Source organism: Seohaeicola saemankumensis, from assembly GCF_021021435.1.
GTDB lineage: Bacteria > Pseudomonadota > Alphaproteobacteria > Rhodobacterales > Rhodobacteraceae > Seohaeicola.
Genome location: NZ_JAINWI010000025.1, coordinates 1 through 44,466 on the forward strand (window position 1 = coordinate 1; position 44,466 = coordinate 44,466).

Annotated in this window: 36 protein-coding genes and 1 pseudogene; 33 read left to right on the top strand and 4 right to left on the bottom strand. The window is 57.4% G+C overall.

Going from position 1 to position 44,466, the window contains the following annotated elements; all coding sequences use genetic code 11:
• Window positions 1-71: 71 nt before the first annotated feature.
• Both K7H22_RS18535 and acsA read right to left on the bottom strand, forming a co-directional pair.
• Window positions 72-317, bottom strand: a complete 246-nt coding sequence (locus K7H22_RS18535; protein ID WP_230802327.1) for a phosphopantetheine-binding protein — start codon at window positions 315-317, stop codon at window positions 72-74.
• Window positions 314-2,077, bottom strand: a complete 1,764-nt coding sequence (gene acsA / locus K7H22_RS18540; RefSeq protein ID WP_230802328.1) for an acetate--CoA ligase — start codon at window positions 2,075-2,077, stop codon at window positions 314-316. The genes K7H22_RS18535 and acsA overlap by 4 nt, the downstream gene beginning before the upstream one ends.
• A gap of 223 nt (window positions 2,078-2,300) precedes the next feature.
• Here acsA and K7H22_RS18545 point away from each other — a divergent pair, with 223 nt between their 5' ends.
• The 15 genes and pseudogenes from K7H22_RS18545 to repC all read left to right on the top strand — a co-directional run bounded on the left by K7H22_RS18545 (window position 2,301) and on the right by repC (window position 18,262).
• Complete coding sequence (locus tag K7H22_RS18545) at window positions 2,301-3,512, top strand: thiamine pyrophosphate-dependent dehydrogenase E1 component subunit alpha (RefSeq protein WP_230802329.1); 1,212 nt, start codon at window positions 2,301-2,303, stop codon at window positions 3,510-3,512.
• 30 nt (window positions 3,513-3,542) lie between these two features.
• Window positions 3,543-4,511: an alpha-ketoacid dehydrogenase subunit beta gene (locus K7H22_RS18550; protein WP_230802330.1), complete on the top strand. Its 969-nt coding sequence runs from the start codon at window positions 3,543-3,545 to the stop codon at window positions 4,509-4,511.
• A complete protein-coding gene (locus K7H22_RS18555) occupies window positions 4,498-4,800 on the top strand; it encodes a type II toxin-antitoxin system MqsA family antitoxin (protein WP_230802331.1) in 303 nt (100 codons plus the stop codon). Before K7H22_RS18550 ends, K7H22_RS18555 begins: the two co-directional genes overlap by 14 nt.
• Window positions 4,793-5,335 (top strand): hypothetical protein, encoded by a 543-nt coding sequence (locus tag K7H22_RS18560; protein ID WP_230802332.1) that lies wholly within the window; start codon window positions 4,793-4,795, stop codon window positions 5,333-5,335. Before K7H22_RS18555 ends, K7H22_RS18560 begins: the two co-directional genes overlap by 8 nt.
• Before the next feature lie 20 nt (window positions 5,336-5,355).
• On the top strand, window positions 5,356-5,880 hold the full coding sequence (locus K7H22_RS18565; RefSeq protein ID WP_230802333.1) for a hypothetical protein: 525 nt from the start codon (window positions 5,356-5,358) through the stop codon (window positions 5,878-5,880).
• Between the two features lie 14 nt (window positions 5,881-5,894).
• Window positions 5,895-7,325 (top strand): MBOAT family O-acyltransferase, encoded by a 1,431-nt coding sequence (locus K7H22_RS18570; RefSeq protein WP_230802334.1) that lies wholly within the window; start codon window positions 5,895-5,897, stop codon window positions 7,323-7,325.
• 7 nt (window positions 7,326-7,332) lie between these two features.
• Window positions 7,333-8,313 (top strand): hypothetical protein, encoded by a 981-nt coding sequence (locus K7H22_RS18575; protein ID WP_230802335.1) that lies wholly within the window; start codon window positions 7,333-7,335, stop codon window positions 8,311-8,313.
• A 198-nt stretch (window positions 8,314-8,511) separates the two neighbouring features.
• Window positions 8,512-8,613, top strand: a pseudogene (locus tag K7H22_RS20280) (IS481 family transposase); the annotation flags it as partial.
• Between the two features lie 394 nt (window positions 8,614-9,007).
• The gene (locus tag K7H22_RS18580) at window positions 9,008-11,731 is read left to right on the top strand and encodes an HAD-IC family P-type ATPase (protein ID WP_330165866.1); all 2,724 of its coding nucleotides are present in this window, start codon (window positions 9,008-9,010) and stop codon (window positions 11,729-11,731) included.
• A 52-nt stretch (window positions 11,732-11,783) separates the two neighbouring features.
• Window positions 11,784-12,383, top strand: coding sequence for a recombinase family protein (locus K7H22_RS18585; protein WP_230802360.1), 600 nt, complete (start codon window positions 11,784-11,786; stop codon window positions 12,381-12,383).
• Window positions 12,384-12,497: 114 nt separating this feature from the next.
• The gene (locus K7H22_RS18590; protein ID WP_230802336.1) at window positions 12,498-13,661 is read left to right on the top strand and encodes an ATP-binding protein; all 1,164 of its coding nucleotides are present in this window, start codon (window positions 12,498-12,500) and stop codon (window positions 13,659-13,661) included.
• A 4-nt stretch (window positions 13,662-13,665) separates the two neighbouring features.
• The gene (locus tag K7H22_RS18595) at window positions 13,666-13,992 is read left to right on the top strand and encodes a hypothetical protein (protein ID WP_230802337.1); all 327 of its coding nucleotides are present in this window, start codon (window positions 13,666-13,668) and stop codon (window positions 13,990-13,992) included.
• Window positions 13,993-14,381: 389 nt separating this feature from the next.
• A complete protein-coding gene (locus tag K7H22_RS18600; protein WP_230802338.1) occupies window positions 14,382-15,737 on the top strand; it encodes a ParA family protein in 1,356 nt (451 codons plus the stop codon).
• Window positions 15,734-16,756 (top strand): ParB N-terminal domain-containing protein, encoded by a 1,023-nt coding sequence (locus K7H22_RS18605; RefSeq protein WP_230802339.1) that lies wholly within the window; start codon window positions 15,734-15,736, stop codon window positions 16,754-16,756. Before K7H22_RS18600 ends, K7H22_RS18605 begins: the two co-directional genes overlap by 4 nt.
• A 225-nt stretch (window positions 16,757-16,981) precedes the next feature.
• Window positions 16,982-18,262, top strand: coding sequence for a plasmid replication protein RepC (gene repC / locus K7H22_RS18610; RefSeq protein ID WP_230802340.1), 1,281 nt, complete (start codon window positions 16,982-16,984; stop codon window positions 18,260-18,262).
• Between the two features lie 1,020 nt (window positions 18,263-19,282).
• Here the strand turns inward: repC and K7H22_RS18620 are convergent.
• Together K7H22_RS18620 and K7H22_RS18625 are read right to left on the bottom strand one after the other, a co-directional pair.
• Window positions 19,283-20,464 carry an NAD(P)/FAD-dependent oxidoreductase gene (locus K7H22_RS18620; protein WP_230802341.1) on the bottom strand — a complete coding sequence of 394 codons (1,182 nt, stop codon included), beginning with the start codon at window positions 20,462-20,464 and terminating at the stop codon, window positions 19,283-19,285.
• 31 nt (window positions 20,465-20,495) lie between these two features.
• Window positions 20,496-23,111 carry a helix-turn-helix transcriptional regulator gene (locus K7H22_RS18625; RefSeq protein WP_230802342.1) on the bottom strand — a complete coding sequence of 872 codons (2,616 nt, stop codon included), beginning with the start codon at window positions 23,109-23,111 and terminating at the stop codon, window positions 20,496-20,498.
• A gap of 211 nt (window positions 23,112-23,322) precedes the next feature.
• Between K7H22_RS18625 and K7H22_RS18630 the strand changes: the two genes are divergently transcribed.
• The 18 genes from K7H22_RS18630 to K7H22_RS18720 all read left to right on the top strand — a co-directional run bounded on the left by K7H22_RS18630 (window position 23,323) and on the right by K7H22_RS18720 (window position 44,396).
• Window positions 23,323-24,534, top strand: coding sequence for an alkane 1-monooxygenase (locus tag K7H22_RS18630; RefSeq protein WP_230802343.1), 1,212 nt, complete (start codon window positions 23,323-23,325; stop codon window positions 24,532-24,534).
• Window positions 24,535-24,708: 174 nt separating this feature from the next.
• Window positions 24,709-25,200 carry a rubredoxin gene (locus K7H22_RS20285; RefSeq protein ID WP_419248197.1) on the top strand — a complete coding sequence of 164 codons (492 nt, stop codon included), beginning with the start codon at window positions 24,709-24,711 and terminating at the stop codon, window positions 25,198-25,200.
• The gene (locus K7H22_RS18645; RefSeq protein ID WP_230802344.1) at window positions 25,197-26,642 is read left to right on the top strand and encodes an aldehyde dehydrogenase family protein; all 1,446 of its coding nucleotides are present in this window, start codon (window positions 25,197-25,199) and stop codon (window positions 26,640-26,642) included. Before K7H22_RS20285 ends, K7H22_RS18645 begins: the two co-directional genes overlap by 4 nt.
• A 31-nt stretch (window positions 26,643-26,673) precedes the next feature.
• Complete coding sequence (locus K7H22_RS18650) at window positions 26,674-28,302, top strand: GMC family oxidoreductase (protein ID WP_230802345.1); 1,629 nt, start codon at window positions 26,674-26,676, stop codon at window positions 28,300-28,302.
• A gap of 149 nt (window positions 28,303-28,451) precedes the next feature.
• Window positions 28,452-30,074 carry a long-chain fatty acid--CoA ligase gene (locus K7H22_RS18655; RefSeq protein WP_230802346.1) on the top strand — a complete coding sequence of 541 codons (1,623 nt, stop codon included), beginning with the start codon at window positions 28,452-28,454 and terminating at the stop codon, window positions 30,072-30,074.
• Between the two features lie 92 nt (window positions 30,075-30,166).
• Window positions 30,167-30,853, top strand: a complete 687-nt coding sequence (locus K7H22_RS18660) for an OmpW/AlkL family protein (RefSeq protein WP_230802347.1) — start codon at window positions 30,167-30,169, stop codon at window positions 30,851-30,853.
• Window positions 30,854-31,244: 391 nt separating this feature from the next.
• Window positions 31,245-32,456 carry a CaiB/BaiF CoA transferase family protein gene (locus tag K7H22_RS18665; protein ID WP_230802348.1) on the top strand — a complete coding sequence of 404 codons (1,212 nt, stop codon included), beginning with the start codon at window positions 31,245-31,247 and terminating at the stop codon, window positions 32,454-32,456.
• A gap of 8 nt (window positions 32,457-32,464) precedes the next feature.
• On the top strand, window positions 32,465-33,619 hold the full coding sequence (locus tag K7H22_RS18670) for an acyl-CoA dehydrogenase family protein (RefSeq protein WP_230802349.1): 1,155 nt from the start codon (window positions 32,465-32,467) through the stop codon (window positions 33,617-33,619).
• Window positions 33,620-33,727: 108 nt separating this feature from the next.
• Window positions 33,728-34,582 (top strand): SDR family oxidoreductase, encoded by an 855-nt coding sequence (locus tag K7H22_RS18675; RefSeq protein ID WP_230802350.1) that lies wholly within the window; start codon window positions 33,728-33,730, stop codon window positions 34,580-34,582.
• Window positions 34,583-34,620: 38 nt separating this feature from the next.
• Window positions 34,621-35,427, top strand: coding sequence for an ABC transporter ATP-binding protein (locus K7H22_RS18680; RefSeq protein WP_230802351.1), 807 nt, complete (start codon window positions 34,621-34,623; stop codon window positions 35,425-35,427).
• Window positions 35,420-37,339: an AMP-dependent synthetase/ligase gene (locus K7H22_RS18685; protein ID WP_230802352.1), complete on the top strand. Its 1,920-nt coding sequence runs from the start codon at window positions 35,420-35,422 to the stop codon at window positions 37,337-37,339. The genes K7H22_RS18680 and K7H22_RS18685 overlap by 8 nt, the downstream gene beginning before the upstream one ends.
• Window positions 37,340-38,227, top strand: a complete 888-nt coding sequence (locus K7H22_RS18690) for a branched-chain amino acid ABC transporter permease (RefSeq protein ID WP_230802353.1) — start codon at window positions 37,340-37,342, stop codon at window positions 38,225-38,227. It begins immediately after the preceding gene.
• A 3-nt stretch (window positions 38,228-38,230) separates the two neighbouring features.
• Window positions 38,231-39,304 carry a branched-chain amino acid ABC transporter permease gene (locus K7H22_RS18695; protein WP_230802354.1) on the top strand — a complete coding sequence of 358 codons (1,074 nt, stop codon included), beginning with the start codon at window positions 38,231-38,233 and terminating at the stop codon, window positions 39,302-39,304.
• Window positions 39,305-39,315: 11 nt separating this feature from the next.
• A complete protein-coding gene (locus K7H22_RS18700) occupies window positions 39,316-40,128 on the top strand; it encodes an ABC transporter ATP-binding protein (protein WP_230802355.1) in 813 nt (270 codons plus the stop codon).
• A 33-nt stretch (window positions 40,129-40,161) separates the two neighbouring features.
• A complete protein-coding gene (locus K7H22_RS18705; RefSeq protein ID WP_330165867.1) occupies window positions 40,162-41,400 on the top strand; it encodes an ABC transporter substrate-binding protein in 1,239 nt (412 codons plus the stop codon).
• A 95-nt stretch (window positions 41,401-41,495) separates the two neighbouring features.
• A complete protein-coding gene (locus K7H22_RS18710; RefSeq protein WP_230802356.1) occupies window positions 41,496-42,746 on the top strand; it encodes an ABC transporter substrate-binding protein in 1,251 nt (416 codons plus the stop codon).
• A gap of 79 nt (window positions 42,747-42,825) precedes the next feature.
• The gene (locus tag K7H22_RS18715; protein WP_230802357.1) at window positions 42,826-43,602 is read left to right on the top strand and encodes an enoyl-CoA hydratase/isomerase family protein; all 777 of its coding nucleotides are present in this window, start codon (window positions 42,826-42,828) and stop codon (window positions 43,600-43,602) included.
• 11 nt (window positions 43,603-43,613) lie between these two features.
• Window positions 43,614-44,396 carry an enoyl-CoA hydratase/isomerase family protein gene (locus K7H22_RS18720; RefSeq protein ID WP_230802358.1) on the top strand — a complete coding sequence of 261 codons (783 nt, stop codon included), beginning with the start codon at window positions 43,614-43,616 and terminating at the stop codon, window positions 44,394-44,396.
• The last annotated feature ends 70 nt before the right edge of the window (window positions 44,397-44,466 follow it).

The window sequence follows — 44,466 nt, forward strand, 5'->3', positions numbered from 1 at the left end:
CTTTGTCATAGGGCTCATCCTTTGAGTGTTTTACTCTCCGGTAAACCCGGGGCGGTTCACTTCGACAAGGCTCAGGCCAACCGTGCAGCAAGATAGGCGGCGGCCTTGCGCGGCGTCGCGAGTTCGCCGTAGTCCGCCTCGGGAATGTCCGTTCCCAGCCGCTTGTGCAGCGCCGCCACAAGCGCGACGATATCCATTGAATCGAGGTCGAGGTCGTCCTGAAGGTGATCGTCGGCACCGACTGTTCCGGCCTCGAGGTCGGGGGCGATACGGATGAGTTCCTCGATGAACAGGCTCTGAAGCTCGTTGGGGATCATGGTGTGGCGCTCCGTGCCGGGGTATCCTCGGTCTCGAGGGTGGAGGTGTCGCCCTCCGGCAGCCCCAGTTCGCGAGCTTTCAGAAGCCGGCGCATAATCTTGCCCGAACGCGTCTTTGGCAGGCTAGCGATGAAGGCGATTTCGCGCGGGGCAACCGCAGGACCCAGCCGCTTCCGCGCCAGACCGCGGATTTCCCGTTCCAGTTCCTGGCTTGGAGTGTATCCTGGGTTCAGTGCAACATAGGCACGCACTATCTCGCCCGCGGTCTCGTCCGGCAGGCCAATGGCTGCAGCCTCCGCCACTGCCGGGTGCTCGATCAGCGCGTTTTCCACCTCGAACGGACCGATGAGGTGACCCGCCGACTTGATGAGGTCGTCGGCCCGGCCGACGAACCAGAAGTAGCCGTCGGCGTCGCGCGTCACGAGATCGCCCGACAGATACCATCCATCCTCGAACGCCTTCCTGTAGCGTGCTTCCTCGCCCAGGTAGCCGCGCATCATCGAGGGCCAGCCGGCACGCAGCGCGAGTTCTCCGGTCTGGCCCGGGCCGCACTCGCGCAGGCTGCCGTCGGCATCGCGGGCAAGCACGCCCGCCTCGACCCCTGGCATGGCGCGGCCCATGGCGCCCGGCCGGATATCCATTGCTGCGGTGTTTGCGATCATGATTGCACCGGTTTCGGTCTGCCACCATGTGTCGTGGAACGGCATGCCGAAGACCTTCTGGCCCCAGAGCACGCCCTCGGGGTTCAACGGCTCGCCCACGCTGGCCATGTGCCGCAGCCTCGGATAGCTTCGCCCCTCGACCGCCTCGGGCCCTGCGCGCATCAGCCTGCGGATCGCTGTGGGCGCAGTGTACCAAACCTCGACCGACTCGTCAGCGAGGATGTCGAGCCAGCGCCCAGTGTCGAACTCGGCCTCGTCCACGATCATCGTCGCGCCATTCACCAGCGGCGAGATCAATCCGTAAGAGGTGCCGGTCACCCAACCCGGATCTGCGGTGCACCAGTAGATGATGCCAGGTCCGAGCTCGAGAGCATAGCGTCCGGTGACGGCATGGGCGAGCACGGCCTGATGGACGTGCAGCACGCCCTTAGGCCGACCCGTGGTACCAGAGGTGAAATGGATGAGGGCCACGTCGTCTGGCCGTGAGGGTGAGCAACCCTCCATGGGTTCAACCGCAGCCATTTCTTCTGACCACGACAGGCAACCATCGGGGGCCTCCCCGTCCAAGACGATCACCGCTTTCAGTGACGCAAGCTCCCCGCGCCAGTCCGCCACCTTGCGTTGGTAGAGCGCGGCGGTCGTCACAAGCACGTCAGCGGCACCGATCTCCATGCGCATCCGGATTGGTTCCGGGCCGAAGGCAGCAAAAAGGGGCGTGACCGTGAGCCCCGCCTTCAAAGCGCCAAGCGCGGCAACGTAGAGTTCCGGCACCCGCCCGGCGAGCAAGAAGAGGTGCGCACCCGGCTGCAAGCCGTGGTGGTGCAGGAGGCCCGCGAAGCGCGCCGTCTCCTGCGCTAAGTCGCCGTAGGTTAGGTCACGCCGGGCGCCGTCGCGTCCGAGCCATCGGATAGCAACGCGGTCGCGCGCAGCGCCCTGCGCGTGCCGGTCTACCGCCTCGTGCGCGATGTTGAGCCCGCCTTCGGACAGCCCGTCGAGCGCGGTGGCGGCCGCATCCCATGTGAACGCTGCACGGTCGGCCTCGGAAAGCTGCGCGGCCCGCCTGTTTGCCTCGGACTTGCGTATCAACTCATGCTGCATGGCACCTCCATATCGCCCAATGATGAACCGTTCGCGGGAAGTGGTCATTGACGGCAGACAACGAACTTTGCGTCTCGGTCAGGCACGGACCGCCGCTCACGCCGCGGGATTGCGCGCCGTCAATGCAGCGATGTGATTCTCGGCGCAGTTTGCTGAAGTGGACGGGCATGGACAGCTCGTTCAAGGACCGCGTGGCACGCCGCGCGACATTGGGAGGAGACACATGGCACGCGATACAACCCATCCGCCGCAGCAGACAGAGGATCGTCCGGCCTCCACCTCGCGTCGCGGCTTTCTACAACTCGCAGCCGCGACCGGCGCGGCGATCTCGGTTGGCCGGAGCGCCAAGGCACTGACCGACCTACCCTATCCGGCGGGCGACCTGACCGACGAGAAACTAGTGGACATGTATAGGACGATTCTGCGCATCCGCTGGCACGAGCGGACCCAAGCCGACGAAATGCTCAGCAATCCAGATTATCGGGGTTACAACCATTTCTATGCTGGTCAAGAGGCCGTGGCGACAGGCGTCTGCGCCAACCTACGCAACTCCGGCCCGCGCAACCAACTCGATCTTGTCTATTCCTCGCATCGCCCCTCGGGTCACGCGATCGCCAAGGGCGTGGATATTCCGAAAATGGTGGCCGAGATGGACTTTCGCGCAACCGGCATGAATGGCGGGTACGGGGCGGAGATGCACATCGCTGATCCCGACGTGGGATTTGCCGGTGCCGATGGCATGATCGGCCCCGCGCCAGTGATCGCCAGCGGATCGGCCTTCGCCTTCCGCGCACGCGGCTCGGATCAGGTCGCGGTGGTCTTCGCCGGTGACGGGAACTACGCGGCGCCGCATTTCCACTCCACGCTCAACAACGCGAAGATCCTCGACCTGCCGCTGATCTACGTGTGCGAGAACAACCTCTATCACCAGTACGCGCATTATTCGCTATCCTGTCCGCATGAGGACATCGCGACGGCCGCTGCGGCTTACGGCATCCCGGCGGTGACGGTCGACGGGCAGAACGTGGTCGAGGTCTACAACGTGGCCAAAGAGGCGGTGGACCGGGCTCGCGCTGGCGGGGGGCCGACCTTCATCGAGGCCAAAACCTACCGCTACTACAACCACTGGGGCGCCCCCGGCGCCACAGCGGGCGAACTCGGCGCCTTCGGCTACGACCCGCTCGCCATCACCCACTTCCGCCCCGAGAAGGAGGTTCGCGCGTGGATGCAACGCGATCCCGTTGACATCGCGCGGCGGATCCTCGTGGAGTGGGGCATCGTGGATGCCGCCCGCGCGGCCGAGATCGAGGAAGAGGTCAAGGCCGAGATCGCCGCCGCTTTCGAATGGGGCCTTTCGCAGCCCTTCTGCACACCCGAGGACGGCCTTAAGCACGTTTTCGCCGAGGGCACTGTGCCTGCACGTCAGTTCGGCTGACGCACGGCGCACAATCGAGAGGATAAGACAATGGCAATCAAGAGTTGGATGTATTCGGTGCTGGAAGCTGTCCAGCACGAGATGCGCGAGGACCCTGCGATGACCTGGATCTTCGAGTTGACTCCGCCGGTGGCCTCCAACCCTGGCAAGCCGGTGATCAACCTGGAGACCGAATTCGGTCGCAAACGTGTGGTCAATACCGGGATCGACGAGAGCTGGATGGCCTCGGCGGTGATCGGTGCCGGCCTCGCGGGTTCGAAATCGGCGACCTACATCCCTTATCAGGGCGCCTGCATGCCCTTCCAGGTGATCCAGAACGTCGCCGGCAAGCTGCGCCACAAGACAGGCGGGCGTGCCGCAGTGCCCGTGGTCTGGATCATCGAGATGACGGGCCAGACCCCCGGCTTCGGCGGGCAGCATTCCTGCTACGAGGAGGACAGCTACTACATGCATATCCCCGGTGTGCGGACCGTGGTGCCCTCCACGCCCTACGACGCCAAGGGGATGATGCATGCCGCGCTCCGCTCGCCCGACCCAGTGGTCTATCTCTACCCCGCCGGTCTGCGGACACTGACCGAGGAGGTGCCGGACGAGGCCTACGAGGTCCCGCTCGACAAGGCCGCGGTTCGGATGGAAGGCAGCGACCTGACGATCGTGAGTTCGGGCGCGGGCATGCCCGGCGTGCTCGAGGCAGCCGAGAGGCTCACCGGCGAGGGCGCGAGCGTCGAGGTCATCGACCTGCGCGCGCTGAACCAGATGGATACCGAGACCATCGTGAACTCGGTGGCCAAGACGAAGCGCCTGCTGACTGTTGACCAGTCGTACTACACGCTCTGTCCCGGTGCGGAGGTCATCGCCCGGGCGGTGGAAAACGTCGACGGCGTGCGGGTCAAACGTGTTGCCTTCCCCGATGCGCCGCCGCCGGCCTCTCCGGAGATGTTCCTGTGGATGCGGCCGGGTCCAGACAACATCGTGGAGGCGGCCCGTGCGCTCCTCTGAGCCGCTGGTGCAGGACTCCGCGCCGACCATCGCCTGCTCCTCCTGCGGCATGGCTGGGCTGACCGAGAGGCGGGTCCAGCTTGCCCTCTGGCAGGAGGAGCGCCTCGTCGTCGTGGAGGATGTCCCCGCGCTCGTTTGCCGCGGCTGTGGCGAGCGCTTCTACGACGACGAAACGACGATGCGCCTCGACATGCTGCGCGGCACGGGCTTTCCTCCCGGCGAGGCGGGACAAGAGATGACGGTGGCCGTGTATCGCCTTCCCGGTCAGAAGGTATCGCGCCGTGGCTGAACTTCGCGGAATCGCTCTCGTCGTCCTGCTGGCAGGCGCGGCAGTGGCCCAGCATGACGCATTCGACTTCATGCCGCCAGGCGGGCGGGACATCCTTGGAACGCTTGCCGCCGGCGACGCCGGGACCCTCGCCGAGGCCGCCGCCCGCGCCGGCGATCGCGCCGGGTGGGCGGATTGGGTCAGAACCAAGGCGCCGGACATGGATGAAAAGGCGGTGGAGACCTTCGCGGCCTACGCCGCGCTGAACCTACCGGTGGCAAACGATGTCTTGACACAGTTTGCGGAGGACCGCGACCTCTTGCTTCTGCCGCCGGACGGAAAACAGCTAGCGATACAGCAATGTCAGTTCTGCCATTCGATGTTTTCTGGCTACCTGATGCACGACCGCGACGAGGCAGGTTGGCGGAGTACCTTCAAGGCGCCCTTCCACCTTGAGATCCCGATGACCGAGACCGAACGTGACACGTTTTCCGCGTACTCGGCCATCAACATGCCGATGAGAATGCTGGACGTGCCGCCGGAACTGCGGTTCTGAGCGACGCAGGGAGAGACGCAATGAGAACACCTTTAATCGCCGTCACCGCTGTCGCCCTAGCCGGGCTGGCTGTCGCGCAGGAGGATGACGTCTTCGCCTTCATTCCTGATGGCGGGCGCACGATCCTTGAGCGGCTCCATCATCAGGGAATTCCCGGGGAACTGGCCGCAGCCATGGCGTCGCAGCAAGCTACGGTCGAGGAATGGAAGGCACAGTTGTCCGGGGCTGGCCTAGACCAATGGGATGCGGCAACGCTGGCCGAGTATCTGGAGGCCTACGCGCCCCTCGATCCGGGAGGTGATTTGCCCCAGGACGGTCGCGACCTCGCCCTCGCGAATTGCCAGTTCTGCCATATCATAACGGTCACCGTGACGCAGGACCGGACGCGTGAGGCGTGGCTCGGGACACTGAATTCGCCAAGCCATGTCGAGATAGACCTGGACCAGACAGAGCGAGAGTTGCTGGCGGACTACCTGGTTCTTAACGCTGGCATCCCTATCGACCAGATTCCACCGGAACTGCGCGCCGGGGGCGCCTCCTACTAAGCCGGGGTCGCCCCATGCTCTTCAACTCTCTCGACTACCTGCTCTTCCTACCGGCTGTGGCGATTTTGTTCCACGTCGTTCCGCAGCGCTCGCGCCTGCCAGTAATGCTGACCGCGAGCCTCATGTTCTACGCCTCCTACGGACTGGGCCACCTCGTCGGCCTCGGCGCCGTAGCGGTGATCGCGCTCGCCGCGGGGCGTTTCCTGTTGCGCCCGGAGGCGGCATTCCACCACGCGGCTTTCTGGGGTGGAACGACAGCCATCCTCGGGCTGATGTACGTCCTGAAGTACCACGATCCGATCGCCGCTGTCTTCCCGCTGGTCCCTGTGACAGGCTTCGCCGCGCCAGCGGGCTTCTCCTTCTACGCCTTCACCGCCATCGCGCTGTTGGCCGACCGGTACCGCCAGCCGGTCGAGAGCCAAGCGAGTCCGGGCGCCGATATGCTCTTTCTAGCCTGGTTCCCCAAGATCCTCGCCGGCCCGATCGAACGGATTCGCCCCTTCAACGCGGAGCTCAAGTCTACGCCGCGCCTCGATCTGGCACTGCTCGCTTCGGCGGGGCAGCTCATCTTGTGGGGGCTGGTGAAGAAGGTCGTCGTAGCTGACAACCTCGCGCCCTTCGTCGATCGAACCTACGCCAGCCCCGACTACGCGGTGCCAATGGAGCTGATCCTCGCCACCTATTTCTTTGCCTTCCAGATCTACTGCGACTTCTCGGGCTACACCGACATCGCTCGCGGCAGTTCGCGGCTCTTTGGGATCGAGCTCAACGAGAATTTCCGCCGCTCCTACTTCGCCACCTCCATCGGTGAGTTCTGGTCGCGGCGCTGGCACATTTCGCTGTCGGAGTGGTTCCGCGACTTTGTCTACTATCCGGTCGTCCACGAAAGTGATTCGGTGATCAGGATGTATGCCGGCCTGATGTTGGTCTTTCTGGTGAGCGGGCTCTGGCATGCGGGCCTCGGCTACGGTTTCGGCTGGGGCTTCATCGTCTGGGGTGCACTCAATGGCCTGTTTCTGTGGGGCGAGCGCAGCATGCGACCCTTGCGGCGCCGGATCAGCCACCGCTGGAAGGGGACATGGAAGGGCCGGCTCTACGGCCTGCTAGCAGGCCTAGTCGTCTTTCACCTGATCCTGGTGAGCTGGATCTTCTTCCGCGCGGCGGAGATAGACGCGGCGCTGACCATCCTCGGGCGAATCTGGTCCTTCCTGCCCGCCCTTCCGTCACTCGTCGGCAGCTATCCGTTCACGGTCGAGCACGGATTTCTTACCGCACTGATCGCCGGTCTGTTCGCGATCGAGACGACGCAGGAGGTGCCGGGCTTGCGGGGTCGAATCCGTTCCGCACCACGTGCGGTGATATGGGCGGGATGGTATGCGGCGGGTTTCGTGCTGATCTTTCTGGGCAGATGGCAGGGCGAGGCCTTTGTTTACATGCAGTTCTGAGAGAGCGATGACAGTAGAGACCAAAGCAACAACGGACCGGCCTAGCTGGGGGCGCGCGGCGGCCTTCGTCGGGATCTTTTTCCTGCTCTACGTAGTCTGCGCCGTCGTGGCCGAGTTCCGCGTTGGCCGCGGCGCGCAGCAAAGCGCGTTCCAGACGCTGCTTGCGGCGCGCGGCCAGCAGGTCGACTGGATCGTGCTCGGAGCAAGCCATGCCCTACCGCTTGCCTATGGCGACGTGCCTCAACGGGTCGAGGCGGCCACCGGGGAGACAATGCTGGTGCTGGCCGAGCTTGGCGCGGGACCGGTCTATGCACGCTTCGTCGCGCAGCAGGCGCTGCAGGACGTGAGGCCGCGGCGGGTGCTTTACGTGCTCGACACCTTCGCCTTTCAAGCGCGGGAGTGGAACGCGGGCCGTGTCGAGGACCGCACCCTTCTCCGTACTACGCCGCTTCGTGCGTCTACTGCCGTGCGTATGGCCGGGATGGTGGTCGAGCAGGGGGTCGATCCCCGCGCGATGGCTGATTACCTCACGGCGTTCTCGAAACTCAATCCGCCCCGGCGCTTCGAGACCGACGGATGGGAGGGGGCGGCAGCCTTTGACCGCGTCGCGCGCCCTTCGCGCGACGCGGTGGCGAGCCGGATCGACTACCTCTACCCTGAAGGGACGAGGATGCAGGCGGCCGGCCCCGCCCTTTACGCATTCGAGCGCCTCATCGACGAGATGCAGGAGGCAGACGCCGAGGTCGTTGCCCTGCGCTTACCACTCCCTGAGCATTTCCGTACGGCTTTGCCGGACAGCGACGCGCTCTTCGCAGCGCTGGAGGACATCATGACCGCGCGAGGCGTACGCTACCACGACCTGTCGGAGGCACTGAACGACCCCACACTCTATTTCGATACCGATCACCTGAACCGGTCAGGGGTTGATGCGCTCTGGCGCGACTACCTAGGCGACATAATTAAAGCCGCCAACCCCGGTGAGCGCTAACGTAACATAAAGTTGCGTCTGCATGAGTCTTCACTTCATTCGGTAGCTAGGAGAGCAAATCATTTGCGCAGTGGCAAACGTGCTGTCCGTAGCAATTCATAGGATAGAGAGAAATTTGTCTGGGGCTACGGAAGGGGATCTTCTAGCTTTTTGATCCCGGGTTTTGATGGTGCGATCCATTCGATGGGATGGAGGGACGCCTTCCGGCGTCATGCGCTTCTGCCGCTGGACGACTGCTTCTAAGCTTTGCAGCCTACAATCTCGCACCGTACGAGTGCATCTGCAAGATCGGGACTTCAGAGCCGGATCGATTCATCCTCGATCCGATCAATCAGATGCCAGGACTGAACAACTATGAACGGCACCGCTGGACTTTCCCGTCTTTCGCTGCGCGGTCACCAATGGCCGGTATTCAGCGTTTTGCAGTCCGCTCGAAATCATCGGCAAACCGGTAACGGACCACTAATTTCCCTCCGCGCGACCAGCAGAATTTAGGTGATCAAGCGATGTAGCTCGGTCGTTTGAGGCCAACATGGCTACACCCTAAAAGGACGGATTTTTGGATTTGCTGATAGAGCTACAAATACTGTGTCAGTTTCGTAAAAGCACCGCACTAATTTTGATCTATCGCATTAGGGTAGACGGAGAACTTCGTTAGGCTTTTCGGGAGAAGCAGCCAAGGGAAAATAGGACGGTGTCTGACACGCTCAAAAAGGATCACAATGCAGTCTCGAACTGGCACGCTGAATCTGTCACCGCCGCCATGGACGGGCTCGACGTGACCGAGTACGGGCTAACGGATGTTGAAGCCACAGCACGATTGGTCCGTTTCGGCCGCAATGAACTGCCTGACCAAAAGCGGGCGGGCCCCCTCAGGCGGTTTCTCGCGCAGTTCAACAATCTGCTGATCTACGTCCTTATCGGCGCTGCCGTGGTTACCGGTGTTTTGGGTTATACCAAGGACACGCTTGTGATCCTCGCGGTCGTCTTTGTGAATGCTGCCATCGGTTTCGTTCAAGAAGGTCGCGCGGAGTCCGCGATCGCGGCGCTCCATCAAATGCTGGCGCCGATGGCGTCGGTTCTGCGTGGAGAACGCCGCTGCAGGGTCGATGCCGCCGATCTTGTTCCGGGCGACATCATCCTTATCGAAGCCGGCGACAAGGTCCCGGCGGATGCCCGTCTGATCGACGCCGCCGCATTGAAGGTACAGGAAGCGATCCTTTCTGGAGAATCCGTGCCGGTCGACAAGTCGGTTGAACCGGTTGCCCCCGATGCCAACCTCGGCGACCGTACGTCGATGATCTACAGCGGGACGTTGGTTGTGTACGGGCAGGGTCGTGCCGTTGTTACCGCGACAGGGGCAGAAGCTGAAATTGGTCGGATCAGTGGCCTTCTCGCAGGTGTCGAGGAACTGACCACGCCGCTTCTGAAGAAGATGGACGTGTTTGCCCGCTGGATCACGGCACTGATCCTGAGCGCCGCCGCCCTTTTGCTGGTCTACGGCTTCTTCGTACAGAACCTGCCGTTCGAGGCGCTTTTCATGATCGTCGTCAGCCTGTCAGTGGCCGCGATCCCGGAGGGGCTTCCGGCCGTCCTGACGATCACGTTGGCAATTGGCGTGCGCAAAATGTCAGCGCGCCATGCGATCGTGCGCCGTTTGCCGGCAATTGAGACCCTAGGGGCGCTGACCGTGATCTGCACCGACAAGACCGGCACCCTGACCCGCAACGAGATGATGGTCGCATCGATCTCCGCCAATGGCCGTCGCTTTTCGGTGGAGGGCGAGGGGTATCGACCGAATGGGCGGATCGTGGCTGAAGATGACGGCGAGACCGGCGAACTCGGGCCGTTGATCGCGACTGCAACGCTTTGCAACGATGCCGCTATTGCAGACGGACCGGACGGCGTTCCCACAGCTAGTGGCGATCCGATGGAGGCGGCGCTGCTGGTTCTGGCCGACAAGGCCGGGACACCGCATGACGCATTGCGGGCGGCGTGGACACGGCAAGCGGTGCTACCGTTCGACGCGGCACATCGCTACATGGCGACGCAGGCGACATTGGACGTAGGTGCGGACGACGCCTCGATCCATGTCAAAGGTGCGCCTGAAGCGGTGTTTGACTTATGCGCCCGTCAGGCGGAGAACGGTGGGGAGGCACCGCTCGACAGGGCCTTTTGGGAGGCAGAGACGGACCGCATTGCCGCACTCGGCCAGCGGGTGATAGCGCTTGCGACCAAACCCGCTCCGAAGACAACGGTGCGTCTGGATCATTCGAACCTCTCAAAGGGGCTGGTGCTGCTCGGGCTGGTCGGGCTGATCGATCCACCGCGCACCGAGGCCATTGCAGCGGTTGCCGACTGCCAAGGTGCCGGGATTGCCGTCAAGATGATCACGGGCGATCATGCTGCGACAGCTGCGGCTATCGCCGCGAAAGTCGGGCTGCCGAACCCCGAGCGTGTTCTCACCGGGCGGGACATTGATGGGTTCGATGACGCGACGCTGTTGCAGGAGGCGGATAAGACAAATGTCTTCGCGCGGACGACACCGGAACACAAGCTGCGTCTGGTTTCGGCTTTGCAGGCTCGGGGGCATATCGTTGCGATGACCGGCGATGGGGTCAACGACACCCCCGCACTGAAACGCGCCGACGCCGGGGTGGCGATGGGCATCACCGGGTCTGACGCGGCCAAGGAGGTGGCTGATCTGATCTTGACAGACGACAATTTCGTTTCGATCGCGGCTGCCGTGCGTGAAGGGCGTACGGCCTACGACAATATCCGCAAGGTGATCAGCTGGACGCTGCCGACCAACGCCGGCGAGGCCGGCATCATCATCCTCGCATTGGTGTTTGGTTTGGTCATCCCCCTGTCGGCGTTGCAGATTCTCTGGATCAACCTGATCACCGCCGGCTCGCTCGGCGTGGCCCTCGCGTTCGAACGGTCGGAAGAGGCGATCATGCACCAGCCGCCGCTCCCTGTCGGCGCGCCGATACTGGATCGCGTTCTGATCTGGCATATCGCCTTGGTTACTATGATCTTCCTCGCGGCAATTTACGGGATTTTCAATTACGCAATGGACCGTGGCTACAGCCTCGAACTTGCGCGCACGCTGACCGTGAACATGTTGATCATCCTCGAAATATTCCACCTCTTCTACATTCGAAACATCCACACCACATCACTGACATGGGAAGCGATACGCGGAACGCCGGTGGTTTGGGTTTGCATTTTGATAGTCGTCGGCGGCCAGTTGCTGTTCACCTACGCCCCCTTCATGCAGGAAATATTCGACACGCGACCGGTCACGCTGGCAGATGGCGCAATACTGATTGGCGTCGGGGCCGCGTTCTTGGCGATCGTAGAGATGGAGAAGCAGTTGCGGCTTCGGTTGAACGCGTCGACTGTGCGCAGGTCATGAAACAGTCGTTTAGTAGCGATACCTGAAACTGAAAACGGCCCATTTTCATGCCCTGATAGGCCATGCGCGCGTATCCACAGAGGATCAAACCCCCCTGCCCCAGTTTGAGGCCCTGCAAACTGCGGGCTGCGCCGATATCTTCAGGGAGCATGCCTCGGGCGGCAATCGTTCGCGGCCGATGCTGGCGCGGGTACTGGAACATATCGGCAAAGGCGACACGCTGGTGGTCGTGCGCATCGACCGTCTGGCGCGGTCGCTGTCGCATCTTCTCGAGGTGATCGAGATACTGGAAGCTAAGGGTGCGTTCTTCCATTCGATCAAAGATCCTATCGACACCGGATCCCCGCAAGGCAAGTTTACACTACTGCTTCTGGGCGCTGCGGCCGAGTTTGAGCGCGCCCTGAAAACCGATGTGCGTGACGAGTTCCTGCCCGCAGAGGTGCTGGACCGAACCGGACGCCGCAAAGCATACGATCGCCTGCCTTCGATTGTCGCCGCAATTATAGGCGCAGATCCCGGCATCACGCTACAGGCGATTTGTGATCGGCTGGAAGCCATGCGCGAAGGGACACCGCGTGGACGCTCCAGTTGGCAGCCTTTCTCCGTGAGGATGATGCTGGAAAGGGCGGAGCGCCCTGGATTGTTGGGGTGAGCGTGGTGCAAGGCTTGTTCGTGACTTCAGGTTAATTCTCGGAGTGGGCGATAATGTTAGCCGCACAGTAATACAACCTTGCAAATCCTCCACCGCATGGAATATTTGCAAGGTATGTACACGCGCCAAACTTATCAACTTGTGCAATCCGCGCTGGCAAACCAAGCCGCTGTTGTGCTGCTTGGTCCCCGGCAGGTCGGGAAAACCACGCTTGCTCTGGAGATCGCTTCGGAGCAACCATCGGTATATCTTGATCTTGAACGTGACGCGGACAGGCAGATCCTGACCGAACCAGATCTCTATCTGGATGAGCAAGTGGGAAAACTCGTCATTCTCGACGAAGTGCAGCAGATGCCTGACCTCTTCAAGAGCCTGCGCGGTCAGATCGACCAGCGCAGGCGGGCCGGGTTTCGTACGGGGCAGTTCCTGCTCTTAGGATCAGCCTCCAATGTTCTCCTGCAACAATCAGCAGAGTCCCTCGCGGGACGTGTCCGGTATATTGAAATGCCCCCTTTGCAACTTACCGAGGTTGGGGCTGACCAGCTGCTTGCACTCTGGTTGCGTGGCGGATTTCCTGACAGCTTCCTAGCCGCCAACGATCAGGCCAGCATGGAGTGGCGTCTGGATTTCTTGCGCACCTATCTGGAGCGTGACATCCCTGCCCTCGGACCGCGTATTCCGGCCGCAACCTTGCGGCGCTTTTGGTCCATGTTGGCGCATGTGCAAGGCGGCCTGCTGAATGCTGCTGCCCTTGCTGAAGGGCTCGGAGTATCCGGACAAACGATTGGACGCTATCTCGACCTGCTTGTCGATCTGATGCTGGTCCGGCGGCTGCAACCCTGGCATGAGAATGTCGGCAAGCGCCTGGTGAAATCACCAAAGGTCTATGTGCGCGACAGCGGGATAGTGCACGCCCTGTTGAGTCTTGGATCGACCGAAAGCTTGCTTGGGCATCCCGCTGTCGGCGGCAGCTGGGAGGGGTTTTGCATCGAAACCCTTCTTGCAGCAGCGCCCGTCGGCACCGAATCCTTCTTCTATCGCACCTCTGCCGGGGCCGAACTTGATCTGGTTCTGCGTTTGCCGGGTGGTGACATTTGGGCTGTCGAAATCAAGCGTACGACTGCGCCGAAAGTTTCTCGTGGTTTCCACACCGGGGCAGAAGACGTCAAAGCCAACCGGAAACTGCTGATCTACGCCGGAAACCGTGATGTCCCAGTGGCGGGAGACATCCGAGCAATACCCCTCGAACAGGGAATTGGGCTGTTGAGGGCGCTTTAGTGCCGTGCTGGCTTTTCCCGTTGCGCGCCTGCGCGAGCTTAAAGAGTTTTCCTTTTCAAGATCAGATTCAGCAGAAATTCCAATTTTCTTTGGTAGTTTTCTAAACCGCCGGACATCTCCCGATGCGGCCAGGTTGCATGGAATGCATGTCGCAGCGATTGCGCCATCTACAACGGCTGCGGCTCATCTTCCTCCCCTACCCTTCTCGTTGGCGCTTCGCATTCAGCTTGGTCTGGCCTTGATCGACCGCGCCGCCACCCTTCTGGCTGCGTCAAATTCCCAAGCGTTGGCAACGAAACTGCCGAAGCCTTCGGCTCAATCTCCAGCTTGACCTCCGATCTGGAAATCATCATCGAACCCGTCGTAAGGCAGAACAGGAATGCCTGTGGCGGTTCTTTTCACGCTGAGCATCCGCGATCACACCCTTGGCACCAAGCCGGGCAAGACTGCGAACCCGTGCTGCCTGCCGGTGCAGATGTCATCCCCTGCTGTCAGAAAAAAGCAGCACGAAACATTCTGGCTTGATCGGTTTCGCCCTGATCGGCCGACCCGAACTCCAATCTTGAACGCGTTCAAGATTGGAGTTTCCAGAGCCATATATACCCATAATAAGCGCCTGAAACTTATAGGCGCGTGGTATCTTTATCTTTTGCTCGGAACCGTGCTACCATAGACATAGAATCGAGTCGAACTCGGACCCACCGAAGTCAGGGCCTACAAATGAGCGGTAGTCTAGAACAGTTTTTGACGGATCTGTCACGTGGGCTTGAGCGCACGATGGTGGCTGTGAACAAAGAACTCACCTTGCGTCAGCGCATCAAGCGAGCTTGGTCCATGCGCCAGTGCGCAAGGTTTCTTAATGTGAGTATTCAGTACCTCACCAAGTTCGCCAATTCGAGTGATGATTTTCCCGCAGGCGAGTATGTTGGAAGAGAGCGCGTTTTCACTTTGTCCGAATTAATGCACATGCGGGCCCTTCTCGCGGCCTCGGCAAAGCGGCCGTACGACTACCTGGCCTGGCGAAAACCTGACGCGCCTTTGCCTGTTATCTCGTTTGCAAGCCAGAAAGGCGGGACTGCAAAGAGTCTAAGCGCCGCGCATTTCGCCCAGTATCTCAGCTTGCACTACGGCATGCGTGTCGGTGTCATGGATGCTGATCCGCAAAGTACTATAACGCTCTACTTCGTCGGTGGAGAGGGCCTTCCCCAAATGCCCGACGAAAACACCGCCTCCATGGTGGACTTTGCTGGTCTCTTTCAGTCGGACGACGCGCCATACACCGACCATGATGCGCAAAAGCTCGACAGCTTTCTTCTCAAGACCTCCTGGCCAGGCTTGCGTCTGCTGCCAGCTCACGGCGAAACATCCGAGGGTGAGATCCAGATCGCGCGTCTTGTCCGCGAAGCGCCTGCCGGAAAGAGTTTTTACCGCTATCTACGCGATTCCATCGACCGCTGGAAGGCAGGCCACCCACCGAAAACGCTACCCAACGAATTGGTAGTCGATGGCAAGGTCGATCAGAAACGGCTCGACACTGCGCTGACCGAGACCCTAGATGTCATCATCATAGACTATCAACCCGCGCTCACACTATTCCAGTTGAATAACGTGATTGCTTCGACTTCGCTGGTCATACCGCAAACCATGAAGGGGTTTGACATCGCGACGCTGTCAACCTTTGTCACTGGCCTGCTCGGGATGCTTCAGCACATCCTGGCCCATGAAAGGATCGAGATCGGAACCGGTGCGAACATGCTGTTGCCAACGATCGTTCAACGGTCCAATGCGCAGGACCTGAACCACATCGGAAACCTTCTGGAACATTGCCCCACAGAGATTTTGCCGGTGTTTTATCTGCGTTCTGACGCAATCTCGAATGCATCGGACGTTTACCAGTCGGTATACGAATACGAGCCGGACACACCGGGAAAGCGCAAGGGGATCAACCGGTTTATCACGAATGCCGATGCCGTGAACGACGCCATAGTATCGCGCCTCTGGCCGGGACTCGAACGTGGCTACGCCAATACTTGGATGGACGAATTCTATGAAGATGACGGCGAGGGTGAAGCATGAAACGCAGTATTCCAAGATCGCTGGTCAGCAAGGCTACCAATCACGATACAAACAAAGAACGTGCGAGCGGTTCCGAAGGCATACCAGAATCCAGTGATGTTGTTTCAACTCCTTTCAAGGGAGCAGGCAGTGCCTGGAAATCTGGAGCGCTTGCGCAGTCGCAGGCTGCAGTGGAGCGAAGCAGAGCCGAGCTTTGTTCGGATATCCTCAACGGTCGCCACGAGATAAGCCTGTCGCCAGATCAAATCTCCGATCCGATGGGAACTGACCGCCGGCAAGACTGGATGTCTCAGGAAGCCTTCCGGTCTCTGGTAAACAGCATCGCTTCGAACGGGCAGGACACACCCATTCTCGTGTGGCCGGAGGATCCGGGTTGGCAGCCGGACCCGCTGGACCCGTCGAATATCGCTGGGGTTCCATTCGTAATGCTGACAGGACGCCGCCGACTGGCCGCCGCGTCAGAACTCGGTTTACCTCTTCGTGCAATCCTTGCCCCGCCCGACGCGCGAAACGCCGAAAACAGCAAGTTTGAGATGTTGTTTCTACGGTTCCGCGAAAATGAGGAGCGTGAAAATCTTAGCCCATTTGAGCGATTGGTTTCGATTGGTGAAATGTATGAGACGCTGGCATCTGGCGAAGAGAAACCAACAGCTGTGGCCTTCGCCAAGAAAATTGGTGTGCACGAGAGCCTCGTCTCGCGAGCGCGGTCCGTTTTCGCTGCGCAGGATCAAATCTTGAACACGTTCAAGAACGTCTACGACATGAGCTTTCGCGATTTACAGGGTGCCTTGGCGAGCTTGGAGAGAACGAACAAAACCAAGCCAAAACCAAAGGCAAAGTCACTAAAACTCACCGTGAAGCGCAAGGTGGGTAACCGGAATCTTTCGGTCACTTCCGTCGATGGAAACTTATCAATCAAGGTTGCGGGAGTACCAATTGACCAAGAGCGTCTCGAAAAGCTTGGAGACTTAGTCGCAAGCTATTTGAACGTCGCAGACACCGAGAAGGATACCGCCTGAAGACAGCGTCGGAGAAATATCCTGCAGGACGATGAGGCAAGGAGCAAAAAGGAACGACAAGTGAATTAACGGCAAAAGAAAAGCCCCCAAGCGGTGTGGCCTGAGAGCTGATCTAATGGTTTGGTCGCCTTCAAGATAAGTCTCACAGGGTTCACTGTCAACGACGAACGCTTTCGAGCGAACGGCTTTCTTTTGCCTCCACATAACCGGAGGTGAGAAACAGGCATGAAACATACAGGTTGGCGCAAGCCGACACCGGGTCTTGGGGTTGCTGAGCAACTTGCACAAGCCGGTGAACGGGTAGCGATACCCAAAACACGCGCATTTGTCGCGCTCAAACGCGTTGGGGCGCATATCGGCCTGAAAGCCGGCGACATGGTGCTTCTAGACACTTTGGGTGCGTTCACGCAGGCCCAGGACTGGGAGGAGGGGCAGCGTCCAATCGTTTGGGCCTCGAACGCCTATCTCATGGGACAGACGGGGTTCTCACTCTCAGCGCTTAAACGCCATTCCCGGCGACTAGCCGAGATCGGTGTGATTTCCTTTCAGGACAGCCCCAATGGAAAGCGCTGGGGCCGCAGGAACGTTGAGGGGCGCATCATAGAGGCCTATGGCTTCGATCTGTCGCCAATGGCCGCCCGTGCCCTTGAGTTCGAAGAACTCCATGCCAAACTATTGGCAGAGCGCGAGCGATGCCAGCGCCTGAAACGTGAGATCACCGTCGCACGCCGTATGATCCGCGCGCGGATCGAAGCCGCTATCACCAGCGCGCTGCGAGGGCCCTGGGCTCAGTTCACTTCTCTCTTCGACGAGCTTTTGCATCGACTCCCAAACCGAAGTGAACCCTCGGAAAAGCTTACGCAATTGCTGGACTGGTTCAAAGAACTACAAGAGCAGGTCGAAGCGGCGTATCTCAACGCAACCGAGGTTGTTCAAACTGTGGAAAACAAGTTTGAAACCAAGGCAAAAGAATCCAGAAAACCTCTCGAAATGGACCCCAGGGAGGTCAATTTTGAACCTCATATACTAATTACTAATCAACTTGATTATGTAATGAGTAATTCCTCCACAACGAAAATAGTCGACGCGCTGGTGCCTGGTTCTCAACTCGGAGATCAGGTTGATAAAGACCTCGAAAAATGGGGTTCCGAGATGCGCAGCAAGCCCACCGTACTGAATTTGCCAACCGTCTTGCAAGCCTGTCCCGAATTTGCATCTTGGGCTCGCGATATGGGTGGGTTTCTACAAGACTGGGGAGACCTGCACCGGGTTGCAGGACAACTACGGCCAATGATCGGGGTGTCAGAACATGCCTGGAACGTAGCCCAGGACCGCTTGGGAAAACAGGTAGCAACAGCAGCTTTCGCGCTTGTCTTCGAAAAACACAGTGCAGGCGAAGTTGCTTCTCCCGGCGGCTATCTGCGCGGTATGATCAACAAGGCCGGGTGTGGAGAATTGCACCTCGAACGTAGCTTCTACGGCAGACTCAACGGGCAGGCCGCTTGATAGGGCAGGGGATCACGAACCGCGCGCATGGGGTGGCTAGAAAACGATGCCGTCCGGTCTTGGCATTTAGAGTGAGAAGCGTGCAACATGTGCCTTGGCCTTGGCATAAGACTCGAGCGTGCCTGCCAACGGAACAAGCGCACTTGAACCGGCTAAAATGGATGGCGGGCTCCAGCCCGTCACTCCCATCCTTTTCGGATATCTCGCAAAGCGTATCTTATTAAGTTCGTAAATGTGTACTTATTGGACATAAGTATGAGCGGAAAGGCCAGGCGGTTATTGTGCCATTTACCGGCATAAAGCGCCGCCATGAGTAGCGTTGGGAGCCAACTACTAGCACAGAACGGTCCCATCAACAACACGTCTACGATACCCCAGTTGCTTGGCTGCTTCACCCCTGCTAGTTCTGAAACCCTTGAAGATGTTGCTTTTTTGTCCGACGCCACGCTGAACTACCCGCAAGTTGTGTTGGACACGAAGCGGTTCCCCAAGTCCTGTAGTGAGAGCGACTAGCGCTGCGCTGGCGGAAATGGATGCGGTTGATCGAGACGGTACTGTTTCCCAGCGCCCCGCCGGTATCTCGAAAGAATCCCGCGCGCGTGGTGGGGCAGGGGGCCTTGGTCCATCTTTTGAGCAACGAAATCTCAACCGATCTGGACGGGCAGACGTTTGAGGTGGGCAAGGTCATAGCAGGCTGGATGTCCCGGACAGGATACGCCATCGCTTAAGGGAAATTATAAAACGGCGTGGGATCGCTGGAATGGGATGCCGCGCATCACGCAAGTCACGCCATAATCCATCTTGCAAACATTATAGGCTGTTAAATCGTTCCTTTACAAAACGGAGGCACCGGAAATACCGGAGCCTCCGAGTCGTCGCCCACAGGGAGGATGCAGAGGACAAATTAAAAAAAAGACTAGTGTGAGGCCATGCTGCTTCTTGTCATGGTTCCTGCTTTGAAACGGCTGATTTCCGGTTGCACCCCCAGAAAAGTCTCACAGTGCCAACTGGGGTTTATCCCTACTGAGCATCTTTCGAAACTATGGGAGAAACCGCTTTCATCAGGGCAACTTGGCGATTGGGAAGGTTTATGGTCTCCGCAGCAACAAGGCGGTCACCGTTTTTCAAATGCACCTCCAAAGAGGGTGGGTGTTGTGACGCATCACTTTGCACCAGATCGAAACCGGCGGCTATTCCAACTGCCTGAACCTTCATGTCTTTGAGATCGGACCAAAACCGTGGCGGCACAGGAGCTGGGCGTTCCTTGTTGCAGATGGCTGCCGCCGCAATCTGGGCCTGCGTGGTTGCATTGTGAACGGTTTCTATACGCACCTTTCCAGGTGCAAATTTGCTATCACCGCGGGCGCAATCGCCGATTGCGAATATTCTAGGGTCGGATGTCCGCATATCCTGATCGACACAGATACCATTGTTACACTCCAGGCCTGCGGCTTCGGCAAGCTCAACATTGGGTGTGGCGCCGATGCCCGCCAACACGAGATCGGCCTTTACCTTGGTCCCATCGCCAAGATTGACCGATGAAACGCAATGATTAGCGGCGCCAAACCCTTCAATTTTCTGATTGAACAAGAATTGGACACCAGTATCCATTAACTTCCGAGTGACGAAATTGGTTGTTGCAGGGGAAGCAACGCGGGCCATGGCGCGTGCGGCAGTCTCTACAACAGTGACGGACCATCCTAGATCGACTGCGGCAGAGGCTACTTCAAGTCCAATGACACCCGCACCAATGATCACAACATCGCGACAGTCGGGTCCGGTCAGAGCCTGACGAAGTCCCGCTGAATCGGCAAGGTCTCTCAGATAGTGAATCCCTTTCAGACTCACTCCCGGCAAATCAAGACGGCGAGGCGATGCTCCTGTTGCAAGAATCAAGGTATCGAATTTCGTCGTCTTCCCATCTGAGAAGCGAATACTCTGCTCATTCCTGTCAATGCTGACGACTTTTCGCGCACGCATCAACTCGATGCGATTTTCTTCAAAAAAGGAAAGTGGGCGTATCGGACTGGGGTGCGGCCTGTCCGGCCCGAGCAGCCAGGTCTTGGATAGAGGCGGACGCTGATAGGGGAGCGCCACCTCCTGACCAATAAGTATTATCGCGCCTTTGTATCCATTTTTCCGCAAGGTTCCGGCCGCATTTGTGCCAGCTACTCCGTTGCCAATGATAACAGTTGTATCCATGTTTTTGTTCCTCCCTTGGTATGTCGAACGCTTAGATAAGGCCAAGCGATCTTGCGATCAGTACAGCTTCGGTACGGTTGCCAGCTTTGAGACCACGCATTATTTTCTTGAAATGCCATTTCACGGTGTCCTCCGTGACATGCAGGCGCGCTGCAATTTCCTTGTTACTCAAACCAAGCGCTGCATGCTGTAGGACGCCGATTTGCTTTCGACTGATGGGGGTGGACACATATGCAACCGGACGATCGGTGAGCGGCAACTCATGCGCCGGCGTTCGGGTAATCGAAACCTGAGCTTTCCCTTGATCCAGCAGCGCTTTCGCCGCTGGACTGATGACCTGCAAAAAATGCCGCCTGTTTTCCGAAGACCTGAAGGCACCTAGTTGTAATGCTTGTTGATCGGCATCGGCCATCCTTTTCAGCGCCTGCTTTTCTTCGCCCATCAGATAAATAGCGGTTGCAAGCGTGTATTGCGCCCTGATTTCACCGCGTTGATCCCTGATCGCGGCAAAGTGTGAAAGAGCTTTTCGCGCCTGCCTCTCGGCCAGACCCAGCTTCCCGTCACGCAGAAACCTTGAGGCTTCCAGAAGCTCGCTCTCTGCGAGGATAGCTCGATTTTGGTTTGGCAAAAACACCAAGTCTTCGTCCGATGGCAGAGGCTCGGCCGCGAGGGGGGGGCTCGTCCGAGTTCCCATGGTAAAGACTTCGGTGCCCAACCGAACCAATATGTGCAACCGTTTCAACCCGCGTTCTTTCGCCAGCAGGCGGCAACGCTCGAGTAATAAAAAGGCCTGCGATGTGTTGCCCTGACGGATATAGATTTCTGCCGCGCTTCGGACGGTGGTCCAAACGACATCCGTCACTCCAAATTTGAGCGCGAAATTCAGCGCTTCCTGCAAAGTGTTTTCGTCGGGCGTAATCGACCCGTCTTCTGCCTGAATCTGAAGCTCTATGGTCGCTATCATGCCCTTGACAAAGGGCGTTCGCTCATAAGCAACGTTCTCATTTTCCTTTGCGCGCCGAATTTCGCTGCGCGCGACATAGATGTCGCCATTGAGCAGCTTAGCCAGAACTCCGGCGGTGGCCAGCCAGCCAAACGCATAGCGGTGACGGACTGCGCCGCTCACGACCGTCGCAGAGGCTATCTGATCTGAAAGGACAGCAAACTGCCTGTTGGACGCGGCGATGAACGCTCTGCAAGTCTGCGCAGCGGCCCGACCGACCGGGTTGGCCAATCCATACGTCTCAATCCAGGTCGCGCAACTCCGGTCGCTTTCCTTCATCTCATCGTGTGTGGCAAGACCAATGGCTCGGACCAGTTCAGCCCATCCATTAGGGTCTTCCTGGCCCGTCAAGACGGAACCTCGGAAAGTATTCAACTTCTCCAGAATATCCTGTGCTTCACTTGCGCGTTGACTGAAGAAAAGCACCCAAGCATAGCCGATGGCCAAGGATGGCATCTGAAACAATTTGGCCCGTGGAATCCCCGTGAACCAGACAGTCAAGGCTTCGATCTCTCCCTGCCTCAACGCAAGGTCCAAAAGAGCTTGATCGGTCAGCCGTTGGGCCCAGTTGTGGTCCTGGGCCCGCAGAGCAACATCAACGACCAAGCGATGTTCTTTCCTTCGCCAATGCCAGAATGCGATACGTTTCAGAAAATACGATCGCCGTGACCTGTGGTCCTCGATGAAGCGATTGCGCAGATACGCTCGAAGCGTAGGATTAATTTCAAAGCAGTTTGGTCTGTCAATGCTCGCCGTCAAGAGACTGTTTAGAGACGCGAGTTCAGCTAGTTTACTGCGCGAATCGTGAGTCTTAAACACATAGTCACAGGCTTCGGCCGTGATTTCTTCCAGCCAGCTCGCGTTGATCAGGCAATCGCGGAGCGGTTGAGATACCTGTGCCAGAACGTCGTTTTCAAAATAGGCCTGAATTTCTGGTAGGTGAACGATAGCCTCGCCAGATGTATTCGATTTTCCAGCCAGCGCGCAAAGAAGTGGCCAACCGCCTGCCAATTTGAATATTTTCTTTGCGATGCCGGTTTCCACCGGAAGAACCGACTGAGTCTCGTCGAGAGTGAAGCTCAATTCTCTTGGGCCGACTGTCACCACATCCGAAAGAACCGACAGGGTGACCATCGTACCTGGCAGGCGCTCGCTTACCGCCAATCGAACAGTTTCTGGCGTTTCCAGTGTGATCGTTTTCAGAAACCTTTGGATTGTGGCCGAGTCCGTCACACCATCAAGACAGATTGTGACTCGCTTTTCGCGAGCGATAAGAAGGCGCAGAGCGGCGGTCTTGAGGCTGCGCAAGGGCTGCCTGCCGGAAAATTCCTGCGGCGATAGCACTGCGACAATCGCGTGCGCGACTAATTCAGCCTCACATATGCCCTCTTGCCAGAACGACGACAAATCCAGGTAGACACAGTCCTCCCCTCGGTCGATCGCTGCCTGAGCGCACAAGGCGATTTGCACGGACTTGCCGAAGCCACGGGGTGCCTTGAAAAGGAGGCACTTCGCGCCAGAGTGCCCCGCAAAATCGAGCCTGTCACGTCGTAGAGAGCCCTGAACCAATTTTTTTCGTCGGGCATTCATCCGGTTTACTAAATCGGTAAGGTCGTCAGGGGTTTCGCAAGAGGTCGTGATCATCCCCCCCTCCCCGAAGCGATGTACCGTTGGCGTCCCAACTCCATAGCTATTGTACACAGAACTCAAAACTACACGACCGTGTAGTTGTTGGGTGCCCTAGTTGAGTGGATTTTGCCCTCTAGCGTCAAGCGGCAGGAGGAAGCAATGCAAAGCAATTACGCTTCTGGCCACCGTAAGGCCAAATGACAGCCTTTCAGGGAGGAACAGACTGATGAAGGATTTGAACGAAGCGGCCGCGGCTGAAGCTGGCACCGAAGATGCATACGTCGATAAAAAACGGTATTTTTGGATGTTGTCGGTTTTTTGGCCGGCAACGCCGTTGATCGGACTTTACCTGGTAGCGGAAACAGGTTGGAGCATCTGGTACGGCACGGTGCTGATTCTGTGGTATCTGGCGGTGCCGTTGCTGGACGCAATGTTCGGAGAGGATTTTTCTAACCCCCCCGAATCGGCCGTGCCAGATCTTGAACAAGACCGCTACTATCGCGTGCTCACCTATCTGACCGTGCCAGTTCACTACGCGGCTCTGGTTGTATCCTGTTGGTGGGTGGCGACCCAATCGGTCAACGCGTTTGAATTCATCGCGCTGGCACTGTCGCTGGGTATCGTCAACGGCTTGGCACTGAACACCGGTCATGAACTGGGTCACAAGAAGGAAACCTTTGACCGCTGGATGGCAAAACTGGTGCTGGCAGTGGTGGGCTATGGCCACTTCTTCATCGAGCATAACAAAGGGCACCATCGTGATGTGGCGACCCCGAAAGATCCTGCAACCTCGCGGATGGGTGAAAACATCTATTCTTTTGCAACGCGCGAAATCCCCGGAGCATTCAAGCGTGCTTGGGAACTTGAAGAGGTTCGCCTTGAGCGGAGTGGAAAGAGCGTCTGGAGCCTGGACAACGAGATCCTTCAGCCGCTGATCATTACCGTCGCTCTCTACGCTGGGCTGCTGGCGTTCTTCGGGCCTATCATGCTTGTGTTCCTGCCCATTCAAATGGCGTACGGATGGTGGCAGCTCACGTCGGCCAACTACATTGAGCACTATGGCTTGCTGCGCGAAAAGCTACCCAACGGGAAGTATGAGCATCAGAAGCCCCACCATTCGTGGAACTCGAACCATATCATGTCAAACCTGATCCTGTTCCACCTGCAGCGGCATTCGGATCACCACGCCCACCCGACACGGTCCTATCAATCGCTGCGCGACTTCAAGGATCTACCGGCGCTTCCTTCGGGCTACCCTGGGATGTTCTTTGCAGCGCTTGTGCCTTCCTGGTTCCGAGCAATCATGGACCATCGTGTTCTGGACTGGGCCAAAGGTGATCTGAACAAGATCCAGATCGAGCCAGGCATGCGTGAATACTATGAGCGCAAATTCGGATCGGTAGCACCTGCGCAAACTACCGCTATGCCTGCCGAATAAAGTTCAGGCAAACCGCCCTACACTCAGGAGTTGGCTCGGATTGGGCCAACCCCGACCTGCCAAATGGCACTTCGCTTTCATTCGAAAGCAAGGCCGCAGGAAGAACCTACGGAAAATAAGAACGGGACGCACATGCTCGCTTGTCAGCAAGCGTGTGAAAGGGAGGAATGAACAATGGCGACATATCAATGCCCGGATTGCGGATACACCTATGACGAAATCCAGGGTCACCAACACGAAGGTTTTCCGCCAGGAACACCTTGGTCACAAGTGCCCGACGACTTTTCTTGCCCGGATTGCGCCGTACGCGACAAGCAAGACTTTGTCCTGATCGGTGGTGCTCCGTCCGCAGAGACATCGACCGCTCAGGTCATTGAACCTGCACCCGCGCCGATCCCGGAACCCGCAGCGGCGGCACCATGTGCCCCCGCCGCACCGCAGCCGTCTCAGCCCGCTCCGGCGACTTCTGCTGCCGGAACGGCTTACCGGAAATGGCTTTGCATCACATGCGGTCATATCTACGACGAAGCCCTTGGCGACGAACATGAAGGTTTCCCGCCGGGGACGCTGTTCAGTCAGATCCCTGATGATTGGTGCTGCCCTGACTGTGGAGCCACGAAAGAGGACTATGTCCTTTACGAAGAAAAATTAGGAGAGCGAGCATGAATCAGGCTGCATCATTTCCTACCAACACAACCCACTCGGATGCCATCCGGTCCGCATTTGACACCCAGGTGCGGGCTCAACTTGCCCGGCGGGCCGGTTTTGACCGGAAGGCACGCATTGCACAACTGGATCGTCTGGCAGAAGCCGTCAAGCGGAACGAAGAAAAAATCATCGCGGCTTGCGCGGCTGATTTTCGAAAGCCCCCTGAAGAAGTAAAATTGACCGAGATTTTTCCCGTACTTCAGGAAATTCGACACACCAAGCACCATTTGAGGTCGTGGATGCGCGGCAAGCGGGCGCGTGCGACTTTGGGAGTACTTGGCACCAAGGCACGCGTTCGCCCCGAGGCAAAGGGTGTTTGCTTGATCATCGCGCCCTGGAACTATCCGGTAAACCTCTCGCTTGGGCCTTTGGTCTCTGCAATCGCTGCCGGCAACAGTGTCATTATCAAGCCGTCCGAGATGACACCGAACGCGTCCCAGGTCGTTATCGACATCGTGGAAGAGGCATTTACACCCGATCTGGTCAAGGTCATCGAAGGCGGCGCTGCAGTTTCACAGGAACTACTTTCGCTACCTTTCGACCATATTTTTTTCACGGGCAGCCCCGCAATCGGGAAGGTCGTGATGGAGGCCGCTGCGAAAAACCTGACATCGGTCACTCTGGAACTTGGCGGCAAGTCGCCGACCATTGTTGGCCCGAATGCCAATATCAAGAAGGCCGCACGCAACATCGTTTGGGGCAAGTTCTCAAACAACGGGCAAACCTGTATCGCACCGGATCACGTGTATGTGCACCGCGATGTGTCGTCCGCGTTCAAGATCGCGATCCAGGCCGAGATTGGAAGGGTCTATGGAAAGACGCTTGAGGCACAAAAAGCAACGCCCGACTACTGCCGGATCGTGAATGAACGGCACTTTGACCGGGTTCGCAACCTGATTGAGGATGCTCGCGCCAAAGGTGCAAGTATTCTTCAGGGTGGGCAGACCGATGCAAGCCAGAATTTCGTGGCCCCGACGCTAATCTCCGAAGTCTCTGATGATATGGGGATCACACAAGAAGAACTGTTCGGACCGATCTTGCCGATCATTGAATATGTCGATCTGGACAAGGTCATTGACAAGATCAACGCAAATCCCAAGCCGCTTGCCCTTTATATCTTCGACAAAAGCAAGAGTTTCGCCAATCAAATCATCTCGCGCACCTCTTCGGGCGCGGTGGGCGTGAATCTTACAGTGGTGCATTTCCTGCATCCGAACTTGCCTTTTGGCGGCGTTAACAACTCCGGCATCGGGGCGGCTCATGGTGAATACGGTTTCAAGGCCTTCTCACATGAGAAAGCTGTGCTGGAGGAAAAGCACTCCATCACGCACATGCTTTTCCCGCCTTACACGGGTTTTGTACGCCGCCTGATCAATGTCGTGGTTCGAGTGCTCGGCTAAAAGCCGGCCTGAACCAATAGGGAGAGAAGAAATGTACGACTATATCATCGTTGGTGCCGGGTCCGCCGGTTGCGTTTTGGCCAACCGGCTGTCGGCAGACCCGGCAAAACGCGTCGCGCTTATTGAAGCAGGACCAAAAGACAAGAGCCCTTTGATTCACATGCCGCTGGGGATCGCCTTGTTGGCCAACAGCAAGAAATTGAATTGGGCATTTGACACTGAACCGCAAGAGCACCTGAATGGCCGTAGGCTGTTCTGGCCGCGCGGCAAGACGCTGGGCGGTTCGTCGTCGATCAACGCCATGGTGTATATTCGCGGGCACAAGGCCGACTACGACTACTGGGCGTCAGAGGCGGGCACGGATGTCTGGGGCTGGGACCGCATGACAGACCTGTTCAAGCGGATCGAAGACAACCATCGCTTCGGCGCAACCGACACCCACGGCAAGGGCGGGGAACTGTCCGTTAGTGAACTGAAAACCGTGAACCCCCTAAGCCGTGATTTCGTGCAAGCCGGACGCGAATTGCAGATTCCCCATAACGGCGATTTCAACAGCGGCGACCAAGAGGGCCTGGGCATGTACCAGGTTACGCAAAAGGACGGCCGGCGCTGGAGTGCGGCGCAAGCCTTTCTGCGTGGGGCTGAAGCCCGGTCCAACCTTGAAATATTCACCGACGCCCGCGTGACGCGGGTCGTTATGGAGGACAAGACAGCAACCGGTGTCACCTTGCGGGAAGGCGGCGAATACCGCCAACTGCGCCTGAATGATGGCGGCGAGGTGATCCTGGCCGGCGGGGCCGTAAATTCACCGCAGCTTCTGCTGCTGTCCGGTATCGGGGATGCCCAGGAAATCAAACGGCATGGTCTTGCGGTCGTTCACGATCTTCCCGAGGTTGGTAAGAACATGGCCGACCACCTTGATGTGACGATCATGCATGCCGCAAGTTCACGGCGCCCGATCGGTGTAGCGCCCAGTTTTTTGCCGCGTGGTGTTGGCGGATTGTTTTCCTACATCTTCAGGCGCAAGGGGTTTCTGACGTCGAATGTGGCGGAAAGCGGTGGGTTCATTAAGTCGTCGCCTGATCGCGACAGGCCGAATGTTCAGTTTCACTTCCTGCCTACCTATCTAAAGGATCATGGTCGTCAGATCGCATTCGGCTATGGCTATACCCTGCACATCTGCGATCTTCTTCCCAAGAGCCGCGGTTATATCGGCCTCAAAAGTCCGGACCCTATGGACGATCCTTTGATTCAGCCGAATTACCTTCATGATCCTGAAGACCTGAAAACCATGGTTGCCGCGTTCAAAGCGGGGCGCAGGATACTCGAAGCGCCAGCAATGTCTGCGCACAGCAAATACGAAGTGCACCCCGGTAAATCCGTACAGACCAACGATGAGATCGTGGCATTCATCCGGGAAAGTGCAGAAACAATCTATCACCCGGTTGGCACATGCCGAATGGGTGCGGACAAAAATTCGGTGGTAGATCCCGAACTTAAGGTTCGCGGTGTATCTGGGCTGCGGGTTGTGGATGCATCCATCATGCCAAGCCTTGTCGCCGGAAACACCAACGCTCCCACAATGGTCATTGCTGAAAACGCGGCCGAGATCATTCTGGGGCAGGTGCGTATTCTTGACAGGAGCCGGTCAGTTGCCTGAACAACTTGATAAAAAAGCGAAAAAGCAGTCCGTTGCCAAGGGTGCGATGGGGTTTGTTGTAAGAAACTGCAAGCCGTGACCAACGGCTTGCAAGCCTTCCAGACCGACCACAAGGCCGCTCTTGAATTCAAATCCGGAAAGGAAGCTAAATGCGCGGACAAATGATGGCGATGCCACTCACAATCCACTCACTCATTGATCACGGCGCTCGCTATCACGGCAACACCGAGATTGTGTCGGTGGAAACAGACGGCACAAAGACAAAGACGAACTGGAAAAGGATTTCCGACAGATCCCGACAACTCGGCTCTGCGCTGACAAAGCTGGGGCTCTTCAAAGGGGATCGCGTTGCGACGATTGCTTGGAACAACGCGCGGCATTTGGAATGCTACTTTGGCATTTCCTGCGGTGGAATGGTGTGCCACACGATCAATCCGCGCCTCTTTCCCGAGCAGCTTGTCTATATCATCAACCACGCGGAAGACCGGGTCATCTTTTTCGACAAGACGTTCCTTCCGATAATCGAAGGGATCCGAGAGAAGCTGACGACTGTCGACACGTTCGTCCTTATGTCGGAGCATGACGAACAGGCAGCAAGTAAAATCCCCGGACTTGTGTTTTATGAGGATTTCCTGGCCGCCGGGGACGAAAACGCCGATTGGGTGGATGTCGACGAGAATGACGCATCCAGTCTTTGCTATACCTCCGGCACCACAGGAAACCCCAAAGGCGTTCTTTATTCGCACCGCTCTACTGTGTTGCATTCGATGGGCGCGGCCCTTCCCGATACGCTGAACATTTCAGCGCGCGAAGTAATGATGCCGGTAGTTCCGATGTTCCACGTCAATGCCTGGGGCATCCCTTATGCCGCCGCGATGGTCGGTGCCAAGCTGGTCTTGCCCGGTCCGGGCCTTGACGGTGACAGCATCGCACGGCTTATAGACGACGAAGGCGTGACGGTCGCGCTTGGTGTTCCGACAATCTGGCAAGGGCTTCTCGCATCGCTCGACAAGCTTGGTTCCAAAGCTGAGTCGCTTACAAGAACGGTCGTCGGTGGGTCGGCTTGTCCACCTTCGATGATCGCCGAGTTCCGCGACAAATATGGAATAGAAGTCGTACACGCTTGGGGTATGACCGAAACCTCGCCTCTCGGAACTGCAAATGCCTTGCTCGAGCGCCATGCAGTCATGACCGAGGAAGAACAGGCGAAAGTTCGTGAAAGCCAGGGCCGCCCGCCGTATGGCGTGGAACTTAAGATCGTGGACGATGCAGGCAATCCACTTCCCGAAGATGGGGCAGCGCAAGGCAATCTCCGCATTCGCGGCCATTGGGTTGTAGACAGCTATTTCGGTGCGGAAGCTGGCACGACTTTGGAATCCGATGGGTGGTTTGAAACTGGCGATGTGGCCTCGATCAATGCTGATGGGTTTATGACGATCCGGGATCGTTCCAAGGACATCATCAAATCGGGCGGCGAATGGATTTCCACCGTCGAACTTGAAGGCATCGCTGTCGGCCATCCGGGTATTGCGGATGCCGCCGCAATTGCAGCGAAGCATGAGAAGTGGGACGAGCGTCCCGTTCTCATTGCGGTGCGGGCGCTTGGAACAAGCCTGACGGAGAAAGAACTGATTTCCTTCTTCTCTGACAAAGTGGCCAAGTGGCAAGTCCCCGATGCCGTCGTTTTTGTGGAGGAATTGCCGAGAAACGCAACTGGCAAGGTGCTGAAGAACAAGTTGCGAGAGGCCTACGGGGACGTGCTTCTGGCCTGATCAAACAGCATGCAGACGAAATAGCAGGTCGCATTTTCGGTCTGCATGCTGGTGCGCGTCAAGCGCAATAAACCAACCAAAGGGAGGATTAAATGAAATACACTGGTTTAATGTCGAAAGTGCCTTATGCCGCGAAAATCATGGCTATCATGATGATAGGCTGCTTTGAATCTCTCAGCCCCGCAAATGCGGAACCACTTTACTCTAAAGGAGATTGGCTTTTGGGCTTGAACGCGGTGAAGGTATTCACCGACGAAACTCTGGATTCGGTCAGCGCGGGTGGTGCTCCAATACCGGGGGCTGGTATTGATATCTCCGATGACACCACGTTAAGCTTCGACGTTTCATATTTTTTGAACTCATCTATAGCGTTGAACTTCTTTGGTGGTTTGCCTGCCAGCGCAAATCTTGCGGGGACCGGCAGCTTGGGAGGGCTGTCTGTTGGGAAGACGAAATATGGCCCGGCTATCTTATCGCTTCAATATCACTTTGCGACCAGTGCCGCCGTTAGCCCTTATGTTGGGGCCGGTATTGCTCGGATCTTGTTTCTCGACGAACAAGGGGTTGGACTGGCGGACCTTGACCTAAAAGACTCTTGGGCACCGGCTCTCCAAGTTGGAATGCGCTATCAAGTGAGTGAGAATTGGTTTGCCAATGCTGATATACGTTACACGCCATTCGAAACAGATATCTCTGGGGCACTTGGCGGGGCGCCGGTCAGAGGCAAGGTATCGGTGGACCCAACGATCCTGAATATTGGTATTGCCTACCGATTTTAGGGCTTCCTATTTAACAGAATAAAGCCGAACGCGAGGGTAGGTTACCTCAACCCTTTGCTGTTCGATAGGCAATGAATGTTCAGCCAATCCCGCGATCTCGGGACAGGATGCGCCAAACCTGTGTGGAGTGTGATCTTGCGGCCGAATGGGGAGATGACAACAGCAATATGACCGTTGGTATCGCCGTGCTCTCTCAGCGCGGCGATACCTCTACAACTTGGCGTGTAACGCCCGCACGGTCTCCTCGTTCTTGGAGATTAACAGACGTCACCTCGTAGCTTCGGGCATTGTCCGATTTTCGGGAGGTGCTCACCTTTAAACCTTGAGGTCTGCCTGCGACCTTGCTAAAAATCGAACAATCATTAGATTTTTAGAAAAGTCGAAAGTGCGGATGTCTGGACCCCTTGATCAACTGAAGGTTATAGAACTTGGTCACGTAATTGCCGGACCACTGTCGGCAGCTTTACTCTCGGATTTTGGTGCAGATGTCATCAAGATCGAAGCCCCCAACCGGACAGATATGATGCGCGACCTTGGTCCAAAGGCAGAGGATGGGGTAGGCATTTGGTGGAAGACTTTGGGCCGCAACAAGAAAACTCTAGCTCTGGATTGGAAGTCCGACGAGGGCCGAGACATCCTTCGCAAGTTGGTTGAAGAGGCCGACGTATTGGTCGAAAACTTCCGGCCGGGCGTTTTAGAACGTGCTGGTGTCGGGCCAGAAATCCTGCACGATTGGAACCCGGACTTGGTCGTTTTGCGGGTTTCTGGTTACGGACAGGATGGTCCGATGCGCGACGTGCCAGCTTTTGGGCGGGCTGCAGAGGCCATGAGCGGTTTAGCACATCTAACTGGTTTCGAGGACGGGCCGCCGATGCACCCCGGCTTTCCGGCGGCCGACAGCACGACAGGGCTAATGGGCGCTTTGGGAATCATGATCGCGCTATTTGCCCGCGAAAAGGGGATAGCACGCGGTCAGGTCGTCGATCTTGCAGTATTCGAAGCTTTGCTTCGTTTGATGGATTATCCTGTCCCCGCACTGACAGGCGCAAACCTCTCGCCGCGGCGCAATGGACTCCGCCAGCCGATGGACTTTGCTCCAGGGGGTATGTTCCGAACGTCTGATGGGGTGTGGCTGACAGTTTCTGCAGGGAGCGCCGAAACCGCGCAACGACTGTTGCGTGCCGTCGGCGGGGGCGCCCTGGCCGATGATCCGAGGTTTGCGACACTTGGCGAGATGTCGCGGCACATGGCGGTGGTCTTCGATGCGATAAATGATTTTGTCACGCAGCACACGGCTAAAGAAGTGGAGGCGGAATTCGCCCGCCATGATGCCGTTGTTTCGCGTGTGTTGAGTGTCGAGGAAATCACGACGAACGAGCAGATACGCCATCGCGGGGATATTGTATCGGTCGCAGGTGAGCAAACTCAGGTCATTGGCCCGGTCCCGCATCTGAGCGCGACGCCCGGCAAGCTTCGTTGGCTGGGACGACAGCCTGGCGCAGACAGCCAAAGCATTCTGCGTGATCTGGGTTTTGATGACGAGCGGATCACTGCCCTTTGTGAGGCAGGAGTCGTGAGGCTGGAAGGGAAGAGGGTGCCATGACATTTAGAATGAGCGCTGACCAACAGGAAATCCGCGACCAGATTCTTCGGATTTGTGCCCAGTTTGACGACAACTACTGGCTGGAACGGGATCGCAAAGGTGGTTTCCCCCATGATCTGCACAGGGCCATGGCCGATGGCGGTTGGCTTGGTATCGCTATGCCGGAAGCTGTCGGCGGCGCCGGTCTGGGGATCACCGAAGCGACTATCATGATGCAGGCAATAGCCGAGTCAGGTGCTGGCGCAAGCGGAGCCTCGGCCATCCACATGAACATTTTCGGGCTCAACCCGGTGGTGAAGTTTGGGACCGATGAGCAGCGCGCGCGCATGCTTGGCCCTCTAATTGCTGGTGATGAAAAAGCTTGTTTCGCCGTGACCGAGCCGACCACCGGCCTGGACACCACAAAACTGAAGACAATGGCGGTACGACAGGGAGATAGATATGTCGTACACGGACAAAAAGTCTGGATTTCTACCGCGCAGGTGGCGCACAAGATGCTTCTTTTGGCCAGAACGACGCGGCTTGAGGATGTGACCAAGCCGACCGAAGGGCTGAGCCTGTTCTATACGGATCTAAACCGTGACTTCATTGATGTGCGAGAGATCGAAAAGATGGGTCGAAAGGCCGTCGATTCGAACGAGGTCTTCATTGATGGGCTACCGATTCCGGCAGAGGACCTGATCGGAGAGGAGGGCGAAGGCTTTAGGCAGATTTTGCACGGGTTGAATCCCGAACGCATCCTGGTGGCCGGCGAATGCATTGGTATTGCGCGCAACGCACTGGCGCGCGCGGCGCATTATGCAAACGAACGTGTGGTTTTTGACCGCCCGATCGGCCAAAATCAGGGTGTTCAGCATCCTCTCGCCAAAGCCTGGGCGCGGGTGGAATCTGCCAATCTCATGGTGATGCACGCAGCCGCCCTTTACGATGCGGGAGAGCCCTGCGGCGTCGAGGCGAACGCTGCCAAGCTATTGGCTGCCGACGCCGCGGTCGAGGCGACTGAAGCCGCGCAAATTACGTTTGGCGGATTCGGATACGCCAAGGAATATCACGTCGAGCGGTTAGTACGGGAGGCTCTGCTTTTCCGCATCGTACCGGTGACACCGCAGATGCTTTTGTCATTCATAGCGGAAAAAGCCCTTGGGCTTCCAAAGTCTTACTGATCGGAGATGACGGGAGGGACGACTGGGAAAAGTTGTCTTGACCAATTTTCTAACGTGCGTTAGATTAATGTCAGATACCCCGAAAAAGGGGGAATGGGAGGAGGCGTCATGAATAAGACGCAGTTCGGGTCTTCTAGGGAGGACCTGTCAAAACGTTCAACCGTTTACGCAAACGATTTGTTCGCGGGTAAAACCGTTGTGGTGACCGGCGCAGGCGGCGGATTGGGGCTGGCAATTGCGACCTTGTTCGCCAGGCTGGGGGCCAATCTGGCAATCAATGGACGTAACGAAGAGAAGCTGGCTTTGGCTGGGGAGTTCCTCGAAAGTTTCGGGGGCAAAGTTCTCGCCTTGCCCATGACCATCCGGGAGCCTGAACAGGTCGCGGATTTTGTCGCTAAGACCAATCAGGAATTCGGAGCGATTGATGTTTTGGTGAACAATGCTGGGGGCCAATTTCCGCAAGCTGCCTTGGAGTTCAGTCAAAAGGGCTGGAATGCAGTCATAGACACCAATCTCAACGGCACTTGGTGGATGATGCAATCCGCTGCGCGCCACTGGGTTGCCAACAAGCAGCCGGGTTCCATCGTCAACATCGTAGCCGATGTTTGGCGCGGTATGCCTGGGATTGCGCATACCTGCGCCGCCCGGGCAGGGGTAATTTACCTGTCTAAGTCGGTCGCTGTGGAGTGGGCGCCGCATGATATACGCGTGAACTGCGTGGCGCCGGGTTGCTGCGAAAGCAACGGTTTCGGGAATTATCCCGCAGAGGGTGCCGCAACCTTTCAGGATTCCAATCCGATGCGGCATGCTGGGGACGAATGGGATGTCGCTGAAGGTGTTGTCTATATGGCGGCCAATTCAGGAAAATTCGTAACTGGAGAAGTTCTGAACATCGACGGTGGGCAGCAATTGTGGGGGGATCCATGGCCAACGGGACGACCGGACTATTTTCGGATCTCCTGATAAAAGCCATGGACGTTAGTGGGGAAAACAGAATCTAGATGACGATGAAGAGCAAAGCGGCAATCGGAGCCGATGATGGGGCAATACTTGAGTGCAACGGGGTCGAACGTCGGTTTGGCGGCATCGTCGCTGTTACAGGTGTTGATCTCGTCATTCGAAAAGGCGAAATTTTTGGACTTGTCGGTCCGAATGGTAGCGGCAAGACAACACTAACGAATGCAATTACCGGGTTTTATCCGCCAAACGCAGGTAGTGTCCGGCTCGCAGGAAAAGACATTACAGGCACAGCGCCTCACAATGTTGCTAAGCTTGGGGTCGCCCGGACGTTCCAGAATCTCGCCCTATTCAACGGGATGAGCGTTTTGGATAACATCCTGCTCGGGCGGCACATCCACATGAAGCCAGGCGTTTTGCGTACAGCGCTTTATTGGTGGGCGGCGCGGCATGAAGAGATCGAGAACCGAAAAATCGTCGAGGAAGTGATCGAATTTCTACAGCTTGAAAGCATCCGGCATGAGATGGTCGATGGTCTTCCAATAGGGTTAAAAAAACGGGTCGAACTGGCGAGGGCATTGGTAGCTGAGCCGCAGATGTTGATTCTCGATGAGCCGATGGCAGGCATGAACCAGGAAGAAAAGGGGTACATGTCCCGCTTCATTCTGGATGCCCGGGCCGAACGCGGTGTCAGCGTTCTGCTGATCGAGCACCATATGGATGTCATTATCGGCATTTGTGATCGGATGCTGGCCTTGAATTATGGCGAAATGATCGCCAGCGGCATCCCGAGAGAGGTTGTGAAAGACCCACGGGTCATCGAGGCATATATCGGAGGGTCGCATGACTGATTTAGGCAAGAACCTGTCTTCAGGCGGCGCAACGATCGGTGCATTGTTGGCGCAGAACGCTTCGCGCTACGGAAAGGATATCGCCCTTCGCGAAAAAGAGCGCGGGATATGGAAAGAGACTACCTGGGCGGAATACGCCCAAGAAGTACTAGCCTGTGCAGCTGGACTTGAAAGAATCGGCGTGAAGCCCGGCAAAGCCGTGCTGATTCTGGGCGACAACCGTGCGCGGCTGTATGCTGGCATGCTGGCAGTTTCGTTGCTTGGTGCCTACGCAATGCCCGCTTATCCGGGCGCGACACTCGACGAATTGCGACACTTCCTCGGCGAAGTCGAGATTGTCGGGGCTATCGCGGAAGATCAGGAACAGGTTGATAAGATCCTGGAGCTGAAGGCCGCGGGCGCAAAGGGCATCGACCACATCATTTATGATGAAGAGCGCGGTCTTGGCTTCTATGAAGTTGAAGGGCTGATGTCTTGGGTTCATCTGATCGAAGTTGGTCAGCATGAGCTAAACGAGACACCGGGTTTGCGTGAGAACCTGCTTGCTCGTGCAAAACCGGAAGATCCGGCCATCTTCCTGCATTCCTCCGGGACAACAGGTGCTCCGAAAGGGATCGTTCTGAGTCAGAAGAACGTTCTTGCTGCTGCCAGGAACGGACATGCAGCGGGGGCCTTTGACGAAAACGAGGAAATTCTTGCCTATCTGCCAATGGCTTGGGTTGGGGATTTTGCAATTACGGTGGCGGCGGCACTTTTGTACCGGTTTACCGTGAACGTGCCAGAGCGGCAGGAAACCGTCGGGCGCGACATGCGCGAGATTGCTCCGACCTTCTATCTGGCGGCGCCGAGAAGCTGGGACCAGATGCTGACCACAATTCAGGTGGGCATCGAGAATTCGACCCGTTTCAAGAAAAGGCTATACCATTTCTTCATGGACCGGGCCATCGCAGCCGAGACACGCAAGCTGAACGGCAAAAGCGGCGGCGCCTTGGAGCCTCTGGGCCGACTTCTAGGCGAGGCAATCGTTTTCGGTCCGATCAAGGACCAGTTCGGGATGAGCCGCCTCAAGAACGCGTTCACTGGCGGTGAAGCGATCGGCGAAGACACTTTTGTTTTCTACCGGGCCCTGGGAATCAAATTGCGCCAACTCTACGGTCAGACTGAAAACAGTGCGATCAACGCGATCCAGGCTCCGGGTGAAGTGCGTCTTCATACTGTTGGCAAACCCGCGCCGGGCGTTGAGGTGACTATCGCCGAGGACGGGGAGATCCTGGTACGCTCGGACAGCGTGTTTGAAGGGTATTTCAATAAGCCCGAAGCGACCGCCGAAGCCCTTGAGGGTGGGTGGCTGCATACAGGTGATGCTGGGTATCTGGAGGAAGACGGACACTTGGTTGTTCTGGGGCGCGTTTCCGAGGTTATGCATACAGCCGGAGGCGAGCGATATGTGCCGAACTACATCGAGAACCGGTTGAAATTCAGCCCATACATTAAAGACGCGGCCGTAGTAGGCGCCGGCCTTGACGAATTGACGGCAATGGTCTGCGTGGATTTCGAAGCGGTCGGCCACTGGGCAGAGGTGAACGGCGTACCCTACGTGTCGTATGCCGATCTTTCCCAGCGCGAAGAGGTCGCGACGTTGCTTCGCGAAGCTTTCCGACGGGTCAACAAGGCCGTCACCGAGCCGCTACGCCTGCAACGCTTTGTCAGCCTGCCGAAAGAATTCGATCCGGACGATGGTGAGATCACGCGGACCCGAAAACTACGGCGCAAGGTCGTGCAGGAACGCTATTCTGACGTGATAGCGGCGCTCTACGACGGTTCAAAAGAGGTCCACGTAAGCGCGCAGGTGACTTACGAGACTGGGGAAGTTGGGAGGGTCGAGAGAAGCCTTCCCATCAGGGAGGTATAAATGGATTGGGTCTTTCTAACAGAGCTTGCGATCAACGGGGCCTTGACGGGTCTGCTGTATTCGCTATTCGCGATCGGCCTTGTGTTGATCTATAAAGCATCGTCGGTGCCCAATTTGGCGCAGGGCGGGCTGACCATGGTCGGCGCCTATGTGGTCTTGGCGCTGGCACGTGATGTGGGTTTGCCTTTGTGGCTGGCCATTCCGCTTGCTGTGGTCGTCATGTTCGGCCTTGGATTCGGTATCGAGCGTGTTGCCCTGCGTCGTCTCGCGGGTCGACCGGTCGTCATGATCCTGATGCTGACACTTGGACTGGACATTTTCCTTCGGGGGACAACGCTTGCGATCTGGGGCGGGACGTCGCGTTCAATGGAACTGGGCGTCAGCTATGATCCCCTGTTCTTGGGCGACATTTTCGTCAGCCGCATTCATCTTGTCGGTGCCGGGGTCGCGGTCGGTCTCTTTGTCGCCTTCATGCTATTTTTCCGCACCCGGACAGGAATAAAACTGCGGGCGATCGCGGATGATTACATGGCATCATGGTCGGTCGGAATCTCGGTTGAGCGCGGTGTTGGTCTGTCCTGGGCACTAGCATCGGTGGTTGCCGTAGCCGCAGGCGTCATCTGGGGTGAAATCCAGGGTGTCGACCAGGCGCTGTCCTTGCTGCTTCTCAAGGGTCTGACGGTTGCTGTTCTCGGTGGTCTTGACAGTATTCTGGGCGCAGTGGTGGCCGGTATTATCCTCGGTGTCGTGGAAAATGTCGGCGCTGACTTCCTAGACCCGCTTGTCGGAGGTGGAAGCCGGGAACTGATCGTGGCCGCCGTGCTCATTCTTACCGTCATGATCCGCCCGCATGGACTGTTCGGTCGTCACGACATCGAGAGGGTGTAAAGGATGTTTTATAGACTTTCCGGTATCCATCATGCCAACTATGTTTCGGATAGCCGTATCTTCAAGGTGCCTGCTGATCGGAATCTGGCGGCATTCATCTTCCTGATTGGCCTTGCCGCGCCATTCATCGTACCGTCGCTTTACCTGAACAGTTATATGCTCCCGTGGTTGATCTGGACGGCAGCAGCCCTGGGTCTGAATCTGGTGACAGGTTGGGCAGGCCAGCTGCACTTGGGCTATGCCGCGGTCATGGCCGTCGGAGCGTATTCGGCGATCCACGCCGCGCGGTTCGGGGTGCCGTGGGAATTCGCCCTGATCATTGGCGGACTGACGGCATCCGTGATCGGCAGCCTATTCGCCTTTGCCGCCTTGCGGGTCAAAGGGCTGTATCTCGCCCTCACAACCCTTGCGATGCAATTCGTGATGGACTGGGTTCTGACCCACTCGCCGGCCATTTCAGGGGGTTCGCACGCATCTCTCCAATCTCCAACGCTGGCGCTGCTCGGGCAGGACATCACCTCGGACACGGGCTATTACTATGTCGCCTTCGGATGGTGTGTGCTGGTGACGATCTTCATGCTCAACCTCAAGCGCACGGGGCTTGGTCGTGCCTTGGTCGCAGTGCGGGAAAAAGACTTTGCCGCAGCTATCCTCGGTGTGAACAGTTTCTACTACAAGATTCTGGCCTTCGCGACGTCGTCTTTCATTGCGGGTGTTAGCGGTGCGTTGCTTGTTGCGACTTTCTTCTTTCTTGCCGCGCCCGAACAGTTCTCGGTTGCCGTTTCGATCCAGGTTCTTGCCATGGTAATCGTTGGCGGGCTTGGCAGCATCATCGGATCTTATTTCGGTGTTGCTCTGATCCTTCTTGTTCCGGGTCTGGTGAACGGTCTCATCGTCACGCTGAGTGACCAGCTTGGCATGCAGATCAATGTTGAAACGCTCGCTCACATCCCGAACGCAGTCTATGGCGCGCTGATCGTCATTATTCTTCTGATCGAGCCGCTCGGCTTGGGAAAACTCTACGGCAACATCAGAGACTATCTGATGGTCTGGCCCTTCGATCAGTTCAAGAAATAAGGGAAATGCCGATGCAAGAAAAAGTTGAAGCGCAGCCCATCCTGTCCATGAACAGTGTTGAGGTGCTGTACGACAATGTGATGCTGGCGATCAAAGGGGTTTCGGTCCAGGTCCCAAAAGGGGAGATGATCGCACTTTTGGGGTCGAACGGAGCGGGAAAAAGCACCACGTTGAAGGCGATCAGCGGGCTTTTGAAGGCTGAGCGCGGACGCATCAGCCGAGGTGAGATAACGTTTCAAGGAACGGATATTACCCAAGCACTGGCGCAAAAACGTGTCGAGATGGGCATCTGTCATGTTATCGAGGGGCGACGGGTCTTTGAACACCTGACCCCCGACGAAAACCTGACCGCAGCTGCCCCGAGCGGAATGTCCCGAACGGCGCTGAAAGTCGAAAAGGACAAGATCTACGCATATTTTCCGCGGCTTGCCGAGCGGCGGAATTCGCAAGCAGGCTATTTGTCTGGTGGTGAGCAACAGATGCTTGCCATCGGCAGAGCCATGGTGACACAGCCGAAGCTATTGATGCTGGACGAACCAAGTCTTGGGCTTGCCCCGTTCCTGGTCGAAGAAATCTTTGGGATCCTGCAAAAGATCAATCGGGAGGAGGGCCTGTCTGTCCTTCTGGTGGAGCAGAACGCATTGGCCGCATTGGAGATCGTTTCTCAAGGGTATCTGATCGAGAACGGCCGCGTGGTTATGCACGGCACGGCCGAGGCGCTCAAGTCCAATTCCGACATTCAGGAATTCTATCTGGGTGGTGGGGAAGGCACCGATTTCCATAACGTCAAGCACTATAGCCGGCGCAAGCGCTGGCTGAGTTGAAGTACGAATTAGAAATTGTTCAGGGAGGATCAAATGAAGAAACTTACCCAAGCGCTGGCAGTATTTTCAATGTTTGGCGGAGCCATGTTCGGCACCCAGACGCTGGCTGAACCATTCAAAATCGGCATCTGCTACGACCTCAGCAAGGCGTATACCTTTGCCACGCCACAGGTTTCGCAAGCCGCGATGGATCTTGCGAAGCTCATCAACATAAAGGGCGGCATCGGTGGAGAGCCGGTCGAGGTTATCGTCCGCGACCATGGAAACGAACCGCAACGCGGGATCGAGTGCTACTCAAAGCTCAGCCGCGAGGGCGTTTTCGTCTTTGATACTCTGTCCACGCCTGTCTCTTTGGCCATCCTGCCGCGTGCCATGGCAGATAGAAACATCCTTATGCAGTCACTTGTTGGCCGCGGCGATGCAGTGGACGGCACCGTGTTTGACTGGGTGTATCCGGTCGGACCGACCTATTGGGGGCAGGCGGCGAATGACGTTGCCTACATCAAACAATTGCATGACGGCGATCTGTCGGACGTGAAAGTGGGGTTTGTCTATTTCGACTATCCTTTCGGACAGGAGCCGATCGAAATTCTGCAAACACTGTCTGAAAAAGAGGGTTTCGAGCTTGAGCTTTACCCTGTGCCACTGCCTGGCAGCGACCAAGCCGGTGTGTGGTCCAAGGTGCGCCGCGACAACCCCGATCATGTGATAGTCTGGATGCTGGGCGGTGCGCATGTGGTTGCGTCGAAGGAAATGCAGCGTAACCGCATCCCGATGGATAAATATATTTCCGTCAACTGGCTGAACGAAGTTGATATTGCCAACATCGGCAAAGAGGCAGCCAAGGGCATCAAGCGCGGTACAAATGTCGTGGGCGGTCAGGATATCGCCCTGTATAAGGAAATCATCACCGAACTGTATGAAAAGGATCAGGGTTCGGGCCCGATTGAGAAGACACAGGACGTTTTTTACAACACCGGGTTGGCGATGTATTCGATCATGTTCGAAGCCGCGCGTAGGGCGGCAGAGAGCGAAGGTCTTCCCATTACGGCAACGTCCTACAAGGCAGGATTGGAATCGCTTGATGGTTACGACGCAAACGGGCTGATGGCACCCATCACAGTGACGGCCGAAGACCATGGTGGCGGTGGCAAGACTCGGATTGAGATGTGGGACGGGGAGGCTTGGGTCCCGCAAACCGACTGGATCTCTGAATACACGGATGTCGTGTGGGACGTGGTTAAGGAAAGTTCCTCCAAATACGAGCAGTGAAAGACTGAACAGCAGGAAATGTGGCGCAACGCGTGGCGGCGGCGCTCACGAAACAAGATGACCGCCCTAAACTCAGACAACGGGAGAGAGAAAAGATGAAAGTCAAACAACACATAAAGGCGGTGGCCTTTACTGCCGCCTTGGCAGTAAGCGCGACTGTTGCCACGGCGCAGGACAAGGAGCCGATCCGCTTCGGACTCTGCTTCGACCTCAGTAAATCGTACACGTTCATTTCGCCGCAGGTGGCGCAGGCAGCGCAGGACCTGGCGATGTACACCAACGAGAATGGTGGCATCGAGGGCCATCCGGTGGAAATCATCGTTCGCGATCACGGTAACGAACCGCAGCGCGGCGTGGAATGCTACGAGCAACTCAAGCGCGAAGGTGTCTTCCTCTTCAACATGCTCTCGACGCCGGTCACGAACGCGGTTCTGCCGCGTGCCATGAAGGACGGCAACCTTCTGATGCAGTCCTTCGTTGGCCGCGGCGATGCAGTTGACGGGGAAGTGTTCGAATGGGTCTTCCCAGTCGGTCCGACCTATTGGCAGCAGGCTGCGAATGACGTTGCCTTCATCAAAAACCAGATGGGCGGTGACCTGAGCAAAGCGAAGATCGGGTTCATCTATTTGGATTACCCCTTCGGTCAGGAACCAATTGAGATCCTGAAAACACTTTCTGAAAAAGAAGGGTTTGAGCTGGAACTTTATCCCGTGCCGCTCCCCGGTTCGGATCAAGCTGGCGCATGGAGCAATATCCGCCGTGATAAGCCAGATTACGTGATCAGCTGGCTTCTGGCGGGCGGGCATGTGGTTGCCTCGAAAGAAATGCGCCGCAACCGGTTCCCGATCGACCGTTATCTGTCGGTGAACTGGCTGAACGAAGTCGATATCGCCAACATTGGCGCACAAGAGGCAAAAGGCATTCTGCGCGGGACCAACGTGGCCGGTGGCCAGGAAGTTCCGATCGTCAAGACGATGTTGGACACCTACTATGCCAATAGCAAGGGCAGCGGACCCGAGAGTCTGGTGCGCGACGTGTACTATAACACAGGCATGGCGATTTACTCGGTGGGTTTTGAGGCTGCGCGTATCGCGATAACCGAAAACGGTTGGCCGATCACGGCGGAAAACATGAAGAATGCCTATGAGTCGATCGAGAACTTCGATGGCAACGGCGTCATGGCCCCGGTCACAGTGACCGACAAAGACCACGGTGGCGGCGGCAAGACACGGGTCGAACAGTGGGATGGCGAAACCTGGGTTCCGCTGACCGACTGGAGCGCCGACTATCTCGACGTTGTGTGGGAAGTCATCAAGCACAGCTCCGCGACGTTCAAAGTCGAGTAAGACAAAGCTTCCCCGCGGCAAACATGTCGCGGGGAACCTTTCCGCACTTAAATTGTTCAGAGAAAACGAAGCAGGTATCATGAGCCCCATTGACGTGAAGATTGAAGACGGCATTGCGACCGTCTGTATCAACCGGCCCGAACGCAAAAACGCGCTTTCTGTGGCGGCGACGAACGGGCTGACCGATGCCTGGGAGAAGATCGAGGCGGATGACAGCGTTCGCGTGGCCATTCTGACTTCGGCCGATTGCGGCGTTTTCAGCGCCGGACTGGATCTGAAGGAAGCCACGCAAATCGCACGCGACGAGGGCGTCGATATTCTGACTAAGATGCGCGACCCGTTTCACGAGACAATGCGCGCCTGCAAGAAACCCATCATCGCGGCGATGACGGGGTCGCTGATGGCGGGCGGCATGATGCTGACTTTGAATTGCGATCTGCGGGTGGGTCTCAAAGGGACTAAGGTGGGTATTACCGAAGTAAAGATCGGTCGTGGATCGCCCTGGGCATCACCGGCCCTGTCGATGCTGCCGCAGCCCATCTTGATGGAAATCGTTCTGACCGGCGATCTGATGCCGATCGAGCGCCTGCACGAATACGGGTTCACCAACTACATTGAGGACACCCCCGATGCTGTCCGGGCAAGGGCCTTGGACCTTGCCAAACGCATCGCCAGCGCCGCTCCGCTTTCGGTGATTGCCGCGAAAGGTGGCGTTCGTGCGACCATGGACTTGGGCTGTGCGGGTGGTCTGGAAGAGGGCAAGCGCCTGCACGAGGTGGTTTACGCCAGCAACGACGCAATTGAAGGCCCCAAGGCTTTTGCCGAAAAACGAGCGCCCGTCTGGACCGGGACCTGATGGAGGCTTGAATGACTGAACTTATTCGCCTGGACAGGGAAGGGCCTGTCGGAATTCTGCGTTTCCTTCAGCCGGCAAAACGCAACCCTTACAGCATCGGGTTTGTCGAAGAACTGGTGGCGCTCCTGCGCGAAGCCGAACGGGACGATACGATCCGTGCCGTTGTCATGAGCGGGGGCGACCATTTCAGCAGCGGCGGCGATCTGGTTGGGTTTCAGTCTGAAATTGCGAAAGGCGCAAGGGCGACGTCGGAAATGGTGGACCTGGTTCACGATGGCGGACGCGCGGCCTATCTGTTTCGCAAACCTCTGATATCGGCAGTATGCGGCGTAGCTTTTGGCGCGGGACTAAGCTTGGCTCTTTCGGCGGACATTGTCGTTGCCGCCGAAGATGCTCGGCTGTGCGAAGTATTTGCGCGTGTTGGCGGCTGTCCCGACACGGGTTCGAGTTGGCTGCTTCAGCAGCGTGCCGGCGCCGGCGTGGCCCGGATGTTGGTACTTACGGGTCGAGAGATCGACGGGCTCACCGCTAGGGAACTGCGCATCGTCGAAGAATGCGTGCCAGCCAGTCAGGTCGAGGCACGGGCTTTGGAAATTGCTCGCGAGATCGCCACTCACCCGATGTTCGGCGTTCAGACAGCCAAGCGCGTCATGCGAGCCGCAGCAGAGTGCAGCTATCTCGAGGCGCTAGACATCGAGCGCGACGCCCAGAGCGTTTTGCTGTGTGCGCATGACTTTCCCGAGGCTATGAAAGCTTTTTCGGAAAAAAGAACCCCGGAATTCAAAGACCGTTAGACCGGTCGAAACCATATCGTAAAACTCAAGGAGACCACGCTTATGAAGGTACTCGTGCCTGTCAAACGTG

Bases quoted from the DNA above. Each gene is read 5' to 3' on its own strand.
- K7H22_RS18535 (WP_230802327.1), bottom strand. From the start codon at position 317: ATGATCCCCAACGAGCTTCAGAGCCTGTTCATCGAGGAACTCATCCGT.
- acsA (WP_230802328.1), bottom strand. From the start codon at position 2,077: ATGCAGCATGAGTTGATACGCAAGTCCGAGGCAAACAGGCGGGCCGCG.
- K7H22_RS18545 (WP_230802329.1), top strand. From the start codon at position 2,301: ATGGCACGCGATACAACCCATCCGCCGCAGCAGACAGAGGATCGTCCG.
- K7H22_RS18550 (WP_230802330.1), top strand. From the start codon at position 3,543: ATGGCAATCAAGAGTTGGATGTATTCGGTGCTGGAAGCTGTCCAGCAC.
- K7H22_RS18565 (WP_230802333.1), top strand. From the start codon at position 5,356: ATGAGAACACCTTTAATCGCCGTCACCGCTGTCGCCCTAGCCGGGCTG.
- K7H22_RS18570 (WP_230802334.1), top strand. From the start codon at position 5,895: ATGCTCTTCAACTCTCTCGACTACCTGCTCTTCCTACCGGCTGTGGCG.
- K7H22_RS18575 (WP_230802335.1), top strand. From the start codon at position 7,333: ATGACAGTAGAGACCAAAGCAACAACGGACCGGCCTAGCTGGGGGCGC.
- K7H22_RS18590 (WP_230802336.1), top strand. From the start codon at position 12,498: ATGTACACGCGCCAAACTTATCAACTTGTGCAATCCGCGCTGGCAAAC.
- K7H22_RS18600 (WP_230802338.1), top strand. From the start codon at position 14,382: ATGAGCGGTAGTCTAGAACAGTTTTTGACGGATCTGTCACGTGGGCTT.
- K7H22_RS18605 (WP_230802339.1), top strand. From the start codon at position 15,734: ATGAAACGCAGTATTCCAAGATCGCTGGTCAGCAAGGCTACCAATCAC.
- repC (WP_230802340.1), top strand. From the start codon at position 16,982: ATGAAACATACAGGTTGGCGCAAGCCGACACCGGGTCTTGGGGTTGCT.
- K7H22_RS18620 (WP_230802341.1), bottom strand. From the start codon at position 20,464: ATGGATACAACTGTTATCATTGGCAACGGAGTAGCTGGCACAAATGCG.
- K7H22_RS18625 (WP_230802342.1), bottom strand. From the start codon at position 23,111: ATGATCACGACCTCTTGCGAAACCCCTGACGACCTTACCGATTTAGTA.
- K7H22_RS18630 (WP_230802343.1), top strand. From the start codon at position 23,323: ATGAAGGATTTGAACGAAGCGGCCGCGGCTGAAGCTGGCACCGAAGAT.
- K7H22_RS20285 (WP_419248197.1), top strand. From the start codon at position 24,709: ATGGCGACATATCAATGCCCGGATTGCGGATACACCTATGACGAAATC.
- K7H22_RS18645 (WP_230802344.1), top strand. From the start codon at position 25,197: ATGAATCAGGCTGCATCATTTCCTACCAACACAACCCACTCGGATGCC.
- K7H22_RS18650 (WP_230802345.1), top strand. From the start codon at position 26,674: ATGTACGACTATATCATCGTTGGTGCCGGGTCCGCCGGTTGCGTTTTG.
- K7H22_RS18655 (WP_230802346.1), top strand. From the start codon at position 28,452: ATGCGCGGACAAATGATGGCGATGCCACTCACAATCCACTCACTCATT.
- K7H22_RS18660 (WP_230802347.1), top strand. From the start codon at position 30,167: ATGAAATACACTGGTTTAATGTCGAAAGTGCCTTATGCCGCGAAAATC.
- K7H22_RS18665 (WP_230802348.1), top strand. From the start codon at position 31,245: ATGTCTGGACCCCTTGATCAACTGAAGGTTATAGAACTTGGTCACGTA.
- K7H22_RS18670 (WP_230802349.1), top strand. From the start codon at position 32,465: ATGAGCGCTGACCAACAGGAAATCCGCGACCAGATTCTTCGGATTTGT.
- K7H22_RS18675 (WP_230802350.1), top strand. From the start codon at position 33,728: ATGAATAAGACGCAGTTCGGGTCTTCTAGGGAGGACCTGTCAAAACGT.
- K7H22_RS18680 (WP_230802351.1), top strand. From the start codon at position 34,621: ATGACGATGAAGAGCAAAGCGGCAATCGGAGCCGATGATGGGGCAATA.
- K7H22_RS18685 (WP_230802352.1), top strand. From the start codon at position 35,420: ATGACTGATTTAGGCAAGAACCTGTCTTCAGGCGGCGCAACGATCGGT.
- K7H22_RS18690 (WP_230802353.1), top strand. From the start codon at position 37,340: ATGGATTGGGTCTTTCTAACAGAGCTTGCGATCAACGGGGCCTTGACG.
- K7H22_RS18695 (WP_230802354.1), top strand. From the start codon at position 38,231: ATGTTTTATAGACTTTCCGGTATCCATCATGCCAACTATGTTTCGGAT.
- K7H22_RS18700 (WP_230802355.1), top strand. From the start codon at position 39,316: ATGCAAGAAAAAGTTGAAGCGCAGCCCATCCTGTCCATGAACAGTGTT.
- K7H22_RS18705 (WP_330165867.1), top strand. From the start codon at position 40,162: ATGAAGAAACTTACCCAAGCGCTGGCAGTATTTTCAATGTTTGGCGGA.
- K7H22_RS18710 (WP_230802356.1), top strand. From the start codon at position 41,496: ATGAAAGTCAAACAACACATAAAGGCGGTGGCCTTTACTGCCGCCTTG.
- K7H22_RS18715 (WP_230802357.1), top strand. From the start codon at position 42,826: ATGAGCCCCATTGACGTGAAGATTGAAGACGGCATTGCGACCGTCTGT.
- K7H22_RS18720 (WP_230802358.1), top strand. From the start codon at position 43,614: ATGACTGAACTTATTCGCCTGGACAGGGAAGGGCCTGTCGGAATTCTG.